General features: G+C 73.2%; 52 protein-coding genes and 1 tRNA gene (1 of these 53 running past the window's edge). 27 read left to right on the top strand and 26 right to left on the bottom strand.

The genetic code is table 11. The features are described 5' to 3' along the window. From RM446_RS08030 to RM446_RS07980, 11 genes are all read right to left on the bottom strand, one after another. Positions 1-343: the start of a TetR family transcriptional regulator C-terminal domain-containing protein gene (locus RM446_RS08030; RefSeq protein ID WP_311544665.1), read on the bottom strand. Its footprint begins 530 nt before the window's first position; 343 of the gene's 873 nt are visible here — the first part of the coding sequence; the start codon lies at positions 341-343; its stop codon lies off the left edge, out of view. Between the two features lie 281 nt (positions 344-624). Beyond that, on the bottom strand, positions 625-1,803 hold the full coding sequence (locus RM446_RS08025; protein ID WP_311544540.1) for a 4-hydroxybenzoate 3-monooxygenase: 1,179 nt from the start codon (positions 1,801-1,803) through the stop codon (positions 625-627). Between the two features lie 208 nt (positions 1,804-2,011). Further along, on the bottom strand, positions 2,012-2,407 hold the full coding sequence (pcaC, locus tag RM446_RS08020) for a 4-carboxymuconolactone decarboxylase (RefSeq protein WP_311544539.1): 396 nt from the start codon (positions 2,405-2,407) through the stop codon (positions 2,012-2,014). Continuing rightward, positions 2,404-3,225: a 3-oxoadipate enol-lactonase gene (pcaD, locus tag RM446_RS08015; RefSeq protein WP_311544538.1), complete on the bottom strand. Its 822-nt coding sequence runs from the start codon at positions 3,223-3,225 to the stop codon at positions 2,404-2,406. Before pcaD ends, pcaC begins: the two co-directional genes overlap by 4 nt. Then, positions 3,222-4,601, bottom strand: a complete 1,380-nt coding sequence (pcaB, locus tag RM446_RS08010) for a 3-carboxy-cis,cis-muconate cycloisomerase (protein ID WP_311544537.1) — start codon at positions 4,599-4,601, stop codon at positions 3,222-3,224. The genes pcaD and pcaB overlap by 4 nt, the downstream gene beginning before the upstream one ends. A 99-nt stretch (positions 4,602-4,700) precedes the next feature. Beyond that, positions 4,701-5,267, bottom strand: coding sequence for a protocatechuate 3,4-dioxygenase subunit alpha (pcaG, locus tag RM446_RS08005; protein ID WP_311544536.1), 567 nt, complete (start codon positions 5,265-5,267; stop codon positions 4,701-4,703). Beyond that, positions 5,267-6,010, bottom strand: coding sequence for a protocatechuate 3,4-dioxygenase subunit beta (gene pcaH / locus RM446_RS08000; protein WP_311544535.1), 744 nt, complete (start codon positions 6,008-6,010; stop codon positions 5,267-5,269). The genes pcaG and pcaH overlap by 1 nt, the downstream gene beginning before the upstream one ends. Positions 6,011-6,081: 71 nt before the next feature. Next, the gene (locus RM446_RS07995) at positions 6,082-7,257 is read right to left on the bottom strand and encodes a thiolase family protein (RefSeq protein ID WP_311544534.1); all 1,176 of its coding nucleotides are present in this window, start codon (positions 7,255-7,257) and stop codon (positions 6,082-6,084) included. Positions 7,258-7,442: 185 nt separating this feature from the next. Continuing rightward, the gene (locus tag RM446_RS07990; RefSeq protein ID WP_311544533.1) at positions 7,443-8,201 is read right to left on the bottom strand and encodes a CoA-transferase subunit beta; all 759 of its coding nucleotides are present in this window, start codon (positions 8,199-8,201) and stop codon (positions 7,443-7,445) included. Between the two features lies 1 nt (position 8,202). After that, positions 8,203-9,027, bottom strand: a complete 825-nt coding sequence (locus RM446_RS07985) for a CoA transferase subunit A (protein WP_311544664.1) — start codon at positions 9,025-9,027, stop codon at positions 8,203-8,205. Between the two features lie 256 nt (positions 9,028-9,283). Continuing rightward, the gene (locus RM446_RS07980; RefSeq protein WP_311544532.1) at positions 9,284-10,099 is read right to left on the bottom strand and encodes an IclR family transcriptional regulator domain-containing protein; all 816 of its coding nucleotides are present in this window, start codon (positions 10,097-10,099) and stop codon (positions 9,284-9,286) included. A gap of 449 nt (positions 10,100-10,548) precedes the next feature. On the opposite strand from RM446_RS07980, the gene RM446_RS07975 reads away from it, so the two are divergent. The 8 genes from RM446_RS07975 (at position 10,549) to RM446_RS07940 (ending at position 18,167) form a co-directional block, all read left to right on the top strand. After that, on the top strand, positions 10,549-11,679 hold the full coding sequence (locus RM446_RS07975) for a 5-methyltetrahydropteroyltriglutamate--homocysteine S-methyltransferase (protein ID WP_311544531.1): 1,131 nt from the start codon (positions 10,549-10,551) through the stop codon (positions 11,677-11,679). Positions 11,680-11,752: 73 nt separating this feature from the next. Beyond that, positions 11,753-12,709, top strand: coding sequence for an ABC transporter substrate-binding protein (locus RM446_RS07970; protein WP_311544530.1), 957 nt, complete (start codon positions 11,753-11,755; stop codon positions 12,707-12,709). After that, positions 12,706-13,554 carry an ABC transporter permease gene (locus RM446_RS07965; protein WP_311544529.1) on the top strand — a complete coding sequence of 283 codons (849 nt, stop codon included), beginning with the start codon at positions 12,706-12,708 and terminating at the stop codon, positions 13,552-13,554. Before RM446_RS07970 ends, RM446_RS07965 begins: the two co-directional genes overlap by 4 nt. Continuing rightward, on the top strand, positions 13,551-14,366 hold the full coding sequence (locus RM446_RS07960) for an ABC transporter permease (RefSeq protein ID WP_398694696.1): 816 nt from the start codon (positions 13,551-13,553) through the stop codon (positions 14,364-14,366). Before RM446_RS07965 ends, RM446_RS07960 begins: the two co-directional genes overlap by 4 nt. Positions 14,367-14,433: 67 nt before the next feature. Beyond that, entirely contained in the window at positions 14,434-15,234 is an 801-nt protein-coding gene (locus RM446_RS07955; RefSeq protein WP_311544662.1) for an ABC transporter ATP-binding protein, read from the top strand. A gap of 157 nt (positions 15,235-15,391) precedes the next feature. Continuing rightward, positions 15,392-16,849: an aldehyde dehydrogenase family protein gene (locus tag RM446_RS07950; protein ID WP_311544528.1), complete on the top strand. Its 1,458-nt coding sequence runs from the start codon at positions 15,392-15,394 to the stop codon at positions 16,847-16,849. 125 nt (positions 16,850-16,974) lie between these two features. Then, a complete protein-coding gene (locus tag RM446_RS07945) occupies positions 16,975-17,667 on the top strand; it encodes a RibD family protein (protein WP_311544527.1) in 693 nt (230 codons plus the stop codon). Beyond that, positions 17,664-18,167 carry a cytidine/deoxycytidylate deaminase family protein gene (locus RM446_RS07940; RefSeq protein ID WP_311544526.1) on the top strand — a complete coding sequence of 168 codons (504 nt, stop codon included), beginning with the start codon at positions 17,664-17,666 and terminating at the stop codon, positions 18,165-18,167. Before RM446_RS07945 ends, RM446_RS07940 begins: the two co-directional genes overlap by 4 nt. 59 nt (positions 18,168-18,226) lie before the next feature. Here RM446_RS07940 and RM446_RS07935 read toward each other — a convergent pair whose 3' ends face one another. The 3 genes from RM446_RS07935 to RM446_RS07925 form a co-directional block, all read right to left on the bottom strand. After that, positions 18,227-20,740, bottom strand: a complete 2,514-nt coding sequence (locus RM446_RS07935; protein ID WP_311544525.1) for a DEAD/DEAH box helicase — start codon at positions 20,738-20,740, stop codon at positions 18,227-18,229. Between the two features lie 141 nt (positions 20,741-20,881). After that, complete coding sequence (locus RM446_RS07930) at positions 20,882-21,853, bottom strand: acetylxylan esterase (protein ID WP_311544524.1); 972 nt, start codon at positions 21,851-21,853, stop codon at positions 20,882-20,884. Between the two features lie 108 nt (positions 21,854-21,961). After that, complete coding sequence (locus RM446_RS07925; RefSeq protein ID WP_311544523.1) at positions 21,962-22,951, bottom strand: malate dehydrogenase; 990 nt, start codon at positions 22,949-22,951, stop codon at positions 21,962-21,964. A gap of 332 nt (positions 22,952-23,283) precedes the next feature. Between RM446_RS07925 and RM446_RS07920 the strand changes: the two genes are divergently transcribed. Beyond that, positions 23,284-23,357: transfer RNA gene (locus RM446_RS07920), tRNA-Ile, on the top strand. Between the two features lie 386 nt (positions 23,358-23,743). Here RM446_RS07920 and idi read toward each other — a convergent pair. Next, the gene (gene idi / locus RM446_RS07915; protein ID WP_311544522.1) at positions 23,744-24,322 is read right to left on the bottom strand and encodes an isopentenyl-diphosphate Delta-isomerase; all 579 of its coding nucleotides are present in this window, start codon (positions 24,320-24,322) and stop codon (positions 23,744-23,746) included. 742 nt (positions 24,323-25,064) lie between these two features. On the opposite strand from idi, the gene RM446_RS07910 reads away from it, so the two are divergent. The 3 genes from RM446_RS07910 (at position 25,065) to RM446_RS07900 (ending at position 27,687) form a co-directional block, all read left to right on the top strand. Further along, positions 25,065-26,612 carry a sodium-dependent transporter gene (locus RM446_RS07910; RefSeq protein ID WP_311544521.1) on the top strand — a complete coding sequence of 516 codons (1,548 nt, stop codon included), beginning with the start codon at positions 25,065-25,067 and terminating at the stop codon, positions 26,610-26,612. Next, on the top strand, positions 26,612-26,722 hold the full coding sequence (locus RM446_RS07905) for a methionine/alanine import family NSS transporter small subunit (RefSeq protein ID WP_311544520.1): 111 nt from the start codon (positions 26,612-26,614) through the stop codon (positions 26,720-26,722). The genes RM446_RS07910 and RM446_RS07905 overlap by 1 nt, the downstream gene beginning before the upstream one ends. Positions 26,723-26,988: 266 nt before the next feature. Then, the gene (locus RM446_RS07900; protein ID WP_311544518.1) at positions 26,989-27,687 is read left to right on the top strand and encodes an RDD family protein; all 699 of its coding nucleotides are present in this window, start codon (positions 26,989-26,991) and stop codon (positions 27,685-27,687) included. Positions 27,688-27,745: 58 nt separating this feature from the next. Here RM446_RS07900 and RM446_RS07895 read toward each other — a convergent pair whose 3' ends face one another. From RM446_RS07895 to RM446_RS07875, 4 genes are all read right to left on the bottom strand, one after another. Further along, positions 27,746-30,325 (bottom strand): penicillin acylase family protein, encoded by a 2,580-nt coding sequence (locus RM446_RS07895; RefSeq protein WP_311544516.1) that lies wholly within the window; start codon positions 30,323-30,325, stop codon positions 27,746-27,748. Between the two features lie 328 nt (positions 30,326-30,653). Then, on the bottom strand, positions 30,654-30,977 hold the full coding sequence (locus RM446_RS07885) for a hypothetical protein (protein ID WP_311544515.1): 324 nt from the start codon (positions 30,975-30,977) through the stop codon (positions 30,654-30,656). A gap of 203 nt (positions 30,978-31,180) precedes the next feature. Next, entirely contained in the window at positions 31,181-31,477 is a 297-nt protein-coding gene (locus tag RM446_RS07880; RefSeq protein ID WP_311544514.1) for a SelT/SelW/SelH family protein, read from the bottom strand. Positions 31,478-31,552: 75 nt separating this feature from the next. Continuing rightward, the gene (locus tag RM446_RS07875; protein ID WP_311544513.1) at positions 31,553-32,536 is read right to left on the bottom strand and encodes an LLM class flavin-dependent oxidoreductase; all 984 of its coding nucleotides are present in this window, start codon (positions 32,534-32,536) and stop codon (positions 31,553-31,555) included. Between the two features lie 311 nt (positions 32,537-32,847). On the opposite strand from RM446_RS07875, the gene RM446_RS07870 reads away from it, so the two are divergent. From RM446_RS07870 to RM446_RS07860, 3 genes are all read left to right on the top strand, one after another. Next, positions 32,848-33,441, top strand: coding sequence for a TIGR03086 family metal-binding protein (locus RM446_RS07870; protein ID WP_311544512.1), 594 nt, complete (start codon positions 32,848-32,850; stop codon positions 33,439-33,441). A 155-nt stretch (positions 33,442-33,596) separates the two neighbouring features. Further along, complete coding sequence (locus tag RM446_RS07865; RefSeq protein ID WP_311544511.1) at positions 33,597-34,799, top strand: zinc-dependent alcohol dehydrogenase; 1,203 nt, start codon at positions 33,597-33,599, stop codon at positions 34,797-34,799. 19 nt (positions 34,800-34,818) lie between these two features. Beyond that, complete coding sequence (locus RM446_RS07860) at positions 34,819-35,952, top strand: SDR family NAD(P)-dependent oxidoreductase (RefSeq protein ID WP_311544510.1); 1,134 nt, start codon at positions 34,819-34,821, stop codon at positions 35,950-35,952. Between the two features lie 40 nt (positions 35,953-35,992). Here RM446_RS07860 and RM446_RS07855 read toward each other — a convergent pair whose 3' ends face one another. Next, complete coding sequence (locus RM446_RS07855) at positions 35,993-36,844, bottom strand: SDR family oxidoreductase (protein ID WP_311544509.1); 852 nt, start codon at positions 36,842-36,844, stop codon at positions 35,993-35,995. Positions 36,845-37,387: 543 nt separating this feature from the next. On the opposite strand from RM446_RS07855, the gene RM446_RS07850 reads away from it, so the two are divergent. Continuing rightward, entirely contained in the window at positions 37,388-38,575 is a 1,188-nt protein-coding gene (locus tag RM446_RS07850) for a multidrug effflux MFS transporter (RefSeq protein ID WP_311544508.1), read from the top strand. A gap of 86 nt (positions 38,576-38,661) precedes the next feature. Here the strand turns inward: RM446_RS07850 and RM446_RS07845 are convergent, their stop codons facing one another. Further along, entirely contained in the window at positions 38,662-39,774 is a 1,113-nt protein-coding gene (locus tag RM446_RS07845; RefSeq protein ID WP_311544507.1) for an epoxide hydrolase family protein, read from the bottom strand. 93 nt (positions 39,775-39,867) lie between these two features. Here RM446_RS07845 and RM446_RS07840 point away from each other — a divergent pair, with 93 nt between their 5' ends. The 3 genes from RM446_RS07840 (at position 39,868) to RM446_RS07830 (ending at position 41,631) form a co-directional block, all read left to right on the top strand. Beyond that, positions 39,868-40,518: a TetR/AcrR family transcriptional regulator gene (locus RM446_RS07840; protein WP_311544506.1), complete on the top strand. Its 651-nt coding sequence runs from the start codon at positions 39,868-39,870 to the stop codon at positions 40,516-40,518. Between the two features lie 189 nt (positions 40,519-40,707). Then, positions 40,708-41,043: an ArsR/SmtB family transcription factor gene (locus RM446_RS07835; protein WP_311544505.1), complete on the top strand. Its 336-nt coding sequence runs from the start codon at positions 40,708-40,710 to the stop codon at positions 41,041-41,043. A gap of 108 nt (positions 41,044-41,151) precedes the next feature. Then, a complete protein-coding gene (locus RM446_RS07830; protein WP_311544504.1) occupies positions 41,152-41,631 on the top strand; it encodes an SRPBCC family protein in 480 nt (159 codons plus the stop codon). Positions 41,632-41,933: 302 nt separating this feature from the next. Here the strand turns inward: RM446_RS07830 and RM446_RS07825 are convergent, their stop codons facing one another. Beyond that, positions 41,934-43,289, bottom strand: a complete 1,356-nt coding sequence (locus RM446_RS07825) for a hypothetical protein (RefSeq protein ID WP_311544503.1) — start codon at positions 43,287-43,289, stop codon at positions 41,934-41,936. 209 nt (positions 43,290-43,498) lie between these two features. Next, positions 43,499-44,176, bottom strand: coding sequence for a class I SAM-dependent methyltransferase (locus RM446_RS07820; protein ID WP_311544502.1), 678 nt, complete (start codon positions 44,174-44,176; stop codon positions 43,499-43,501). A gap of 472 nt (positions 44,177-44,648) precedes the next feature. Here RM446_RS07820 and RM446_RS07815 point away from each other — a divergent pair, with 472 nt between their 5' ends. After that, complete coding sequence (locus RM446_RS07815; protein ID WP_311544501.1) at positions 44,649-45,002, top strand: protein-tyrosine phosphatase family protein; 354 nt, start codon at positions 44,649-44,651, stop codon at positions 45,000-45,002. A gap of 170 nt (positions 45,003-45,172) precedes the next feature. Here RM446_RS07815 and RM446_RS07810 read toward each other — a convergent pair whose 3' ends face one another. Then, complete coding sequence (locus tag RM446_RS07810) at positions 45,173-45,631, bottom strand: carboxymuconolactone decarboxylase family protein (RefSeq protein WP_311544500.1); 459 nt, start codon at positions 45,629-45,631, stop codon at positions 45,173-45,175. A gap of 135 nt (positions 45,632-45,766) precedes the next feature. After that, on the bottom strand, positions 45,767-46,711 hold the full coding sequence (locus RM446_RS07805) for a sigma-70 family RNA polymerase sigma factor (protein WP_311544499.1): 945 nt from the start codon (positions 46,709-46,711) through the stop codon (positions 45,767-45,769). Between the two features lie 311 nt (positions 46,712-47,022). Here RM446_RS07805 and RM446_RS07800 point away from each other — a divergent pair, with 311 nt between their 5' ends. Next, positions 47,023-47,754 (top strand): sugar isomerase domain-containing protein, encoded by a 732-nt coding sequence (locus RM446_RS07800; protein ID WP_311544498.1) that lies wholly within the window; start codon positions 47,023-47,025, stop codon positions 47,752-47,754. Between the two features lie 177 nt (positions 47,755-47,931). After that, positions 47,932-48,786 carry an SAM-dependent methyltransferase gene (locus RM446_RS07795; RefSeq protein ID WP_311544497.1) on the top strand — a complete coding sequence of 285 codons (855 nt, stop codon included), beginning with the start codon at positions 47,932-47,934 and terminating at the stop codon, positions 48,784-48,786. Between the two features lie 214 nt (positions 48,787-49,000). On the opposite strand, the gene gndA is transcribed toward RM446_RS07795, so the two are convergent. After that, a complete protein-coding gene (gene gndA, locus RM446_RS07790) occupies positions 49,001-50,443 on the bottom strand; it encodes an NADP-dependent phosphogluconate dehydrogenase (protein WP_311544496.1) in 1,443 nt (480 codons plus the stop codon). A gap of 316 nt (positions 50,444-50,759) precedes the next feature. Between gndA and RM446_RS07785 the strand changes: the two genes are divergently transcribed. From RM446_RS07785 to RM446_RS07765, 5 genes are all read left to right on the top strand, one after another. Further along, a complete protein-coding gene (locus RM446_RS07785; RefSeq protein WP_311544495.1) occupies positions 50,760-51,947 on the top strand; it encodes an oxygenase MpaB family protein in 1,188 nt (395 codons plus the stop codon). 328 nt (positions 51,948-52,275) lie between these two features. Next, positions 52,276-52,758, top strand: a complete 483-nt coding sequence (locus RM446_RS07780) for a hypothetical protein (RefSeq protein ID WP_311544494.1) — start codon at positions 52,276-52,278, stop codon at positions 52,756-52,758. Continuing rightward, positions 52,758-53,135, top strand: coding sequence for a winged helix-turn-helix domain-containing protein (locus RM446_RS07775; protein ID WP_311544493.1), 378 nt, complete (start codon positions 52,758-52,760; stop codon positions 53,133-53,135). The genes RM446_RS07780 and RM446_RS07775 overlap by 1 nt, the downstream gene beginning before the upstream one ends. A 119-nt stretch (positions 53,136-53,254) precedes the next feature. After that, positions 53,255-54,250: a cation diffusion facilitator family transporter gene (locus RM446_RS07770; protein WP_311544492.1), complete on the top strand. Its 996-nt coding sequence runs from the start codon at positions 53,255-53,257 to the stop codon at positions 54,248-54,250. Positions 54,251-54,461: 211 nt separating this feature from the next. Further along, positions 54,462-55,493 (top strand): DUF2207 domain-containing protein, encoded by a 1,032-nt coding sequence (locus RM446_RS07765; RefSeq protein WP_311544491.1) that lies wholly within the window; start codon positions 54,462-54,464, stop codon positions 55,491-55,493. Positions 55,494-55,508 lie beyond the last annotated feature (15 nt).

Genomic DNA, 55,508 nt, shown 5'->3' with positions numbered 1-55,508 from the left:
CGTTCGCGGCGATGAGCTGCCAGGCGGCCTCGATGATCTGGCGGCGCCGGTCGCCCGATCCCGACCGCGGCGCGGGCACGGCGGTCCCGTCCGGGCCGGGGGACTGCTGCCCCGGGGGGATGGCCACGACGGTGGCCGCGTCGTCGCGGCCGTTGAGCAGCCAGTTCACCGTGACGTCGGCGGTGTCGGCAAGCCGGATGAGCTCCTCGGCGGAGAAGCGTCGGATGCCTTTGAGCGACTTGGAGAGCTTCGAGGGCTCCAGCCCCATGGTTTCGGCGAATTCGCGCTGGGACCGCCCTGAGAGCAGGACCAGCTCGCGGACCCGCTGGCGCAGGCCCTCCATCGGGTCCGGGCCGCCGCCCGCGTCGATCGAGTCGCTCACGGTCGGCGACGTTATCAGGGTACTCGCGATAATCGCAACGCCAGACCCCGGTGGACGTGGGAAAGTACGATCTTGTCTGACTCAATATTCAGTTGATGCGGCCGAACCGCCGGCTCGCAGCGGTCCGGGGAGTGGGCCGGGGGGCCACACCGGCACGGCCACCGGGTCGGGGTGGGCGGTCGGCGCCGCCGTCCGCCCCGGTGCCCGCGCGCAGAGCCGCCGCCGGCACGCGGCGCGGCGGTTCAGACCTCGGGCAGGCCGGTGTAGTTCTCGGCCAGCTGCGCGGCGGCCGGCCGGCACGCAGCGATGTGCTCCAGGTAGGACTGCTGCATCCGGTTGTCGAACGGCGTGGCCGCCGGGTCGGTGTGCATCAGTGACGTCATCCAGTACGAGAAGTGCTCGGCGCGCCACACCCGCCGCAGCGCGGTGTCGGAGTAGGCGTCCAGACCGGCGGCGTCCCCCTCGGCATACCGGCGGCGCAGGCTCTCGGCCAGCAGCATCACGTCGCGCATCGCCAGGTTCAGCCCTTTGGCGCCGGTGGGCGGCACGATGTGCGCGGCGTCCCCGGCCAGGAACAGGCGCCCGTGGCGCATCGGCTCCGTCACGAAGCTGCGCATGGGCGTGATGCTCTTGTCGGTGATCGGGCCGGTGCCCAGCTTCCAGGCTCCGTCGGCGAGCTCGAAGCGTGTGGCCAGCTCCGACCAGATGCGGTCGTCGGACCACTCGGCGGTGTCGGTCTCGGCGGGCACCTGCAGGTAGAGCCGGCTGACCGTCTCCGAGCGCATGCTGTGCAGAGCGAACCCGCGCTCGTGGCGCGCGTAGATCAGCTCGTCGCAGGAGGGCGGGACGTCGGCCAGAATGCCGAGCCAGGCGAAGGGATAGACCTTGTCGTAGGTGCTGACGACCTCCTCGGGCAGGCTGGTGCGCCCGATCCCGTGGAAACCGTCGCAGGCCACGACGTAGTCGCACTCCAGCGCGTCCTCGACCCCCTCCGCGGAGGCGAAGCGGACGCACGGCCGCTTGGACTCGATCCCCTCGACCGCCGTCGCCTCGGCCTCGAAGAGGATCTGCCCGCCGTCGGCCAGGCGTCGGGCGATGAGGTCCTTGACGATCTCGGTCTGGGCCCAGATCATCACGTGGCGCCCGGTCAGGTCGGGGAAGTCGATGCGGTGGCCGCGCCCGTCGAACCGCAGTTCGATTCCGTCGTGGCGGAACCCCTCGCGGTCCATCCGCCTGCCCAGCCCCGACTCCCGCAGCGCCTCGGCCACCCCGTGCTCGACCACGCCGGCGCGCTGGCGGCGCTCGCAGTAGTCGCGGTCGCGGCGCTCCAGCACGACCGAGTCGACGCCGTGCAGGTGCAGCAGGTGAGACAGGAACAGGCCGGCGGGGCCTGCTCCGATGATTCCGACTGTGGTGCGCATGATCGGGTCCGCGGCGCGCGGGACGGTCCGGACGTGCGGCGACCGGGCCGTCGCGCCGCGTTCCTCCTTCCGAGGAGAAAGCGGGTGGGGCGTTGTTCTCGGCCGAGCGCGGAGGCGCCCGCCGGGTGCGGTGCGGCCGCAGCGGCGGGCGGCGGCCGAGTGCGGGGTGTGCCGACGGCGGACGGGGATGGCGGGGCGGTCCCCACCACTAGTCCCCGGTCTGTTCCCCGAGCTCCTCCAGCACACGCTGAGCGATGCCGAAGGCCTTGTTGGCCGCCGGGACGCCGCAGTAGATCGCGGCCTGCAGGAACACTTCGGCGATCTCGTCGCGGTCGAGCCCGTTGCGTACGGCGGCACGCACGTGCATCGCCAGCTCGTCCCAGTGGCCCATGGCGGTCAGGGCCGTGAGCACCATGCAGCTGCGCGTGCGGCGGTCCAGGCCCTCGCGGGTCCAGATCTCGCCCCAGGCGTAGCGGGTGATCAGGTCCTGGAACGGCTCGGTGAACGCTGTCTTGGCGGATTCGGCGCGGTCGACGTGGGCGTCGCCCAGCACCTGCCGGCGCACTCCCATCCCCGCGGCGCGCCGGGCCTCGTCGGTACTCATGTGCTGTTCTCCGTTGCGGTTCGCGGTGCGTCGCCGGGTCCGCCGCCTGCGGGGCCGGCGGCACCGAAGTGGTCGAGCAGCAGCGCGTCGACCTCCTCGGCGCACTCCCAGCTGGCCAGGTGCGCACCGCCGTCGAGCACGTGCAGGCGCGCGTCCGGCACGGCTGCGGCGATCCGCTGCGCGTGGCCGGGCGGTGTGGCGGGATCCTCGGATCCGGCGACGACCAGGGTGGGTGCTGCGATGCGCGGCAGCGCGGGCGGCAGGTCCATGCGCTCGATGGCGGTGCAGCAGCCGGCGTAGCCCTCGTCGGAGGTGCCGGCCACCATGGCCCGCATCCGCTCGACGAGCTGCGGGTGCTGTTCGGCGTAGCCGGGGGTGAGCCACCGCTGCACGACGCCGTCGGCGACCGCTCCGACGCCGCGGTCGCGCACCGTGGCCGCCCGCTGCCGCCACCCCTCGGCCTCCAACTCCGCGGAGGTGCACAGCAGCGCCAGCCGGTCGACTCGTTCGGGCGCGTTCGCCGCCAGCCACATCCCGGTCATCCCGCCCAGCGAAAGCCCGGCGAAGTGGGCGCGCTCAGCGCCGAGGCGGTCGAGGAGCCGCAGCACGTCGCCGCCCAGGTCGGCCAGGCTGTAGGGGCCGGGGGGCGCGGGCGAGCGGCCGTGCCCGCGGGTGTCGTAGCCGACGACGCGAAAGCGCCCGCCCAGCGCCTCGATCTGGGGCCGCCACATTTCCATGGTGCTGCCCAGAGATCCCGACAGCACGAGCAGGGGCGCATCCGGCGGACCCTGGACGACATGGTGCACGTCGACGCTCAACCCGTCCTCCCTCCGTTCGACTCGATGGTTGCGGCGCGGTGGCCGGCCAGCGCCTGTTCCACCATGGCGGGCGCCGATCCCAGGTAGCCGGCCGGGTCGAGCAGAGCATCGACCTCGGCGCGGTCGCGGAGGCCGTCCAGGTGGGCGGCGAGCACCTCAGCGAGGTCCCGCCCGGTCCGCGCCGCCTCCGCGCAGGCCCCGCGCACCCTCTCGTGCGCCTGCGCCCGGCCCAGCTCCGGGGCCAGGTCGGTGGTGACCCGCTCGGCCATGGGGAACCCGCCGGTGGCGGCCAGGTTGGCCCGCATGGCCCCGGGCCGCACGACGAGCCGCTCAAGCGAGGTGTCCAACCAGGCCGCGGCCGACCCCGTGGCCTTCAGCAGCCGCGACAGCGCCGGCCACTCGGCGTGCCAGGGCCCGGCCGCCCGCTGGTGCTGCTGCACCTGGGCGGCGAACAGTGTCGAGACCAGGCCGGGCGCCTGCTCCGCGCAGGCGGCGGCCGAGACGGCGGCGATCGGGTTGCGCTTGTGCGGCAGCGTCGACGACCCCCCTACTCCCGCGCCGGCGACCTCCTCGACCTCGCCGACCTCGGTCTGGGCGAGCAGCACGACGTCGCCGGCCGCCTTGCCCGCGGCGCCGCACACCCGGCCCAGGGCGGCGGCGACGTCGGCGACGCGGCCGCGTTCGGTGTGCCAGGGCAGTTCCGGCTGCGCCAGGCCCACCTCGTCGGCGAAGGCCGCGACGACGGCCGGACCGTCCGCGCCGAGGGAGGCCAGCGTGCCGGCCGCCCCGCCCAGTTGGGCGGCGGCCCGCCGCTCCAGCACGTCGGCCAGGTGCCGGGCGGAGCCCTCAAGCCCGGCGAGCCAGCCCGCCGCCACCAGGCCGAAGGTGGTGGGCAGCGCCTGTTGGAGGAGCGTGCGCCCGGCCATCACCGTCTCGCGGTGCTCGTCGGCCAGCGCGGCCAGCCGCTCGGCCGCCGATCCGGCGTGCCCGGTGACGACCGCGCCCGCGCGCCGGCTCACGAGCATGGCCGCGGTGTCCATGATGTCCTGGCTGGTGGCGCCGTAGTGGATACGGCGGGCGGCGTCGCCCCCCACCTGCCCGGTCAGCTCCGCCACCAGCGGCACCACCGGGTTGCCCGCCCCGGCCGCTGCCGCGCCCAGCGCTTCGGCGTCGAAGTTCTCCGGTGCGCAGGCGGCGGTGATCGCCGCCGCGTGCTCGGCGGGCACCAGACCCACCCGGGCGTGGGCGCGGGCCAGCGCCGCCTCGGCGTCCAGCAGCGCACGCAGCCACGCCCGGTCGCCGGTCTCGGCGCCGATGCCGCCACGGCCGAAGATGCCGCCGAAGAGGCCGCCGACCGCTCCGTCGTCCTCGCTCACGGGCCCTTCCCTCCTTCCCGGCGCAGCGCCGACCGCACCCCTCCGCGGACGGCGCGGCCGCGCGGACGTCCGCCTTCCGCGCATCCGGACCGCCGCCGGTCAGATGTCGAAGAAGACCGTCTCATCCTCTCCCTGCAGGCGGATGTCGAATCGGTACCCGTCCTCGGCGGGTCGGGCGACGACCGTGGCGCGCTCGGCCTCGGAGAGCTTCGACAGCACCGGGTCGGCGGCGTTGGCCGCGGTCTCCTCGGGGAAGTAGATGCGGGTGACGGTGCGGTTGAGCATGCCGCGCGCGAAGACCGACACGTCGATGTGCGGCGCCTGCACGTCACCGCCCGCGCCCGGCACCGGACCGGGCTTGAGGGTGTGGATCTCGAACCGCCCCTCGGCGTCGGTCTCGCTGCGGGCGAACCCGCGGAAGCCGGGCCGCGCCTTGGCGCCCCGCGGGTCGTCGGGGTGGTCGAACCGCCCGTCGGGGTCGGCCTGCCAGGTCTCGATCAAACCGTCGGGCACGGGCGCGCCCGCACCGTCGTAGAGCCTGCCGCGGATCCAGACGCCGCCCTCGGCGCCCTCCGCGAGGGCGAAGGGGCCGTCCGGCCAGGGCAGTCCGATGTGCAGGTAGGGGCCGACGGTCTGGGACGGGGTCGTCCCGTGCGGAGTGCTCATCAGTCGTCGTCCACTTCCGACTCGAAAACGGTGGACTCGCGCCCGCGCAGCACGATGTCCCACTCGTAGGCCAGCGCCCACTCCGGCGCGGTGTTGGCGTAGTCGAACCGCGCCACCAGGCGCTCCCGGGCCTTCTCGTCCGGGATGGAGTTCCACATGGGGTCCTGGAAGAACAGCGGGTCCCCCGGGAAGTACATCTGCGTGACCAGGCGCTGGGTGAAGGCGCGCCCGAACAGGGAGAAGTGGATGTGGGCCGGCCGCCAGGCGTTGTCGTGGTTCTTCCAGGGATAGGCGCCGGGCCGGATGGTGACGAAGCGGTAGTGGCCCTGGTCGTCGGTGAGTGTGCGCCCCACCCCGGTGAAGTTGGGGTCCAGGGGGCAGGGCCAGTTGTCGCCGGTGTGGCGGTAGCGCCCGCCGGCGTTGGCCTGCCAGATCTCGACCAGCGTGCGGGGCACGGGCCGCCCGTCGCCGTCGCGGACCCGGCCGTGCACGATGATGCGCTGGCCCTGCGGCTCCTCGGGGTGCTGGCGCGTGAGGTCGTTGTCGGTCTCGCCGATGCGGTCCTCGCCCAGCAGCGGACCGGTGACCTCGGTCAGCAGGTGGGGGAGCAGGTGCAGCCGCCGCTTGGGGTGGCGCAGCGCGGTGCTGCGGTATCCGGGATAGTCCAGCGGCGGGTGCACCTCGTGATCGCGCAGGTACCCCGCCGGCGGGACCGCTTCTCCGGCGCCCGGGTCGGTGCTCATGGCTCCTGTGCCTCCTCCCTCTGAGGGAACTGGTGTGGGGGCGGGCCCGCGGCGGGCCCCGCTGCGTGTCATCAGGCGTGCAGCACCACGGCGAGGCCTTGGCCCACGCCGATGCAGATCGCGGCGAGCCCCCAGCCGCCGCCGCGGCGGTGCAGTTCGTGGGCGAGCGAGCCAAGGATGCGCGCGCCCGATGCGCCGAGGGGGTGGCCGATGGCGATGGCGCCGCCGTTGGGGTTGACGATCTCCGGGTCCAGGCCGGGCCACAGCCGCAGGCACGCCAGCGACTGCGCCGCGAAGGCCTCGTTGAGCTCGACCGCGGACAGGTCGTCCCAACCGATGCCGGCGCGGGACAGCGCCGTCTCGGCGGCCTCGACGGGGCCGATGCCGAAGCGGTGCGGCTCGACGGCGGCGACGCCTCGGCTGACGATGCGGGCCAGGGGAGTGGTGCCGGTGGCCGCGGCCGCAGCATCGTCACCGATCAGCAGCGCGGCCGCGCCGTCGTTGAGCGGGGAGGAGTTTCCGGCGGTGACCGTGCCGTCGGCGCGGAACGCCGGCTTGAGGCCCGCGAGCTTGTCCAGCGAGGTGGCGCGAATGCTCTCGTCGCGCGTCTGCTCCACGCCGGGAACCGGCACGGTCTCGGCGTCGAACACGCCCTTCTCCCAGGCACGGGCGGCGTTGGTGTGGCTCCGCAGGGCGAACGCGTCCTGCTCGGACCGCTCGATGCCGTACAGATCGGCGATCTGCTCGGTGCACTCGCCCAGCGAGACCGTCCATTCCTGCGGCATCGCCGGGTTGACCATGCGCCAGCCCAGCGTTGTGGAGTGCAGCGTCTCGTGGCCCGCGGGAAAGCCCTTGGCGGGCTTGGGCAGCACCCACGGAGCGCGGCTCATCGACTCCACGCCGCCGGCCAGCACCAGGGAAGCGTCGCCCACTGCCACCGCCCGGTTCGCGGCGATCGCGGCCTCCAGGCCGGACCCGCACAGCCGGTTCAGGGTAGCGCCGGGCACGGAGGTGGGCAGCCCGGCCAGCAGCGCCGCCATGCGGGCGACGTCGCGGTTGTCCTCGCCGGCGCCGTTGGCGTCGCCGAAGTAGACGTCGTCGATGACGGCCGGGTCGAGCCCGGGCGAGCGCTCGACCAGGCCGCGTACGGCGTGGGCGGCGAGGTCGTCGGGGCGCACTCCGGCGAGCGCGCCCCCGTGCTTGCCGAAGGGGGTGCGCACCGCGTCCAGGACGTATACGTCGGTCATTGCGGGCCTTTCCTGTGCTTGTGAGGAGCGCCGCCGCGCGGACGCGGAGCCGGCCGGCCGCGGGAACCCGCACCCGCCGCAGCGGACCGGCTGCGCCCCGGTGCGGGCGGTGTCTCCCTCCGCCGACGGGTCATTGACTATCAGCCCTCGCCCGCCCTCCGGGGCGCCGCCCCCTCTTTCCCGGTCTACCCGTGCGCGGTCAGCGACCGCAGCACCGACAGCTCCTCGGCCGTGGGCTCGGGTGTGGCGGCCAGGTCCGGTGAGACGGCCAGCTCCCAGCCGGTGGCGGCGCGGACCTCGTCGACGTCGACGCCGGCGTGCAGTTGGACGAGGGTCAGCTCGCGCGTGGCGGGGTCGGGCTTGAGCACGCCGAGGTCGGTGATGACGCGGGTGGGACCCGCGCCGGTCAGCCCCAGGCTGTCGCGGTCGCCGGGGCCGCGGCCGTGCCCCACCGAGGTCACGAAGTCCACCCGGTCGACGAAGGCGCGAGTGCTCTGGCGCACGATCACCACGACCTCGCGGCAGGAGGCGGCGATCTCCGGCGCGCCGCCGGCGCCCGGCAGCCGGACCTTGGGGTCGGCGTAGTCGCCGATGACGGTGGTGTTGATGTTGGCGTAGCGGTCGATCTGGGCCGCGCCGAGGAATCCGACGTCGATCCGCCCGGGCTGCAGCCAGTAGTTGAACACTTCGGGAACCGGGACCACGGTGTCGGCGGATTCGGCGAGCACGCCGTCGCCGATGGACAGCGGCAGGGTGTCGGGGCGGGTGCCCAGCGTGCCCGACTCGTAGATCATCCACAGGCCCGGCGCGTGCGTGCGGCAGGCCAGGTTCGCCGCCGTGCTGGGCAGGCCGATGCCTACGAAGCAGGCCATCTCGGAGGTCAGCGCATGCGCGGCCGCCACCGTCATCATCTCGTCGGAGGTGTAGCCCGTCGCTGTGGTCATCTCATCCTGCCTTTCCGGGCAGCGGGGCCGGGGCGCCCATCTCGTTCTCCAGCCACTGGAGGAACGTCTGCCTGTCGCGGCCGACGGCGTCCCAGTCCTGGTAGGCGCCGTTGTCCCGGGCGTAGTAGCCGTGGGCGTAGGAGGGCCGCGAGCCGCCGGGCGCCGCGGCGACGGCGGTGACCACGCGCGAGGGCAGGATCACCTGGCCGGGGACGGGTTCGAGCTCGTCGACGATCTCCTCGACGGTGACCAGCGAGCGCTCGGCGGCGAGCACCGCCTCCTTCTGGATGCCGGTGATGCCCCAGAGCTGAACGTTGCCCGCGCGGTCGGCGCGCTGGGCGTGCACGACCGCGACGTCGGGGTTGAGCGCGGGGACGGCGGCGAGCCGCTCGCCGGTGAAGGGGCACTCGACCGTCGCGATGTTGTCGGTCTGGCCGACGAGGTCGGTGCCGGCGTAGCCGCGCAGCACCGCGAAGGGCAGGCCCGAGGCGCCGGCGACGTAGCGGTTGGCCATGCCCGCGTGGCTGTGCTCCTCGATCTCCAGGGGGCGGGGCCAGCCGTACTGGATGGCGTCGCGGAACCGGTGGAGGGAGCCGACGCCGGGATTGCCGCCCCACGAGAAGACCAGCTTGGCGGCGCAGCCGGCGCCGATCATCTGGTCGTAGACGATGTCGGGGGTCATCCGGACCAAGGTCAGGTCACGCCGGCCCTGCCGGATGATCTCGTGGCCGGCGGCCACCGGGATCAGGTGGGTGAAACCCTCCAGCGCGACCGTGTCCCCGTCGCCGACGAGTTCGCGCACAGCCTCGTCCAGCGGCACGATCATATGTGGGTCCAAATCTGTTCGTATACCGAATGCGTGTTCTTTATACGCACATCATTGCCGACAGCCGTCCCACCGGTCAAGGGCGGGTTAACGGGCGTGCGACGCCGGGAGCTGCGGCGGAGGGAAGTGCTGCATGGGGCGGTCGGCGGGCGGCGGGCGGCGGGATCGCGCAGGGGCGGGGATCGGATGACGGGATGTGCGAACGCGGTCGGGGGTGTTCCCGCTGCGGCGCGGTGGGAGGTGCCGGGCGGGGCGGCTACAGGTGGCCCGACGCCCGCTGGGAGATCTCCAGGTCGGCCTCGACGCGCGCGGCGGCGGCCAGCAGGGGCGGCAGCAGGTCGCGGCGGATGTCCTCCACCGAGGAGCGGCTGGCGTGGGCGGAGACGTTGACCGCGGCGACCACGCGTCCGTCACGGTCGCGGACGGGTGCCGCCACCGATCGCAGCCCCTCCTCCAGTTCCTGGTCGACCAGGGCCCAGCCCTGGTTGCGTACCCGCTCGATCTCCGCGCGCAGCCGGCCCGGCGTGGTCACGGTGTAGGCGGTCAGCCGCGCCAGTTCGGTGTTCTCCAGGTAGTCGTCGAGCTCGTCGGCGGGGCGGCCCGCCAGCAGCACCCGTCCCATCGACGTGGCGTAGGCGGGGAACCGGGTGCCGACGTTGATCGCCACGTTCATGATGCGCGAGGTCGAGACCCGGGCGACGTAGACGACGTCGCCGCCGTCGAGCACCGAGACCGACGAGGACTCGTGCAGCTCGGCGGCCAGGCGCTCCAGGTGCGGTTGGGCGACCTCGGGCAGCCCCGCGGAGGAGAGGTAGGCGTAGCCGAGCTCCAAGACCCGCGGAGTCAGCGAGAACAGCCGGCCGTCGGTGCGCACGTAGCCCATGTCGGTCAGCGTGAGCAGGAAGCGCCGCGCCGCCGCGCGGGTCAGCCCGGTCACTCGGGCGACCTCGCTGAGTGTCATCGTTGGGGTCTGTGCGGTGAACGCGCGAATCACGGCCAGACCGCGCTCCAGCGACTGCACGTAGTGCTCGCCCTTGGGTTGGGCGCCGGCCTCGGTGAGGTCCGTGCTCATGTCTGTTCCCTTCGGTCTGCGGTGGCACGCGGCGAACGCGGAGTGCACGCTGTGCCGCTCCGCGTTCCTGCGCCTAATGGGATGTTCTCATACCGAACAAGGGAGTTCCCAGGTAACGGCGCCCGAGGCCGGTTCCGGTACCCGGATTTGGGGGTTGACGTGGGTGATCACCGTCACTTATGTTCGCTCGAAGAACGCGTGTTCGTATCTCGTACAGGTGCAGGCGGATGCGATACGGTGCACAGGCACTCGATCGCAGTTGTCCGCCCCCAGCGGGCGGGCGATCGGGGCCTTCGTCGCGCGTCGGCGCATCGCCGAGGAGCGGCCCCGCATCCGCCGCGGGCCCGACCGGGCAGCGCAGCGTTCGGCAGGCGAGTGGCCCCGGCGCCGGGCGCAGGAGACTCTCCGCGCCGGCTCGCACGCATCACCGAAGGGAGACCGGCGAGACCATGACCCCATCTTCCAGCCGCCGAGACCGACCGCCCTTCCGAGCCGACCACGTCGGCAGCCTGCTGCGCCCGCGGCACGTGCTCGACGCCCGCGCGCGCCACGCCGAAGGCGCCCTCGCCGCCGACGAGCTGCGCCGTATCGAGGACGACGCCGTTCGCGACGTCGTGCGCATGCAGGAGGAGGTCGGCCTGTCCACGGCCACCGACGGCGAGTTCCGCCGGGCCTCCTGGCACATGGACTTCATCTACCAGCTCGGCGGCATCACCAAAGCCGCCGGCGACATGCAGGTCACCTTCCACAACGAGCAGGGCGACATCGAGTTCACTCCCGCCGCCCTCCAGGTCACCGGCAAGATCGGGCTGGAGCACACGATCTTCGCCGACGACTTCGCGTTCCTGCGCGAGGCCGCCTCCACCGGCACGCCCAAGCTGACCATCCCCTCGCCGAGCATGGTCCACTACCGCGGCGGGCAGGCCTCCATCGACCCCGCCGTCTACCCCGACGCCGAGGAGTTCTGGCACGACCTGTCGGCCGCCTACGCCGAGCAGCTGCGCCGGATGGGCGAGCTGGGCTGCACCTACCTCCAGCTCGACGACACCAGCCTCGCCTACCTCAACGACCCGCGCCAGCGCACCATGATCGACGAGCGCGGCGACAACGGTGACAGCATCCACCGCCGCTACATCTCCCAGATCAACGCCGCCCTCGCCGGCCGTCCCGAGGGCATGCGCGTCACCACCCACATGTGCCGGGGCAACTTCCGTTCCTCATGGGTGGCCGAAGGCGGCTACGATTTCGTCGCCGAAGAGCTGTTCGGCTCCCTCGGCGTCGACGGTTTCTTCCTCGAGTTCGACGACGCCCGCTCCGGCGGGTTCGAACCCTTGCGCTTCGTACCGGAGGGCAAGTACGTGGTCCTCGGCCTGGTCACCACCAAGCGCGGTGCCCTGGAGAGCAAGGACGACCTCAAACGCCGCATTGAAGAGGCGAGTCGCTACATCCCGCTCGAGCAGCTCTGCCTCGCACCGCAGTGCGGATTCTCCAGCACCTTCGAAGGCAACGACCTCACCTACGACGAGCAGGTCGCGAAGCTGCGGCTGATCGTCGAGACCGCCGACGAAGTCTGGGGATGACCCACCCGGGAGTACCCCACCCGCGCCCGATGAGCGGCGCGTGCCCGACAATTCACCCATCAGGAGACCCAACATGCGCCGGATGATCCTCCCCGCGGCCGCCGCCGCGGTCACGCTGCTCGCGAGTACAGCCTGCGGCGGCCAGGACGGCGGCGGCGACAGCGGCGGCCCGCAGAAGATCAAGGTCGGAGCGATCCCCATCGTCGACGTCGCGCCCCTGCACCTCGGCCTGGACAAGGGCATCTTCGAGAAGCACGGCATCGATCTGGAGATCCAGAACACCACCGGCGGTGCCCAGGCCGTGCCCAGCGTCGTCTCGGGCGAGTTCGACTTCGCCTTCGGCAACATCACCTCGATCATCGTCGGCCGCAGCAACGACCTGCCGCTGACGATCGTCTCCAACGGCGTAACGAGCACCGGCGAGCAGGGCGCCGACTTCGGTGGTGTCGTGGTGCCCGAGGGCAGCGACATCTCCGATGCCAAGGGCCTCGAAGACAAGACGATCGCCGTGAACAACCTGGAGAACATCGGCGACACCACCGTCCGCAACTCCATCCGCAAGGCCGGCGGCGACTCCGACACCGTCGAGTTCGTCGAGCTGCCCTTCCCGGAGATGCCCGCCGCGCTGGAGCGGGGCGACATCGACGCCGCCTGGGTCGTGGAGCCGTTCCTGACGGCAGCGCTGAGCAACGGCGCGACCGAGGTCGCCTCGAACTTCGTCGACGCCGACCCCGACCTGTCGGTGGCCTACTACTTCACCACCGAGCAGGTCGTCAACCAGGAACCGGAGCTGACGGACAACTTCACCGCCGCCATCAACGAGTCCCTCACCTACGCCGACGAGCACCCCGACGAAGTGCGGCGGATCCTCGGCGAGTACACCGAGATGGACTCCGCCACCATCGACGAGATCCGCCTGCCGCGCTGGCCCACCGACGGCTACGAGAAGCCCGCGCAGTCGATCGCCGACCTGATGATGCACGACGGCGTCATCGAGAAGCAGCCCGACATGGACAAGCTGTTCCAATGACGGCTGACACCACCACAGCGCGTCCCCCCGCCCGTCCCTCCGGGGCGGGGGGACGCCCCCGTCCCGCGCGGCGCCCGCCCAACCGCGCGCTGCTGGGGACCGTCGGAGTGGTCGGCTTCCTGCTGGTCTGGGAAGCGGTGCCGCGGCTGGGCGTCGTCCCCGCCCGCTACCTTCCGCCGGCCTCGGAGGTGCTCGCCACGCTGGGCCAACGGCTGGCGTTGCCCGAGTTCTGGGTCGCGGTGGGCGACACTGTCACGACGTGGGCGATCGGACTGGGCATCGCCTTCGCCGCGGCCGCCGTGCTCGGGTTCGTCATCGGGTCGGTCCCGGTGCTGCGGGCCTTCACCTCCTCGACGGTGGAGTTCCTGCGGCCCATCCCCTCCGTCGCGCTCATCCCGCTGGCCATCCTGCTCTACGGCACCGACATGGCATCCACCCTGCTGCTGGTGGTCTACGCGGCGTTCTGGCAGATCTACATCCAAGTGCTCTACGGAGTCGCCGACATCGACCCCGTCGCAGAGCAGACCGCCCGCTCCTACGGGCTGGGGCGCCTGGCGCGGCTGCGCTACGTCGCCTGGCCCTCGGCGCTGCCCTACATGCTGACGGGACTGCGGCTGGGAGCGGCCGTCGCGCTGATCCTGACCATCACCGGACAGCTGATCATCGGCACGCCCGGCCTGGGACAGCAGATCTCGGTCGCAAAGAGCAGCGACGCGACCGCCCTGGTCTACGCGCTCATCATCGCCACCGGCGCCCTCGGGGTCGCCGTCAACGTCGGCGTGCGCGCACTGGAGCGGCGGGCGCTGCGCTGGCACACCTCGGTCCGCGGAGAGGAGATCGCGTGAGCGCCGCGACGACGACGGCACGCACCGCCGGGGGCGCCGGACGCACCGCGACGCGCGCCCTGCACATCCTGCTGCTGCCGGTGGTGCTCATCGGCGTGTGGTGGGTCGCCAGCCTGGTTTCGGGCCTGTACTACCTGCCCACGCCCGGGGAGATCGCCGCCACGTTCGTCGAGGTCTGGGGATCCGAGCGGCTGCTCGAAGACGTGCTGCCCAGCGTCGGGCGCCTCTTCGGCGGTTTCGCGCTGGCCGCGGTCCTGGGCGTCGGCCTGGGCGTGGTACTCGGGCTCTCCGCGCGCCTGCGCGCCCTGCTCGAACCCGTTCTGGAGTTCTTCCGCGCCATCCCTCCGCCGGTGCTGGTTCCGTTGCTGATGCTGTTCGTGGGCGTCAGCACCACGATGAAGCTGCTGGTGATCGTCTCCGGCTGCATCTGGCCGATCCTGCTCAACACCATCGAGGGCGTACGGGCCGTAGACCCGGTGCTGGTCGACACCTGCCGCTGCTACGGGATCCGGGGCCGGCGCTGGCTGACCACGCTGGTGCTGCGCTCGGCCAGCCCGCAGATCATGGCGGGCATGCGCCAGGGCCTGTCGATCGCGATCATCCTGATGGTCATCAGCGAGATGTTCGCGAGCAGCAGCGGGCTGGGCTACACGATCATCCAGTTCCAGCGCACCTTCGCGATCCCGGAGATGTGGAGCGGAATCCTGCTGCTCGGGCTGCTGGGGTTCCTGCTCTCGCTGGTCTTCGGCCTCGTCGAGCGCAAGGTGCTGAGCTGGTACAACGGAACGCGCGCAGCGGCGCGCGGGGAGTGAGCGAACCATGGCGACCACATCGACCGCACCGGCGGAACAGAACACCGCTCCGCACAAGAAGGCTCACATGCTCGATGTCACCGGACTGCAGAAGATCTACCCGGGCCAGCACGGCGAGGTCGAGGCGCTGCGCGATTTGACCTTCCACCTCGGCGACGGGGAGCTGGCCTGCCTGGTCGGACCGTCCGGCTGCGGCAAGACGACCCTGCTCAAGTGCATCGCCGGACTGATGCGCCCCACCGGCGGCACCGTCGAGCTGGCGGGCACGTCGGTCACCGGGCCTCCGCCGGACATGGCGGTGGTCTTCCAGGAGTACGGCCGCAGCCTGTTCCCGTGGCTGCGTGTGCGCCAGAACGTGGAGTTGCCGCTCAAGGAGAAGCGGCTACCCGCCAAGCGCCGCCGCGAGCTGAGCGACGAGGCGCTGGACGCCGTGGGCCTGCTCAAGTCGGCCGAGGCCTACCCCTGGCAGCTGTCCGGCGGCATGCAGCAGCGCGTCGCCATCGCCCGCGCGATCGCCTACGAGCCGCGCGTGCTGCTGATGGACGAGCCCTTCGCCGCGGTGGACGCCCAGACCCGGGCCGACCTGGAGGACCTCATCCGCACACTGTGGAAGCGGTTCTCGATGACGGTCCTGTTCGTCACCCACGACATCGACGAGGCGGTCTACCTGGGCCAGCGCGTCCTGGTGATGTCGTCCTCGCCGACGGTCATCCAGGACGACGTGTCCATCGACCTGGCCGGCGAGCGCGACCAGATCAGCACCCGCGGCGAGCACCGCTTCGCCGAGCTGCGCACGCGCATCTACGCCGAGATCCGCAACGCCTCCCAGTCCGGCACCGCCCAGGCGCAGGAGGCGGGCAAGGACTAGCCGCCGCGGGCACGGCGCCGAGCACCGGTGGGCCGGGCGGCTGTTCACGAACCCGGCGGGCGGCGCGGGCGCCGCCCGCCGACCGACTCTGCGGGCGGCGGCCCACCGCCGCCGACTCCGCCCGGCCCCCATCCGTTCGACGCGCAAGGAGCCATCCATGACACTGCTCAACGACCGCGAGTGGCGCGGCAACGTCTTCACCGGGTCCTGGCAGCCCGCTCAGGGAGACGCGCCGGTCACCTCGCCGAGCACCGGAACCGAGCTGGGCCGGATCGGGTCGGCCGGAGCCGCCGACGTGGCCGAGGCGGCCGAGCGCGCCGCCGCCGCCCAGAAGGACTGGGCCGCGACCTCGTTCGAGGAGCGGGCCGCCGTGATGCGGCGGGCCGGCGCCAAGTTCGAGGAGGAGGCCGACGAGATCGCCTCCTGGCTGCGGCGGGAGGCCGGTTCGGCGGCCGGAAAGGCGGGCTTCGAAGTCCACCTCGCGACGACCGAGGCCTACGAGTGCGCCGCCCTGGCCTCGCAGCCCACCGGAGAGGTGCTGCGCAGCTCCCAGCCGCGGCTGAGCCTGGCCCGGAGGGTGCCGGTGGGCGTCGTCGGTGTCATCGCTCCGTTCAACTTCCCGCTGATCCTGGGCATGCGTTCCGTCGCGCCGGCGCTGGCCCTGGGCAACGCCGTCGTGCTCAAGCCCGACCCCCGCACCGCGGTCTCGGGCGGCGCCGTGATCGCGGAGGTGTTCCGCGAGGCGGGCCTGCCCGACGGTGTGCTGCAGATGCTGCCCGGCGGAGCCGAGGCCGGCGCGCAGCTGGTCGCCGACCCCGGCATCGCCGTCATCTCCTTCACCGGCTCCACCGCGGCCGGGCGCAAGGTCGGTGAGGCCGCGGGCCGCCACCTCAAGCGCGCCCACCTGGAGCTGGGTGGCAACTCGCCGCTGGTTGTGCTGGACGACGCCGACGTCGACCGCGCCGCGTCGGTGGGCGCCTGGGGCTCGTTCCTGCACCAGGGCCAGATCTGCATGACGACCGGGCGCCACCTGGTGCACGAGTCGCTGGCCGACGCCTATGTGGAGAAGCTCGCGGCCAAGGCCGACGCGCTGACCGTCGGCGACCCCGAGCAGGAGGGCACCGTGCTGGGCCCGATCATCGACGTGGGCCAGCGCGACCGCGTGCACGACCTGGTCACCCGCAGCGCGGAGGCCGGCGCCCGGATCCGCGCCGGCGGGACCTACGACGCTCAGTTCTACCGGCCCACGGTGCTGGACGGGGTCACCCGCGACACCCCGGCCTTCCACGAGGAGGTCTTCGGCCCGGTGGCGCCCGTCATCCGGTTCTCCACGCTCGACGAGGCCGCCGCGATCGCCGCCGCCAGCGACTACGGCCTGTCGCTGGGCATCCTCACCGGCAACCCCATGCGCGGGATGGAGCTGGCCGACCGCATCCCGACCGGCATCGTGCACATCAACGACCAGACGGTCGACGACGAGGCGGTGGCGCCTTTCGGCGGCGTCCGCGCCTCGGGCACCGGAGCGCGGTTCGGCGGCACCCGCGCCAACCTGGAGGCCTTCACCGAGACCCAGTGGGTCACCATGCAGAGCGAGATCCAGCGCTACCCGTTCTAGGCCCCCAACCCCCGTTGATCTTGTAGCTATCGTGATGTAGAACGATTTCCAGTGACGATAGCTACAAGATCGACAGTGATACGCCGCGCGGGCGGGTGGGTGCGGCTGGGCGCTAGGCTGGCGGCATGCCCCGCCCCTACACCCTGCTCAGCTGCGCGGTGTCGCTGGACGGCCGGATCGACGACGCCGGCCCCGAGCGGCTGCGGCTGTCCTCTCCCGAGGACTTCGACGAGGTCGACGAGTTGCGCGCGGGCTGCGACGCGGTCCTCGTCGGCGCGGGCACCGTCCGCAGCGACGACCCCCGTCTTCTCGTGCGCTCTCCGGAGCGGCGGTCGCGGCGGCTCGCGGAAGGGCGTGCCTCCGACCCGGTCAGGGTCGTGCTCAGCGAGCGCGGCGGCGTCGACCCCGCCGCGCGGGTGTTCACGACTGGCGACGCGGCCAAGCTGGTCTACGTCGGACCGGCCGCCCACCCCGCTGCGGCGCGCCGCTTCGCCGATGCCGGCGGCGGCGCCGAGGTGATCGAGGCAGGCCGCGGCCTCGGCGGGCTCCTTGCCGACCTCGCCGCCCGCGGTGTCGAGCGGCTGCTCGTCGAGGGCGGTACCGGCGTGCACACCCGCTTCCTGACCGAAGGGCTCGCCGACGAGTTGCGGGTCGCCGTGGCACCCTTCTTCGTGGGCGACGCCGACGCTCCGCGCTTCGTGGGGCCGGGGGCGTTCGCCGACGGCCCGGACCGCCCCATGCGCCTCGCCGAGGCGCGCGCACTCGGCGACATGGCGGTCCTGCGCTACCTGCCCGGGACCGCGGAGTCCCGCCGATGAAGCCGCCCGCCTCGATCTGCCCCGGCGCCCTGCGGCCGGGCTCTGGGCCCGAGCCCGGAGAGTCCGACCGCCACTGGCTGCGCGCCGCGATCGCCCTGTCGCGCCGGTGCCCGCCCTCCGAGACCGCCTACTCCGTCGGCGCCGTCGTCGTCGACGCCTGGGGCGGTGTGATCGCCGAGGGCTACTCGCGCCGCGACGACCCGCACGAGCACGCCGAGGAGGCCGCGCTGCGCGCAGTGGGTGCCGACGACCCGCGGCTGGCCTCGGCGACCCTCTACAGCTCGCTGGAGCCCTGCACGGAGCGGACGTCGCGCCCCAGCCCCTGCACCGAGCTGATCCTCGCCACACCGGTTCCGCGTGTGGTGATCGCCTGGCGCGAGCCGGCGCTCTTCGTCCACGCCGAGGGCGTGGAGCGACTGCGCCGCGCCGGCCGCACGGTCGTCGAGGACGCGGCCCTGGCCCGGGAGGCGCGCGAGGTCAACGCCCACCTGCTGGGCTGAGGGCCGGGAGGGGCGGCCCGCCGCAAGAGCGGTTGCCCGCCCGGGCGCCGAGATCGGGCCTAGTACCGGTTGACACCGGTGACGCGGACCACGGCGTGGCCGGTCTCGTCGGAGGCGGTGAGGTCGACTTCGGCGCTGATACCCCAGTCGCGGTCGCGGCTGGGGTCGTCGAAGATCTGGCGCACCTGCCACATGCCGTCCCGCTCCTCGATGAGCAGCATGCCGGGGCCGCGCGCGTCGGGACCGATGCCCAACTCGTCGTGCTCGTCGAAGTAGTCCTCCATCGCGGACTCCCACGCCTCTGCGTCCCAGCCGTCCTCGCCGTCGAGGCGGCCCAGCTCGGCGTAGCGGCCCAGCGCCGCCAGCTCCACGCGGCGGAACATCGCGTTGCGCACCAGCACCTTGAACGCCCGCGGGTTCGCCGTGACCGGCTTGACGCGCTCCTCGGCGGCCTCCTCGGCGGCGTCGTCCTCGGCGGGGTTGGTCAGCTGCTCCCACTCGTCGAGGAGGCTGGAGTCGACCTGGCGGACGAGCTCGCCCAGCCACTCGATCAGGTCGCGCAGCTCCTCGGTCTTGGCGTCCTCGGGAACGGTCTGGCTCAGGGCCTTGTAAGCACTGGCCAGGTAGCGCAGCACCAGGCCCTCCGAGCGCGCGAGCTCGTAGAAGCCGACGTACTCGGTGAAGGTCATCGCCCGCTCGTAGAGGTCGCGGGCCACGGACTTGGGGCGCAGCGGGTGGTCGCCCACCCACGGATGCCCACGCCGGTAGACCTCGTAGGCATGGTCGAGCAGCTCCTCCAGCGGCTTGGGGTACTCGATCTCCTCCAGCCGCTCCATGCGCTCCTCGTACTCGACGCCGTCGGCCTTCATCTGCGCCACGGCCTCACCGCGGGCCTTGTTCAGCTGGGCGCCGAGGATCTGGCGGGGGTCGTCCAGGGTGGACTCGACCACGGTCAGCACGTCCAGCGGGTAGGTGGGCGCCGCGGGGTCGAGCAGCTCCAGCGCCGCCAGCGCGAAGGTGGACAGCGGCTGGTTCAGCGCGAAGTCGGGCTGGAGGTCGACCGTCAGCCGTGCGACGCGGCCGTTGCCGTCCGGTTCCTCCAGGCGCTCCACGATCCCGCCGTCGATCAGCGAGCGGTAGATGGCGACCGCCTCGCCGATGTGCCGGCGCTGCGTGGGACGGTCCTCGTGGTTGTCGGTGAGCAGATGGCGCATGCCCGCGAAGCAGTCGCCGGGTCGGGCGATGACGCTGAGCAGCATGGCGTTGCTGACCCGGAACCGGGACTTCAGCGGCTCGGGCTCGGCCGCGATGAGCTTCTCGAAGGTGTTCTGGTCCCAGCCGACGAAGCCGTCGGGCGCCTTCTTGCGCACCACCTTGCGCCGCTTCTTGGGGTCGTCGCCGACCTTGGACAGCGCCTTCTCGTTCTCGATGACGTGCTCGGGCGCCTGCAGGACCACATTGCCCACGGTGTCGTAGCCCGGGCGCCCGGCGCGGCCGGCGATCTGGTGGAACTCGCGGGCGCTCAGTCGCCGCACACGGGATCCGTCGTACTTGCTCAGCGCGGTGAACAGCACGGTGCGGATGGGCACGTTGACCCCCACGCCCAGCGTGTCGGTGCCGCAGATGACCTTCAGCAGCCCTGCCTGCGCGAGGCGCTCGACCAGGCGACGGTACTTGGGCAGCATTCCCGCGTGGTGCACGCCGATGCCGTGCCGCACATAGCGGGACAGGTTGCGCCCGAACCTGGTCGTGAAGCGGAACCTGCCGATCTCGGCGGCGATGGCGTCCTTCTCGGCGCGGGAGCACATGTTGATGCTGGTCAGCGACTGGGCGCGTTCGACAGCCTGCGCCTGCGTGAAGTGCACGATGTAGACCGGGGCCTCGCGGGTCTCCAGCAACTCCTCAAGGGTCTCGTGCAGCGGCGTGGTGCGGTAGGAGTAATACAGCGGGACCGGCCGCTCGGCCGAGCTGACCACGGTGGTCGCGCGGCCGGTGCGGCGGGTGAGGTCGTCCTCGAACCGGCTGACGTCGCCCAGGGTGGCCGACATCAGCAGGAACTGCACCTGCGGCAGCTCCAGCAGCGGCACCTGCCAGGCCCACCCGCGGTCGGGCTCGCCGTAGAAGTGGAACTCGTCCATGACCACGGTGCCGATGTCGGCGCCGGCGCCGTCGCGCAGCGCGATCTGGGCCAGGACCTCGGCCGTGCAGCACACGATCGGAGCGTCCGCGTTCACGCTGGCGTCGCCGGTCATCATGCCGACGTTGTCGGTTCCGAACACGGCGCACAGCTCGAAGAACTTCTCCGACACCAGCGCCTTGATGGGCGCGGTGTAGAACGCGCACTCGTCGCGCCCCAGAGCGGCGAACAGCGCGCCGGAGGCGACCAGGCTCTTGCCGGATCCGGTAGGGGTGCTCAGGACGACGTTGGACCCCGACACCACCTCGATGAGGGCTTCCTCCTGGTGCGGGTAGAGGGTGAGCCCCCGATCACCGGCCCACGACGCGAACGCTTCGAAGAGGGAATCGGGTTCGGGGCGGGCGGGAAGCTGATCGATGAGACTCACGCATTCCATACTGCCTGCTCCCGGTGACCGCCCGGGCCACTCGTCCACAGGCCCCCCGCGCAGGCGCGGGTCGGCGCCCGCCGTGCCGGACGGGCCCCCGCATCCGGCGGCCCGTCCGGGCGCGGACCCGTGCCTGCGCGGGGCGGAGGTTCAGCCCAGGTGCTCGGCCAGGAACGCCAGGTTCTCCTCGGTCGCGAACGCGTCGCCGCCCTCGTGCCTGTTGAACTCCCACAGCCGCATCCGCTTGGGTCCGGCGTAGGCGTTGAAGACGGCGTAGCAGGTGGACGGCGGGGTCACGGGGTCCATGCCCGCCGCGCTGAACCGGGCGGGAACGGTGGCGCGGGAGGCGAAGTTGAGCGCGTCGGCGTAGGCCAGCGTCGAGAAGACGCGCTCGGCGCTGTCGCGGTAGGCGCGGCAGTAGTCGACGATCTCCAGGTAGGGCCCCTCCGAGGCGATCTCGGCGGCGCGGCGGAAGTGGCAGAGGAACGGCACGTCGGCGACCACGGCCGCCACGCCCGGCGCCAGCGCGCCCGCCGCCACCGCCAGCCCGCCGCCCTGGCTAGAGCCCACTACCGCCACGCGGTCGGGGTCGACGCTGTCGAAGGAGCGGGCGACCGCGACGGCCCGGACCGCGTCGGCGATGACCCGGCGGTAGTAGTAGCGGTGCGGGTCGAGCACGCCCTTGGTCATGAAGCCCGGCCGGTGCGGGTGCGGCGAGTCCTCGGGGTCGGGGGTGTCGCCGGCGGCTTGCTCGGAGGTTCCCTGGCCGCGCACGTCCATCACCAGGTGGGCATAGCCGCACGAGGCGTACTCCAGGGCTCCGATCGGGTTGGCGCGGCCGCTGCCGTACCCGGGGAACCGCACCACGCAGGGCAGCGGTCCGCTGCGGGCGCGGGGCAGCGTCAGCCACGCCTTGACGGGGTGCCCGCCGAAGCCGGGGAAGCTGACGTCGAAGACGTCCAGCGTGGTCAGAGGGGTTCGGTGGCCGGTCGCCGTGGCGGGGCCGGCGTGGCGGGCGGCCTCGTCGAGCGTTTCGGCCCAGAAGTCGTCGAAATCGGCGGGAGCAGTGGAGGCGGCGTTGTAGCCGGGCAGCTCGGAGAGCGGGAGGTCGGTCAGCGGCATACCGGCATCGTAGGCCCCGCCCTCCGGCGCACGGCGGCAGGGGCCGGGATGCGGGGCCGGACGGCGCCGCACCCCGGCCGCGCACGAACGCCGACCGGAGGCTCCGGTCTAGATCAGGCCGAGCTTGCGGACGGTGTCGCGCTCCTCGGTGAGCTCCTGGACGGAGGCGTCGATGCGCTCGCGCGAGAACGCGTCGATGTCCAGGTCCTGCACGATCTCCCAGCGGCCGCCGCGGGAGACGGCGGGGAAGGAGGAGATGAGGCCCTCGGGGACGCCGTAGGAGCCGTCCGAGGGGAAGGCCGCGGATGTCCAGTCGCCCTCGGGGGTGCCGTGGACCCAGTCGTGGACGTGGTCGATGGCGGCGTTGGCGGCCGAGGCGGCCGAGGAGGCGCCCCGCGCCTCGATGATCGCCGCGCCGCGCTTGGCCACGGTCGGGATGAACTCGTCGCGCACCCACGCCTCGTCGCCGATCCGCGCGGCGGCCCCGGCGCCGGCCACCTCCGCCTGCGTGATGTCGGGGTACTGCGTCGCCGAGTGGTTGCCCCACACCGTCAGCTTCTTGATGTCGGTGACGGACACGCCGAGCTTCTTGGCGAGCTGGGTCAGCGCGCGGTTGTGGTCCAGCCGCATCATGGCGTTGAAGCGCGCGGCCGGGACGTCGGGCGCGTGGGCCTGGGCGATCAGAGCGTTGGTGTTGGCGGGGTTGCCCACGACCAGCACCCGCACGTCGTCGGCGGCGCCGGCGTTGATCGCCTCGCCCTGCGGCTTGAAGATGCCGCCGTTGGCCTCAAGCAGGTCGCCGCGCTCCATGCCCTTGCTGCGCGGGCGCGCGCCCACCAGCAGGCCGACGTTGGCGCCCTCGAACGCCGGGCGCGCGTCGTCGAAGATGTCGACGCCCTTCAGCAGCGGGAACGCGCAGTCGTCCAGCTCCATCGCGGTGCCCTCGGCGGCCTTGACCGCCTGGGGGATCTCCAGCAGGCGCAGCTTGACGGGCGTGTCGGGGCCCAGAAGCTGACCCGAGGCGATGCGGAACAGCAGCGCGTAGCCGATCTGGCCGGCTGCCCCGGTGACGGTGACGTTGACAGGTACTTGGGCCATGACCTTCTTCTCCTGATGACGGTTGTGCGACCGGCGATGCTATCCGCGGCCCTGCGGCCACCGGCGTCCGCCTCCGCACACGGTGCCCCGCCGGCGCTGCCGAACGGCGCCGCGGCACCCCACCCTAGCCGTGCGGACCACGGCGACCGCGTCCCGCCCCACCTGCGTGGGCGGGCCGATCGGCGGGGCGGGCCCGCACGGCCGCGCGACCTCCGCCTCTCCTGCGGCTTTCCGGCAGAATGGGAGGAGCGGGGTGCTGTTAAGATAACCGCGTTCCCGACCGAGCACCCCGGCCGGGCAGCCATCGGCGGGACTCACTCCCGCCCCGTGGCGGGGCGGTAGCTCAGCTGGTCAGAGCAGAGGACTCATAATCCTTGGGTCGCGGGTTCGAGCCCCGCCCGCCCTACCCTGTCTCAACTGCGGATGCGCCCGATCGAGCGGGCCGTGCGGCGCTGCGGCGCCGACCGAGCCGCCAGTTCCGGGTCGCTGCACAGCGCATCGCGGCGCTGCCACCTCTCCGGAGCGCCCCAGGGCGCCCTCCGGCACGCCCTCGTGGCGCTTGCTCCGACCCGGCGAGAGGACCACGCCCTCCCGCGAGCAGCTGTCGTGACCGGCCGATGTGCGCGGGTCACACCCGTCGGCGCCGTCCTCGCCGGCGGGTGCGCCCCCGTCGCCCCTGGACGCCGTCGCCCACGCCCTGGGCGAGGACGCGTTCGAGCATTGCCGCGACCGTCGCGCCCGGGTGCGAACGCCCCGGTCACCCGGCTACCCGGCCGTCCGCCGGGAGGCGGCTCAGGACTGCTGCGGCTCTTCGGCGATCAAGGGGATCTGGCGGGCCGCCCACGGACTGACCGCCCATGGTGCGCGCCGGGCCACCTCCGCGAAGTCGGCCCACTCGACCCACACCCATTCGGCCACCTCGCCGGGCTCGGGGTGCGGGGTGTCCCGCGTGGCGGCGCGGTAGACGGGGCAGAACTCGTTCTCCACGATCCCGGAGGCGTCGGTCGCGCAGTAGGCGAACTCGGGCAGAAGCACGGTGACGCCTTCGAGGGAGATTCCCAGCTCCTCGCGGGCACGCCGGTGCAGCGCCTCCTCCAGGGGCTCGCCCGGCCCGGGGTGCCCGCAAAAGGAGTTGGTCCACACGCCGGGCCAGGCTGCCTTGTCCAGCGCACGCCGTGTCACCAGCAGGCGGCCCTCCGGATCGAAGACGTAGCAGGAGAACGCGAGATGCAACGGTGTACGAGGGCCGTGCACCAAGCGCTTGTCGGCGGTGCCGACGGGGCGGTGGCCGCCGTCGAGCAGCACGACGCGCTCCTCGGCCGCCGGGCCGGGACTCTCCGCCGAACCCGTCGCGTCCGTTTTCTCCTGCACGTGCTCTCCCATTCTCTCGAAGATCGTCCACGGGAAAATGTACTAGAGACGCGTTCGGGAAACAACAATTATGAAAATTGCGATAAGTAAGGATTTCCGGAATTGTTCGCGGGCGGGCCCCCACCCCCGTTGATCTTGTAGCTATCGTGAATTAAAACGATTTCGAGTGACGATAGCTACAAGATCAACGGTGACATCCCGATTCCAGCCGCGGCCGTTCTGAGCACCGCCGCTCCCGCGTCAGCGGCCGCCGCAGGCCACCCACTCCGGCCAGAACGGCGCGCCGTCCGAGTTCGCGCTCAGCCGCCGCCGGTGATGCGGGCACCGTCGGAGCCCTCCCCGGCGGGGGCCTGCCGCCCGGCGGGCCCCCGCCCTTCGCGCGACCGCGGCTCCGCGGTTGAACGCGGAGGCCGCGGGTGGCCGCCTCGCCCCGCCGAGCGGACGCCCTCCCGCCGACGGCACCCAGCTGCAGGCCTCCGGCCTGGCGGACCTGCCCAGCGGCCTGCGGCTGGCCACCGCCAACCCGCGATCGGGGCGGCCGCGGATCCGCGCTCACCCTTCCCGCGTGCCCGGGTGACACGCCGGAAGGTCCAGATCCGCAGTGGGCGGGGACGGCCCGTTCAAGCTGGTGGGCGGATCGAGCTATAGGGTGGCGCAGCGTCGGCCGTGCCGCCTCCTTCATAAGAGACCGCGGCAGAACGGACGGCCTGTCGAGACCCGGCCAGAAAGGTAGGCACTAGCGATGTCACAACAGAACCGCGAGCAGTGGGGGACCCGGACGGGGTTCCTGCTTGCGGCGATCGGTTCGGCCGTCGGACTGGGAAACATCTGGCGCTTCCCCTATGTCGCCTATGACAACGGCGGCGGCGCGTTCCTGGTCCCGTACCTCGTCGCGCTGCTGACCGCGGGTATCCCCCTGCTGATCCTCGAGTACGCCATCGGCCACCGGTACCGCGCCTCCCCGCCCGCGGCCTACCGCAGGCTCAACCGCTTCGCCCAGCCGCTCGGCTGGTGGCAGGTCGGCATCTGCTTCGTGATCTCGGTGTACTACGCCGTCATCGTCGCCTGGGCAGTGCGCTACGCAGGGTTCTCGCTCACCCAGTCCTGGGGCGAGGACACCGAAGCCTTCCTGTACGGGGACTTCCTGCACGTCGCCGACGCGCCCGGCCCCATCGCCTCCTACAACCTCGGCGTCCTCATCCCGCTGGTCGTCATCTGGCTCGTGGTGCTGGTGGTGCTCGGGCTGGGCGTGCGGCGCGGCATCGAGTGGGCCAACCGCATCTTCATCCCGCTACTGGCGGTGCTGTTCCTCATCCTGGTCGTCCAGGCCCTGTTCCTCGACGGCGCCGAGGTGGGCTTGAACGCGTTCTTCGCCCCCGACTGGTCGGCGATCACCGACGGCAGCGTGTGGGTGGCCGCCTACGGGCAGATCTTCTTCTCACTGTCGGTGGGCTTCGGCATCATGATCACCTACGCCTCCTACCTGCGGCGCAAGTCCGACCTGGCCGGCTCGGCGCTGGTCGCGGGCTTCGCCAACAGCTCCTTCGAGCTGCTCGCGGGCATCGGCGTCTTCGCCACGCTCGGCTTCATGGCCAGCGCGGCCGATGTACCGGTCGGCGAGGTCGCCACCGACGGTCTGGGACTCGCCTTCGTCGCCTTCCCGCAGATCATCAACAACATCCCCGTCGCGCCCGCACTGTTCGGCGTGCTGTTCTTCGTCTCGCTGATGGTCGCCGGCCTGACCTCGCTCGTGAGCATCGTCGAGGTGGTGGTCTCCTCCGTCCGCGACCGCACCGGGATGCGCCGCGTTCCCGCCGTTCTGATCGTCGGCGGCTTCACCGCCGCCGTCTCCGTCGCGGTCTTTCCGACCGACCAAGGGCTCTACCTGCTGGACGTGTCCGACCACTTCATCAACCAGTACGGCATCGCGCTGGCGGCCCTGGTCGTCGTCGTGGTGGTCGGCTGGGCGCTGTGGCGCCTGCCGATGCTGCGCCGGCACACCGAAGCGGTCTCCTCCGTGCCGATGCGCGTGTGGTGGGCCCTCGCGCTGGGCGTGGTCACCCCGGTCGTGCTCGGCTTCATGATGTACGACAGCATCACCGCGGAGCTCCAGGCGAACTACGGCGACTACCCGAGCTGGTTCATCAACTCGGCCGGCTGGGGCGTGGCCGGCGGCGCCATGGTGCTCGCCGTACTGATCTCGCTCATCCCGTGGAAGCGCCGCGCGGGCGACGAGGACGACACCAACGCCACCGTCGCGGATGCCGACCAGAGTGGAAAGGGGCTGTGATGTCCACCGGAGCCATCGTGATGCTGATCGTCTCCGCAGTGATCGTGTGGGGCGGCCTGGCGGCCGCGGTCCTGCACCTGCGCCGCCACCCCGAGGAGGCGGAGGACTGACCGGCCCGCAGTACCGCGCTCGCGGAGCACGCAGCGCCGCCGACGGCCGCCCCGCACGCCCGGTCGGGCGTCGGGGCGGCCGTCCCGTTTCCGGCCGTCCCGTTTCCGGCCGTCCTGATCGGGGCCGGTGCCGCGGGGCGTGTGGAAGAATGCAGCGGCGCCGGGTCGCACGCCGCCTCCGCCCGCCCGCACGGCAGCCGCCGCGGGCGCCCGGCGGGCCCGCACGCCAGCCGCTGACGCGCCAGCTCCGACGAGGAACCGCCCGCATGAGCGACCCCTACGGCCACCAGCCGTACCCGCCCCAGTACGGACCCTCCGGGCACTACCGGGGGGCCGCGCCACCGCCGCCTCCCCCTTCCGGGCCGTATGCGGCCCCCGCCCCCTACGGCTACGGGCCCGCCGCCCCGGTCCACCCGCCGCCGGCGAGCTGGCCGGCCCGCGCCGTCGCCTACCTCATCGACGGCTTCGCCTCCACAGTCATCTTCCTCGTCCTGTTCTACGGCACCATGAGCCTGGGCCTGTGGCTGGTCGGCCCCGACAGCGGCGGCGCGGGGGAGGTGGCGATGATCGTCACCATGCTCATGATGCCCCTCGCCGCGTTGGCCTCCTTCTGCTACACCTGGATCCCGCACGCCCGCAGCGGACAGACGCCGGGCAAGCGCGCCGCCGGCGTCAAGGTGGTCCTCATGAAGACCGGGCGGCCGCCGTCCCTGGGCCTGTCGGCCGTCCGGCAGCTCGTCGCCGTGGCACTGGTGTTGGTCACCTGCGTCGGCACCCTGGTGGATCTGCTGTGGCCGCTGTGGGACGAGCCCTACCGGCAGGCGGTGCACGACAAGGCAGTCGGAACCCGGGTCATCCGCGTGCGCGGCGAGGGGACCGAGCCCTACCCCGTCCGACCGCAGGCGGCCCAGCCCTACGTCGGCGGCATGCCGGGTCCCCCGCCGGGAGCCGGCGGCCGGTACTGAGCTCGGGCGGCGCGGGTGCGCGGGCGCGGCCACGCGCCCGCGGCCGAGCGTCGCCGGTTCACCCGGTCGGCCGCAGGCGCAGGACGTGCTCCGACCGCTCCCGGACCGCGTCGCGGGTGAAGGGCATGGGGACGGTCTCGCCGCGTGCCCACAGCGCGGTCTGGTCCTCGTGGTGGGCGTGGAAGGCGTGGCCGGAGGCGCCGGTCAGGTCGATCCAGCGCGCGGCGTCCAGGTCGGCCATGTCGACGCTCATGCGCATCGAGGGCACGGTCGTCACCGCGTAGCCCTCCGTGTGCTCCCAACCGGTCGCGTTGACGGTGCCGTCGCCGCCGGAGGCCTCCACCGGGGTGCCGTTGAACGCCCACTCGAGCGGGGCGATCCCCGAGGACCCCAGTGAGGGGTGGGTCGCCGTCAGCGCGTGAACGTCGCCCCAGCGCCATTCGGCCGGGTCCTCGCCCAGGCGCTGACTCAGCTCTCCGGCTGCGCGCCGCAGGGCCTCGCTGAGCACGGCGGCGCGCCCGTCGGCCTCCTCGCCCCGCCACCAGGGCGAGTCCGGATCGTCCAGCAGGCGGTCCACGACGAGCCAGGAGCGCGACCCGCCGTCGAGGGCGTGGTCGCGGCCGAGCTCGTCGAAGGTCAGATCCAGCAGGTGGCTCCAGGCGGCGTTGTAGAAGACGGCGGCCGCGGAGTCGGCGTCCTGCTGGAAGTCCCAGTCGGCGAGCAGGTCCTGTCCTCGGGCGGCGGCGCCCTCGGCTTCGGCCCGCAGCAGGTGCGGCACGACGGCGCGGGCGCCGCTGTTCTCGTTGTCCATCTGGATCTCGGCCATGTCGGCGGTGGTCAGGCCGCCCGCCCGCGTGGCCCGGGCCAGCAGGGTGTCGATCCGCTGCGCCCGGTAGCCGTAGGCCCAGTCCCGGGTGAGCATGTGCCCGTAGCCGGAGCCGACCGCCGCCTGGTTGGCGGTCACGATGTAGCCCCGGCCCGGGTTGCGCACCACCGGGAGCTCGTCGAAGTCGATGTAGCCCCGCCAGTCGTAGTCGGAGTCCCAGCCGGGCGCGGGCCAGCGGCCGTCCCCCTTGCCGCGCACGGGGATGCTGCCGGGCGCCTGGTAGCCGATGTCGCCGTCGGTATCGGCGTAGACGAGGTTCTGCGCCGGTACCTCGAAGGAACGGGCGGCCTCGCGGAACGCGGCGAAGTCGTCGGCGGCGTTCAGACGGAAGATCGCGTCGGCGGTGGTGCCGGGCTCCAGAGCGGTCCAGCTGAGGGAGACGCCGTAGCCGCCGCCGGGCGCCTCGGCTGCCTTCCCGACGGGCTCGCCGCCTGAGTCCACCGGCGGGTCGGTCCCGATCCCGCGCAGCTCCGCGGCCGCTGCGGCGTCGGACAGCAGCGGTCCGTGGCGCGTGGAGCGAACGGTGAGGGCCACATCCTCGCCGCCGGCCACCTTCACCGTCTCCTCGCGGGTGGTGAGCGGTTCGCGCTCGCCGTCGACGACGGCCGCCCCGTCCTCGATCCGCTCCAGGTACAGGTCGGCCACGTCGGGGCCGAGGTTGGTGAACCCCCAGGCGATGTCGGCGTTGTGCCCGATGACGACGCCCGGCAGGCCGGCGAAGCCGAACCCGGTGACGTCGAAGGGGCACTGCTCGGTGACCTCGGTGCAGTGCAGCCCGGTCTGGTGCCACACCGACGGCATCTGCGCGCCCAGGTGGGGGTCGTTGGCCAGCAGCGGCTTACCCGATTCGGTGTACTCGCCGGAGACCACCCAGGAGTTCGAGCCCAGCCCCGGGGACTCGGGGCCCAGCATCGGCGGGAGGGCCTCCAGCCCGGAGCCGACGTCGGCCAGCACCCCCGCGGCCCGCCGGGGCGGCAAGGCCGCGTCGCCGCCGTCCGCGGCGCCCGGGTCCGGGTCGGCGTGGAAGGCGCCGTCGGTGACGGCGCCTCCCTCGACGATCGGCCGGTGCTCCCCCTCGGGGTAGGGCGGGTACAGCTCCTCGATGCGGTCGCGGCTGATGCCGGAGGCCAGCAGCGCGGCGCGCTCGGTCTCGTGCTGCATATTGCCGCGCAGGTCCCAGGCCATGGCCTTGAGCCAGGCCAGGCTGTCCACGGCCGTCCACTCCTCGACCTCGTGGTCGGGGTTCAGGACCTTCAGTGCGGTGAACTCCAGGCCGCGCTCGCCGCCCTCGCGCCGGTCCAGGTAGGCGTTGACGCCTTCCGCGTAGGCGTCGAGGTAGGTCCGGGTGTCGGGCCGCAGCAGCTCGTACTCCTGCTCGGCGACGCGGCGCCAGCCCATGGTGCGCAGGTAGGCGTCGGTCTCGACCTGCTCCGCGCCGAACACCTCGGCCAGCCGCCCGGCCGTGGTCAACCGGTTGAAGTGCATCTGCCAGAAGCGGTCCTGGGCGTCGACGAACCCCTGGGTGCGGAACAGGTCCTCGGAGGTGTCGGCGTAGATCTGGGGGATGCCGTAGGCGTCGCGGTGGACGGTGGCCCCGCCCTCCAGCGCGGGCAGGTCGACGGCGCCCTCGACGTCGGGGAAGGCGCGCTGCACCGACCAGAATCCGGCGCCCGCGGCGGCGAGGGCAAGGCACGCCGCCGCCGAGAGCACGATCAGCGACCATCGCCTGAAACGTGTTCCAGTTCCCGCCATGGGCCGACTCTAGACCCGCGCGGAGCACGCTCCCGGCCCGGGTGCCGGATTCGCGGAGCGGAGCAGTGCCCGGCAGCGCGCACCCGCGCCCGGCCGCGCCCGGCCGGGTCCGGCGGCGTCCGGCGCCCTCCGCGCAGGCGCCCATCTCGTCGCGGCCGTCCTGGACGTCGACCGCGGTGCCGTGGACGCCCGATCCCACCTGGCGACGCAGGATGGTGCCCTGCTCGGCGCGGGCGGACGCGGCGCCGGAGCGCCTCATGCGGGCCCCGATCCTGTCGCCGGAGAAGCCCCCCTTTCGACCGATCGGTCCCTCGCGTGCCGGTCGGCTTCAGTCCTCCGCGTCGGACTCGTCGCGCGGTCGGTGCGCGCGGGGGCCCCGGGTTGCCACACGCCAGGCGCCGAGGCAGCAGGCGGCGACGGTCAGCCACGAGGCCACCAGGGCCCACGCCGCGAACACGCCGACGAGGCCCGCGTGGCGGCAGTCGTACTCCGGGGGATAGCTGGCGAAGGCGCGGGTGCACCCCAGCGGCAGCAGCTCCAGGGTGAAGTAGCTCAGCAGGCCCCCTGCGCCGAGCGCGGTCGCTCCCAGGACCCAGGCGAGGCAGAGCAGTATCACCGCCGCGAAGAGCCGCCGGGCCGTGTTTCGGATCATGGTGCCCCTCGGATCGGGCCGTCTCCTCCTCGGGCACGGACCGGCCGCGGGACCGCGCTGGGACTCGGGTTCGAGGCGTTTCAGGGGTAGGGAGTCGGAGTCGGGGTCGGACGTGCGCTGCCGCGATTCAAACACACCGGGAGATTCGGGGCACGCCGGACCGCGCCGCGGCGGCGGGCGCGCCGGCCGGGCCGCCGCGCCCGTTAGCCGGCTTCGCCGCGCTTTTCGGAGTGGCCGAGGCTGCGGTGCGGTGCGATCCGGTCGCGCACCAGCCGCTTGAGGGCGGGGAGCTCGGGGAAGCCCTTGCTCTGCGCGCGGGAGTAGAGCGTCTCGCCGTCGAGCCGGACCTCGAAGACCCCGCCGGTGCCCGGGACGAGCGCGACCTCGCCCAGCTCGTCCTGGAAGGTGGTTAGCAGTTCCTGGGCCGTCCAGGCCCCGCGCAGCAGCCATCGGCACTGCGTGCAGTACTCGATCTCCATGCGGGGCGTCTTCGTCGTCATGGCGCCCATGGTGCCAACCCGGGCGCGGGCGCGCGCGGCGGCCCCGTCCGGCCCGCGCGCGGCGCGCGGCGGAGGTCAGGACAGCTGCATCGCCTCGGCGACGAGCTCAAGGGCCCGCAGCCGCCCCTCGACGGTGCCCGCCTGCGGGGCGACGATCAGCTCGTCGGCGTCGGCGTGGCCGGCGAACCACTCCAGGTAGTCCTTGACCTCGCCGGGGTCGCCCACGGCCGAGTACCGGGCCATCTGCAGAACCTGGCGCCCGGCGGGGGAGTCCAGCGCGGCGTCGGCCTCCTCGGGTGTGATGGTGCGCCCGCGGGCGAGCAGCTGCTGGGCCATGCGGCGCTTGGCCAGCCGGGACTCCTCGGCGGCCCGCTCGGAGGTGTCGGCGGCGGCCACGTTGACCCCGGCGATGACGTAGGGCTCGCTGTGGCGCTCGGACGGGGTGAACTCGCGCCGGTAGGCCGCGACGGCCTCCTCCAGCGCGGCGGGGGCGAAGTGCGAGGCGAACGAGTAGGGCAGCCCCAGCGTGGCGGCGAGCTTGGCGCCGAACAGCGAGGAGCCCAGGATGTACAGGGGCACGTCGGTCCCCTTGCCGGGGATGGCGTCCACACCGGGGATGCGCGACCGGCCGGTCAGGTAGCCCTGCAGCTCCAGCACGTCCTGCGGGAAGGTGTCGGCCGAGGAGGGGTCGCGGCGCAGCGCGCGCATGGTGTTCTGGTCGCTGCCGGGGGCGCGGCCCAGCCCGAGGTCGATGCGGTCGGGGTGCAGCGTGGCCAGGGTGCCGAACTGCTCGGCGATCGTCAGCGGAGCATGGTTGGGCAGCATGACCCCGCCCGCTCCCAGCCGGATCCGCTCCGTATGCGCGGCGACGTGCGCGATGAGCACGCTGGTGGCCGAGGAGGCGATGGTGGCCATGTTGTGGTGCTCGGCGTACCAGATCCGCCGGTATCCCAGGTCGTCGGCTTTCGTGGCCATGCTCAGGCTGGCGTCCAGGCTGTGGCGGGTGGTCATGCCCTCGGTGATGTGCGCCAGGTCGAGCAGGGAGATCGGGACGGACACGGGTGTCGGCCTTTCGTCGCGGCTGCGGGCGTCCGGCGGCGGCGCCGGGCGGAGGCGGCCTGCCGCCTCGCTTGCCCTTCGGCAAACAGCGCCGGGCGACGGGTTTGTTCCGCCGACGCTGCACGCCGCGGGCGGCCGAGGGGTGTCGGGGCGGTGCGTTAGCGGTCTCGGCGCCTAGCATGCGTGGTGCCGCGCCGCGCGGCCGCCCGCGCCCGGTCGAGCGGGCCGAGGCACGCGGCGGACGGTATCGGCAGCGGTCGGCGCGACCGGCGAGGAGACGAGGCGGCGTCCGAGCGCCGCGAGGAGAGGCGATGAGCACCATTCCCGATCTGGAACCCGTGGCGAACCGGATGAGGGAGGCGGCCCAGGGCGTGCGCGACGACGAGCTCGATGCGCCCACCCCCTGTGAGCGGATGCCGGTCGGTGCCCTGCTCGACCACGTCATCACGCTCTGCGAGGCCTTCCGCCGCGCCGCGGACAAGACGTCCACCACGGCCGAGACCCCGCCCGAGCCCACCCCGGCCAACCTCCCCGGCGCCTGGCGCGACGAACTGGACCGGCGCCTGGACGCCCTCGTGGCCGCCTGGCGCGATCCGGCGGCCTGGCAGGGCGCGACCGCGGTCGGCGGCGTCGAGCTCAGCGGCGAGGCGGCGGGGACGGTCGCGCTCAACGAACTGCTGCTGCACGGCTGGGACCTGGCGCGGGCGACCGGCCAGGCCTACATCGGCGACCCGGCCAGTGTCGAGATCGGCCACGCCTTCGTCTCGGAGGTCCCTGCCGACGACCCCGCCGCGCGCGAAGGCCTGTTCGGCCCCGTCGTGCCGGTGCCCGAGGAGGCGCCGCTGCTCGACCGCGTGCTGGGCCTCAGCGGCCGCCATCCGGACTGGACCCCGCCGCCGCCCTGAGGCGGCCCCGCGGCCGGCGCGGCCGCTCGCCCTCCCGCTTCGCGCGGCCGCAGATGCACCCGCCCCCGCTCCCGCGTTTCAGCCGCCCGCCCCCGGCCAGTGGGCCCTCCAGGAGGAGGGAGTACGGCGACGACCCGGACGCGAGGGGGCGACCGATGCGAGCGGCGACCTGGCAGGGCACAGAAAACGTGCAGGTGCGGGAGGTGCCCGACCCTGGGATCGAGCGGCCCACCGACGCGGTGGTCGAGGTGACCTCCACCGCGATCTGCGGCTCGGACCTCCACCTGTACTCCCCGTTGGGCATGTTCATGGAGGCCGGCGACATCCTCGGCCACGAGGCGATGGGCGTCGTCCGCGAGGTCGGCTCGGAGGCCGGCCGGCTGCGGCCGGGCGACCGGGTGGTCATGCCCTTCAACATCTCCTGCGGAAGCTGCCACATGTGCGAGCGCGGCTGCTACGCCCAGTGCGAGACCACCCAGGTCCGCGAGTACGGCAAGGGCGCCGCGCTGTTCGGCTACACCAGGCTCTACGGCCAGGTGCCCGGTGGCCAGGCCGAGTACCTGCGCGTTCCCCAGGCGCACTTCGGCCCGATCCGCGTGCCCGAAGGGCCGCCCGACGAGCGCTTCCTGTTCCTGTCGGACGTGCTGCCCACCGCGTGGCAGGCGGTGGCCTTCGCCGACGTGCCGCCCGGCGGCTCGGTCGCGGTCGTGGGGCTGGGCCCCATCGGCCAGATGGCCGCGCGCATCGCCCGCCACCGGGGCGCCGGCGAGGTGTTCGGACTGGACTCGGTGCCGGAGCGGCTGGCGATGGCCGAGCGGCACGGCGTCGTCCCCGTCGACACCGGCGCGGAGGACGACCCGGCCGCACTCGTGCGCGACCGCACCGGGGGGCGCGGCCCCGACTCGGTGATCGACGCGGTCGGCATGGAGGCCCACGGGGCCCCGCTGGGCAAGGCCGCCCAGACCCTGGCCTCGGCGCTGCCCGACGGCGTGGCCGAGAAGCTGGTCGAGAGGGCCGGGGTGGACCGGCTGTCGGCCCTGCACCTGTCCTTCGACCTCGTCAGGCGCTGCGGCACGGTCTCCATCAGCGGTGTCTACGGCGGCCAGGCCGACCCGCTGCCGATGATGGACCTGTTCGACAAAGGGGTGCAGATCCGCATGGGCCAGGCACACGTGCGCCGGTGGACCGACGCCATCCTGCCGCTGCTCACCGACCCCGGCGCCGACCCGCTGGGGGTGGACGACCTCACCACGCACGTCGTGCCGCTGGACCAGGCGCCCGACGCCTACGAGAAGTTCCAGCACAAGCGCGACGGCGCGATCAAGATGGTGCTGCGCCCCGGTGCGCGGGCGGCCTGAGCACAGGGGGGAGGCGGCGATGCGCGTCGTCGGGCGAGGGAACGGGGAGCGGGGCCGCGACCGGAGCGCGGCCGCGGTCGCCTGCGGTGCGGCGGTAGCGGGCACCGCGGCCGCCGCGGGGGCGGCGGGCATCGCCGCCCTGTGCCGAAGGCGCGGCGGGGCCGGCCTCGTCGGGCGGACCGCGCTGGTCACCGGCGGCTCCCGCGGTCTGGGGCTGCTCATCGCCCGGGAACTGGGGCGGCGCGGCTGCCGCGTCCTGGTCGCGGCCCGCAGCGCCGACGCCCTCGGCGCGGCGGTTGCCGACCTTCGCGGCGAGGGCGCGGACGCCCACGGCCTGGTCTGCGACCTGGCTCGGGACTCGGAGGTGACCGCCCTGGCGGCGCGGGTCTGCGACGAGTACGGCGGGGTGGACGTCCTCGTCAACAACGCCGGTGTCATCCGCGTGGGACCGGCCGCCGCAATGTCGGAGGACGATGTCGCCCAGGCGCTGGACACCATGTTCTGGGGGCCGCTCCGGCTCACCCGGGCGCTTCTGCCGGGGCTGCGCGAGCGCCGCGGCCGCGTCGTCACCATCACCTCGATCGGCGGCAGGATCAGCGTGCCGCACCTGCTGCCCTACTCCTGCGCCAAGTTCGCCGAGGTCGCGCTCTCCCGCGGCCTGGACGCCGAGACGGCCGGCAGCGGCGTGCGCTTCACCACCGTGGTCCCCGGACTGATGCGTACCGGGTCGCACCTGGGAGTGGAGGTCACCGGCTCGCCGCGCCGGGAGTACATCTGGTTCGCCGCCGCGGCGGGGCTGCCCGTGCTGTCCATGGACGCCGAGCGGGCGGCGCGCACCATCGTCTCGGCCGCGCTGCGGGGACGCCGGCACCTGGTCCTGACGCCGGCGGCCCGCGCGGCGCTCATCGCGGACGGCATAAGCCCGGGCCTCGTGCAGGCGGCCCTGCGCACCACGGCGCGGCTGCTGCCGCACGGGGAGTCCGCCGAGGTGCTCACCGGCGCGCAGGCCCGCCGCCGGACCGGGGCGTTCCTGCGGGCGCTGACGCGCCTCAACGACAATGCGGCCCGGCGCTTCAACCAGGTCCCCGGGCTGCGCGGCGGCGGCGCTGCGGACGGCAGCGGCCCCCGCGGCCCCCGCGGACACGAGGGCTGAGCGCGCTTCGGCGGTCCGGTGACCGGGCGGCGCGTCCAGCTCAGCCCGCCTGGATCTCCCCTCCGGTCGGCGCCAGCACCTCGCCGGTGTAGTAGGACGACAACCGGTTGCTCGCGAAGAAGACATAGGACGGCGCGATCTCGTCGGGCTCGGCGGCGCGGCCGACCGGCGCCTGCCCGCCGAAGCCCTCGACCTTCTCCTCGCCCAGCGTCGAGGGGATCAGCGGCGTCCACACCGGCCCCGGTGCCACGCAGTTCACCCGGATCCCCTCGTCCATGTAGTGCTGTGCCAGCGAGTGGGTGAGGTTGTGCACGGCGGCCTTGCTGGTGGCGTAGTCGATGAGCGATTTGTTGCCGCGCAGCCCGTTGACGGATCCGGTGATCACGATCGAGGCGTCCGGGGCGAGATGCGGCGCGGCGGCGCGCAGGATCCAGAACACGCCGAAGACGTTGACCTCGTAGGTGCGGCGCAGCTGCTCGGTGGTGAGCTCGGCGAAGTCGGACACCGGCTCCTGGGTGGCGGCGTGGGCCACCAGCACGTCGATGCGGCCGAACTCCGCCACCGTGCGCTCCACCATGTCGGTGCAGTGCCGCTCGTCGGCCACGTCGCCGCGGATCAGCAGGCTCTCGCGGCCCGCACGCCGCACCAGGCCGGCGGTGTGCTCGGCGTCGTCGTCCTCGCTGAGGTAGCCGATCGCCACGTCGGCGCCCTCCTTGGCGAAGGCGGCGCTCACGGCCCGGCCGATCCCGGAGTCGCCCCCGCTGATCAGGGCCTTCCTGTCGGCGAGTAGGCCGCGGCCGGTGTAGCCGGCCATCTCGTCCCGCGGCCGGGGCCGCATCGGCTCCGTCCTGCCCGGATGGGGCTGCTGCTGTGCGGGCGGCTGCTGGCTCATGGTCGGCTCTCCCTCTCTTCGCGGGTCTGGCCTGGTCGCGGCGGGTCGACGGCCCGGTGATGAGACCCCGCGGGCGCTCCGAGACGACTCGGCACTGATCGAGCCTCCTTCGCCGGAACCTCTGCGGGTGCGGATAGGGGACGCGACTACCCCTCGTCGGCGCGCCCATACCCGGCGGCTCCGCTTGGGGCGGTCGCCGCGCGGCCCCGCGGACGGCGCGTGTCGGCGCGGTCGCAGCGCACTGCTGTTGCCGGGGTCACACCGCGATCGCCGATGAGCCGGGAACACCTCGCGGGTCCGAAGTGCTGAAGCTCAGGCACTGGCGGGAAGACCGAACCGGTCGCGCGGCGCGCCGGTTCGCATGATCCTCGCGTTCCGGGCGGCACGCGGCCGCGCGGACGGTGACGTCGCACGAAGCTCGACCTACTGGAAGGCCGGAACGAGACAGTGGCGGTATCCAGCACCCACTCAGCTCAGACGGACGAGGGTTCAGCCCAGGCACCGGCCGCGGCCGAGGAGCCGACTGGCCTGCAGCGCCTCCGGGTGATCCTTGTCCTGGGCGCGCTCGTCGCGCTCGCCCCCCTCACGATCGACATGTACCTGCCCGCTCTGCCCGAGATCGGCCGGGATCTCCAGGCGCCGTCGTCGGCGGTGCAACTGACCCTCACCGGCACCCTCCTGGGCCTCGGCCTGGGACAACTGCTCATCGGCCCGCTCGCGGACTCGGTGGGCAGGCGGATCCCCCTGATCTCGGGAACCGTCCTGCACATCTGCGCCTCGCTGCTGTGCCTGGTGGCGCCGAACATCGCCGTGCTGGGCGTGCTGCGCGTCGTGCAGGGCGTGGGCGCGGCCGCGACGATGGTCGTGGCCCTGGCGGTGGTCCGCGACCTGTTCAGCGGCCGCGCCGCCGCCACGACCCTGTCGCGGCTGATGCTGGTCATGGGCGCGGCGCCCGTCCTCGCGCCGACCCTGGGCAGCACCGTCCTGGTCGCCGGGTCCTGGCGCTGGGTGTTCGGTGCCCTGGCCGTCCTCGGCGCCGCGCTGCTGGTGGTGGCCGTGCTGGCGCTGCGCGAGACGCTGCCCCCCGAGCGCCGGATCGCGGGCGAGGTACTGCCCGTCCTGCGCACCTACAGGTCGCTGCTGACCGACCGCGACTTCGTTGTCCTGGTCCTGGTGGCCTCGCTGGGCATGTCGGCCCTGTTCTCCTACGTCTCGGGCGCGTCGTTCGTACTGCAGGAGCAGTACGGGCTCGACCAGCAGCAGTTCGGGCTCGTCTTCGGCGCCGGCGCGATCGCCGTCATCGGCGCGTCCCAGCTCAACGTCGTGGTGCTCAACCGCCTCAGCGCCGAGCGGATCGTGCTCTACGCGCTGGTCGCGGCCGTGGCCTTCGGCGCCGTACTCATGGCCGTCGCCTTTACCGGCGCTGGCGGGATCGTCGGCCTGATGATCCCGCTGTGGTGCATGCTCGGCGCGGTCGGCTTCGTGATGCCCAACGCTCCGGCGCTGGCGCTCTCGCGGCACGGCGAGGCCGCCGGCACGGCCGCGGCGCTGCTGGGCGCGGGCCAGTTCGGACTGGGTGCGCTCATCGCTCCGCTGGTGGGCGTGCTGGGCAACGACGGGCCGGCCATGTCGACGATCATGACGGGAGGCGCCCTCGTGGCCCTCGCGCTGTTGGGGGTCTCGCTGATCAGCGGGCGCCGGGTGAGGAGCGCCGCCGTCGCGGGCTCCTGACCCGCACCTGCGGTCCGCCGCCGGACGCCCGGCCGGCGGCCGACCGTGCGCTCGACGGGGACCGTACCGGCGGCGGCCGGGGTGCTTCAGCCGAGCCCGGCGAAGAACTCCCGGATGTCGCCGGTGAGCACCTCGGGCGCTTGGTGCGCGGCGTAGTGCCCGCCGGTCCCGTAGGAGTTCCAGCGGACGAGCCCGGCGTGGTCGCGCTCGGCGAAGCGGCGGATGGAGATGAAGTCGCCCTCGAACATGGCCAGGGCCGTCGGCACGGTCGTCGGGCCCTCGGGCCTGACGTCGTCGCGGGCGTCCTCATAATAGAACCGGATCGACGAACCCGAGGTCCCGGTCAGCCAGTACAGGGCCACGTTGGCGACGACGAACTCGTCGTCCACAGTCTCGTCGAAGAGCTGCGACTGCCAGGCGAGCAGCCCCAGCGGCGAGTCCGCGAGAGCGTAGGCGAGCGTCTGCGGTTGTTGGCTGTGCAGGGCGTTGAACGAGAACTTGTTCTCGTAGAACCACTGAAGCCTCGCCAGGGCCGCCTGGTCCTCCTCGCTCAGGTCGGCCATCTCCGCGGGGTCGCCCGTGGGGAAGGAGAAGAGCTGGGTGACGTGCACGCCCTTCACCCTGTCCGGAACCATTCGCCCGATTTCGGGCGATACCATCGAGCCGCCGTCGTTGCCCACGGCACCGTAGGAGGAGTAGCCCAGCCGCTCCATCAGCTCGGCCCACGCACGCGCGGTGCGCTGCGTGCCCCAGCCCGCCTCGGTGGTGGGGCCGGAGAAGCCGAATCCCGGCAGCGAGGGGATCACCAGGTGGAAGGCCGGCGTGTCCGCGGAGTCGGGGTCGGTCAGCAGCGGGATGATGTCGAGGTACTCCAGCACGGATCCGGGCCAGCCGTGGGTGAGGATGAGCGGAAGGGCGTCGGCGCGGGGCGATCGGACGTGCAGGAAGTGGATGTTCTGGCCGTCGATCTCGGTCGTGAACTGCGGGTAGGAGTTCAGACGCCCCTCCACTGCCCGCCAGTCGAACTTCTCCAGCCAGTAGGCGGCCAGGCTGCGGACGCGGTCGACCGGCACGCCGTAGGCGTCGCCCGAACCGGGGATCTCCTGGGGCCACTGCGCACTGCGCAGCCGGTCGCGGAGGCCGTCCAGGGCGGTCTGGGGGATCTCGGCGCGGTAGGGGCGGATGCGGTCGGCGGACATGGTGACTCCTTCTGGAAGAACGGAACATTCTGTTCCGTTGTTGGTTCGACTATAGCAGAACGGAACGATCCGTTCCAGTGTTATGGTGGGGTCATGCCGAATCCGACCGAGGCCGCCGACCTCTCGGGGCGCCGCGCGCAGGCCGCGCGCAACGACTCCGCGATCGTCGACGCCGCCCGCGCCGTGTTTCTCGACGACCCCAAAGCCCCCGTCTCCGCCGTCGCCGCGCGCGCGGGGGTGGGGATAAGCGCCCTCTACCGCCGCTACGGAGGCAAGGAGGACCTGCTGCGCCAGGTCTGCCACGACGGCTTGCGCCGTTACATCGCCGAGGCCGAGCAGGCGCTGGCCGAGGACGACGACTGGCAGGCCTTCACCTCGTTCCTGTTCAGGATCGTCGACGCCGACGTGCACTCCCTGACCGTGCATCTGGCCGGATCGTTCGAGCCCACGGCCGAGATGGGGGCCGATGCCGCGCGCTCCGGCAAGCTGGCCGAGCGCCTGACGCGGCGCGGCCACCAGTCGGGGCGCCTGCGCTCCGACTTCACACCGGCCGACATCGTGCTCGTGCTCGAAGGATGTGCCGCCCTGCGGTTCCCCGATCCCGAGCGCACCCGCCGGCTGCGCAGGCGCTACCTGGCGCTGCAGCTCGCCGGGCTGGACACCGCGGCGGGAGCGGCACAGGACGCCGGGCTGCCCGGCCCGCCCGCGAGCGAAGAAGAGCTGGGCTGGCGCTGGCGCCGCTGAGCGCCGGTGGCGGATCGTGCGACGCCGTGCCAGAGCAGGGGGCCGCGGGTGCAGCATGCGGGCGCCCGCGGCCCCCTGTGTGCGGGTGCCCTGGAGAATCGCCGCCGCTCATCGGTCGAGGGGATTGACACCGGTCCTATTGCGCTGAATACTCAACCCATAAGTTGATAAACAACGAGGTTGAATACGATGGCCGATGACGAGCTGAGCGCGACGTTCGCGGCACTGGCCGATCCCACTCGCCGGGCCATCCTCGCCCGGTTGGCGCGGGGTGAGGCCACGGTCAACGAGCTCGCCGAACCGTTCGACATCAGCATGCAGGCGATTTCCAAGCACCTGAAGGTCCTGGAGCGAGCGGGGCTGATCTCCCGCGGTCGCGACGCGCAATGGCGGCCCTGCCGGCTGGAGCGGGCGCCGCTGGAGAGCGCGTCGGGCTGGATCGACCGCTACCGCGAGATCCAGCGTGACCGTATGGACCGTCTTGAGCGGGCCATTCGGGGGATCACGGGCGACGGGCACGGATGACGGACACGCTTGGCGCAGACAGGACCACAAGGCGCCGCACCGGGTAAAGGCACCGGGCCGGCGGGGCCGGCGCAGGGAGTGCGGAGAACGCGGAGAGGGAGCGGGATCATGACTGGCAGCACCGAGATCATCGTCGAGCCGGGTCGGCAGGACATCGTCATTACGCGGGTCTTCGACGCGCCGCGAGAGAAGGTCTTCGCGGCACTGACCGACCCCAGACTGGTCGCGCAGTGGTGGGGCGCCGGAGGCCCCGGCGAACTGGAGATCTCCGAGTTCGACGCCCGCCGCGGAGGCACCTACCGCAACATCAGCCGCGACGAGGAGGGTGTCGAGTACGCGTTCCGGGGCGTGTTCCACGAGGTCCTGGCCCCCGAGCGGCTCGTGCACACCTTCGAGTATGAGGGCATGCCCGGCCACGTGGCGCTGGAGTGCACGGACCTGGAGCAGCTCGAGGACGGCAGGACCAGGTACACGGAGCTCTCGGTCTACCAGTCGATCGAGGACCGCGACGGCATGGTCGCCTCGGGCATGGAACACGGCGCCCGCGCAGGGCTGGAGAAGCTCGCCGAGCTGGTCGAGTCCTCCTGAAGTCCGCGCCGCACCGGGCCGCCCGGCCGGCCCCACCGTTGATCTATTCCCAAAACAGCGGAGCTAGCACCTCTGACCTGGGCAAACGCACTCCATCGCGAGACGCCCACGAAATCCCGTTATCGTTCCGTGACATTCTCTGAAGTGGGTCTGGAGCGGGCCGGTTCACCCTCGTTTTATTCCTCCGGTACGGCCGACCAGAGGGAGGCCCCACACAGCTTGTAGCTATCGTGCAGGAAAACGATTTCCATTTGCGATAGCTACAAGATCAACGGGAGTGCGGGGCGTGGGGGCAGCCGGGGTCAGGCGGTGAACAGCGAGTCGGTGTCCGCGCCGATCGCGTCGAGGACACGGCCGGTGAAGTACACGGTGCCCAGCACCAGAACGCGCCGGCCCAGGCCCGCCAGCAGCTGCGGCGTCACCTCCTCGGCGCGCACGCGTCCCCAGTCGGCGGGCAGCGCGGCGGAGAACGACAGGTGGGCGTCGGGCAGCGCGGCCGCGGTGACGCGTTCGCCGGCGAGCGCGGCGACCGCGCCCTCCACGTCCTTGTGGTCGGGCAGGCACACCAGCACGTGGTCGACGCCTCCCCAGCGCCGCCGGGCGTGCTCCAGCGCGGCCGCCGCTCCCGCGCGCTCGATGGCGGAGTCGACGACCAGTTCGGTGGGCGCGGCGGCTGCGGCTGCGGCAGCAACGGCGCCGGCGGATGCGGGGCGGGTGCCGGGGGAGTTGCCGGCGCAGGGAGCGGTGGCGGGACCGGCGCCTGCCTCGGCGGAGTCGGCGGGCCGGGCGAGGACGTGGTGGGAGAGTCGGCCGGGCAAGCGGACACTCGCCAGCACCCGGCGCAGGCGTTCGGGCTCGGGCTCCTCCCGTCCGAGGGTGGCGAGCAGCCGCCGGGCGGACGCGCATCCCAGCTCGGCCGCCGGCCGCCCCAGGCCATCGGGCAGCACCGGGTCGCCAACCCCCGCCGTGCCCGGTTCCAGGCGCTCGGGCAGCACCCGGCCCCCGGTGCGCGCCCCGAGCGCGGCATGGGCCGCGGCCTCGGCTCCGGGCTCCAGCGGACCGTGGACGAACGCGCGCGTGCCCGGGCCGGCGGCCCCGGCCTTCTCCTCGGCGATCTGGGCGACCGTGTCTCCCAGAACGCCCAGGTGCTCGCCGAAGACGGTGGTCAGCGCGACCGCCGCCGGGTCGAACAGGCGTACCTCGTCGCCGCGGCCGCCCATGCCGGCTTCCATCACCAGCAGGTCGGCGCCCTGCTCGCGGGCGTAGAGGGCGCCCGCCGCCAGGAACAGCCCGCTGGGGGAGAGGTAGCCCGAGCGGGGCGGCGGCAGGCGCCCCGCGGCCTCGTCCAGCTTGTGGGCGAGTCGGGCGAGGTCGGACTCGCCGACTGCCCGCCCGCCGAGCCTGACGCGGTCGCGCGGCCCGCGGACGCCGGGACTGGTGACCGTCACGACGCGGGCGCCGGCCGCAGCCAGCGTCGCCGAGGCGTAGGCGGCGCAAGTCCCCTTGCCCTTGGAACCCACCACCGCCAGCACCGGCGTGTCGGGCGCGGGCAGGCCGAGAACGGCCAGCAGATCGGCCGCACGACCGATGTCTCGCCGCTCGCCCGGATTGCGCCGGAGCCACTCCCGGAAGAAGACCCCGGGTGCCTGCGCGACCACTCACGCCCCCGTTCCGCCTGCGCTGCGCGTGCCCGTCCGAACGGTACGCCCCGTGGAACCCCGCCCGTGGATCGCTCGACCGGCGGGCACGCGGTACGCGGCCGGTTGGCTCGGGCTCCGTCGGCCCCGTCTCCTCCCACCGCCCGCCGTCCTCGCCACCTTCCCGAGCAGTCGTGATCTGCGGCTCGGCAGGGGACCGCTCGGAGCGGCTATGCCGGCTTGCGGGCGCTCACCCGCTCGATGGCGCCGCCCTTCGAGCGCTCGTCGGACTCCACGATGAAGCCGTGCTCGCGCACCTGGACGATCGGTCGGCGCATGAAGCGCTCGCCGCTGCCGGGCTGGGTTCTGGCGGTGATCCATTCGACCGCGCGCAGGAACCAGCGCAGCGGCGGCATCGTCGGGCGCACGTGGTCGAGCAGCAGCAGGCGCCCGCCCGGACGCAGGACTCGGCGCATCTCGGCGACGGACGCGCCGACGTCGGGAACCGAGCACAGCGAGAGTGTGGCCACCACGGAGTCGAAGTGGGCGTCGGGAAACGGGAGGTGCTCGGCGTCGGCCTCGCGCAACGCTGCCACATTGTCCAAGCCCTGTGCGCGCCGCCTGGCGATGTCGAGCATCCGCGGGCTCAGGTCGATGCCCGTCAGCTCCACGTCCTCGGCATAGAGCTCCAGGTTGCGCCCGGTGCCGACGGCCACCTCCAGAGTCCGCCCCCGGGCCTGCCGGCATACCCACGAGCGGCCGTCGCCGACCGCCATCCGCTCGATTCGGTCCATCCCCCGGTCATAAGTGGGGGCCTGGCCGTTCCAGTGCGTGCGCATCGCGTCCAGCACGGCGTCCGGATCGTGGGGCCGCCGGGAGTTCGAGTTCCCGGAGTCGGGTCGGGGCATGGCCGATTCCGTTCCGTCGCAGGGTGGCGGAGGACGCCAGTGGTAGCACCGGTGTACCGCTCTTACCGGGGCAACGCAACGACGGGGCGGCCGGTTCCGCGCGTCGCCGACTCGCCGACTGGCCGACCCCGCATGCCGTGGCAGGCGGACCCCGGCGGAGCGGTCGGCGGCCGCCATGCATCGGACCCGCCTGCGTTCCCGCGGTCCGCAGCCCTGGCCTGAAACGTCCGGAAGGGGACACACCCTGCCGCGAACCTCCGGGGACCGGCGCGGGGAGCCGCCCGCCCGTTAGTCTGGCGGACCATCGGCCGGCCCGTTCCAAGTTGAGCCGACCAAGCAGGCCGGGCTCGCGGGAGCACCGCCCGCCCGCACCACAGGGGAGGACGCCGTCGACTCCGCGCATGTTCCGTGGCCGCCCGCGACACCGGGCCTGCTGCGGCTGCCGTCGGGCAGGACCGTCCGGGGCCGCGCGATGCGCCGCCCCCTCCCCGCAGGCCCTGAACCGGACTTCGGCCTCTATCTGCGCTCCACCCTGCCCCGGTCGGTGGCCTGGGAGTCCGTCTGGCTCCGTTGGCCGGACATGTGGCTGCCCGCCGACCGGGCCGCCGCCCGCGAGGCCCTGCACGACGCGTGGTGGCGCGCCTCCACCCAGCGCGTCGAGGTCGCATGCCGCGGCGGTCGCGGGCGCACCGGCACCGCCTTGGCCTGCCTCGCCGTCCTGGACGGCGTGCCGCCGCGCGCCGCCGTCGCCTACGTCCGCGAGCACTACGCGCCTCGGGCCGTGGAGACTCCATGGCAGCGCGCCTACGTCACGGCCTTCGGCTGACATCGGCCCGGACGCGGTGGGGCGGCCGTCGGCGCGTCCCGTGTCCGTTCCCGCGCGTGTCCGGAGTTTCGGCGGTCGGACCGCGGAGGCCGCGCCGACCGGCTCTCCCGCAGCCGGCGCCACGACCGACCCGTCACCGACCCCCTGACCGACCGACCGCCGACCGGGGGTCAGGTCGAAAGGCCGGAGCCCGCCACCATGCGGGTGGTGACCGAGATCCGGTTCCAGGCGTTGATGGTCGCGATCGCCACGACCAGGGAGGCGAGCGTCGGCTCGTCGTAGTGGCGGGCGGCCTCCTGCCACACCGGGTCGGGCACCGGCTCGGGCCGGTCGGCCAGGCGGGTGGCCTCCTCGGCCACGGCGAGGGCCGCGCGCTCGGCCGCGGTGAACAGGGGCGACTCGCGCCAGGCCGCCACCGCGAACAGCCGCTCGTCGCTCTCGCCGGCCTTCTGCGCGTGCTTGCTGTGCAGGTCGACGCAGAAGGCGCAGCCGTTGATCTGGCTGGCGCGCAGCTTGACCAGGTTGAGAGTGGCCCCCGGTAGCGGGCTCTGCGCCAGGTACCGCTCCAGCTGCGCCATCGCCTCGTAGGCGGTCGGCGCCTGCTCGAAGACGTTCACGCGTTCGGTCATCGAAGCTCCTTTGCTCCATCGCTCATCTGCTTTGCAGGCTCGCCGGACATCGCCTGGTCGACGCCCGGCTCCGGCACCTGCGGTCTCGGACCCGGAACCGGACTCGTGGACTGCGCGATCGGCCACAGTCCCGGCTCAGGCGTAGCCGCGGCCCTCCCCGCAGCCGTCGCCGTGGCGGTGGCAGCCGGTCCCACCGGCCCATTTCAGCTTCTCCGGGTTCCGCACGCTGGCGATCTCGACAATCCGGCCGCCGGATACGGCGAACGCGATGACGCTGTCGGTGTGCCCGTCGATCTCTCCGACCAGCCCCGGGCGCCCGTTGACCGTGGCCGGGCGCAGCACCAGCGCAGCGCCGTAGCGGTTCTGGATACCCAGCATGTAGCGCGCCACTTTGCGCGCTCCCAGGATCGGACGGAGCGAGCTACGCACCACCCCGCCTCCGTCGGAGCGCATGACGACGTCCGGATCCAGCACCGCGACCAGTCTGTCCAGGTCGCCGCCGCGCACCGCCGCCAGGAACGCGTCGACGATCCTGCGGTGCTCGTCGGTGTCGACGTCGAAGCGCGGCGCCCGCTCGGTGACGTGCTTGCGGGCGCGTGCGGCGAGCTGGCGGCAGGCGGTCGGCGTACGCCCTACCGCCTTCCCCACTTCGGCGAAGGACAGGCCGAACACGTCGTGCAGCACGAACGCCGTGCGTTCAGCGGGGGAGAGGGACTCCAGCACCACCAGCATCGCCATGCTCATCGACTCGTCCAGGGTGACCCGGTCCGCGGGGTCGCCGTGCTGGACCAGCGGCTCGGGCAGCCACTCGCCGACGTACTCCTCCCTGCGGCGGCGCGCCGAGCGCAGGGTGTCCAGGGCGAGCCGGGAGACGGTGGTCACCAGCCAGGCCGCGACGTCGCGGATCTCCTCCTGCTCCGCGTCGCGCCGGGCGCGGTCCAGCCGCAGCCATGCGTCCTGAACCGCGTCCTCGGCTTCCTCGACGCTGCCCAGCAGCGAGTAGGCGACCGACAGCAGGCGCGGACGCAGGGCACGGTACTCGGCGGCGTGCTCGGCGGCGGTGTTGGGTTCGCTGTCCACGTCTGGAAGACGAAACGGCGGGTTCCCGTGTGACATCGGCCTGGTCCCTCCCCGGGCTCCGTCGGCCATTATCCGGGAACCGTCTCCTCTCTCGATTCCGGCGTGGAAAGGCGGTGGCGCGTTGACGCGGCGAGCATCGAAGAGCGAATGTGGTATCTGGTATAGACCGGACCGTACCGCACTGGTGCGCCCACAGGCGCCCCGAGCCGGAGGCCCGGACGGACCGTCCGTGTCCGGCCGACGGGAGCGGCCGGGCCGGCCGCCCGCTGCTCGCAGCGGACACGCCACCACAACCACGCCGAAAGGAACCCATGACCGAGGAAGCGGACTTCGGAGCGCTGATGCGCGATCGGCTCGCGCTCGTCCAGGAGCGCAACGCCGCGGCGCTGGCCGAGGTCGCCGACGTGCTGATGGAGCGGGTGGTCGAGGGCGCCGGGGTCGCCCTCGCCGCGGGAGCGGGCCATTCCTTCAACGCCGTCACCGAGGCCTTCTACCGTGCTGGAGGGCTTGCCACAGTGAAACCGCTGCATGCGCCGGAGCTGCTGCCGGTCAACGGCGCCTCCTCCAGCACCGCGGCCGAGCGGAAGCGTGGACTCGCCGCCGAGGTTCTGGCCCGCGCCAAGCCGGAGGCGGGTGATGTGCTGTTCATCTTCTCCACCTCGGGCGTCAACTTCTATCCGGTCGAGATGGCGCGCGAGGCGGCCGACCGCAGAATCCCCGTCGTCGCCGTCACCTCGCGCGAGTGCAATGCCGCGGCGCCCCCGCGCGCCGGCAGCACGCTCAGTGAGGAGGCCGACCACGTGCTCGACACGTGCGTGCGCCCCGGCGACGTCTCCTACCCGCCCGAGAGCCCTGAGACCGGCGCCGTGTCCAGCCTGGCCAACGCCTTCCTGTGGAACCTGCTGCTCGCCGAGCTGCACTCCCGTGCCGCCGCGGCCGGAATCGGCCTGCCGCTGTGGCGCTCCTCCAACATGCCCGGTGGAGACGAGGCCAACGCCGGCCTGCTGGAGCGCTACCGGTCGCGCGTGCCCGAACTGGGGTGAGCATCGGGCGCCGGGCGGTGGCACCGCGGCGCCCGACCTCTGAAGGCCCGCGCCGCACCGCGTCCGGCCACCGCCCGGCGTCCCCGCTTGCTGCTAGAAAGGGACACTGCGGCGGTGCCCCTCGGCTCCACGCACCGCCGGCGCACGTGCAGCCCTCCACCTCCCAGGGGTCATGCGATGAACCGTCCCGGCGACGACGCCTCCGACCGATCCGCAGCAGTCCCGCCGGTCGACACTGCCCAGATCCCCGACGTCGACACGACCGTCCCCCACACGGGCCGCGTATGGAACTACTGGCTCGGCGGCGAGGACAACTTCGCCGCCGACCGCGAACTCGGCGACCGCATCCGCGAGTTCCTGCCCACGGTCGTCGAGCTCGCCCGCGCCGACCGCGACTTCCTCGGCCGTGCCGTCGCGCACCTGGTCGCCGAGGCCGGGATCCGCCAGTTCCTCGATGTCGGCAGCGGTCTGCCCACTGCGGACAACACCCACGAGGTGGCGCAGGCGTCCGCGCCCGAGGCGCGCATCGTCTACGTCGACAACGACCCGCTGATCCACGCGCACGCCCGCGCACTGCTCGCGGGCACCCGCGAGGGCGCCACCGACTACGTACACGCCGACCTGCGCGACCCCGGCGCCGTGCTGCACGCCGCATCCAGAACGCTCGACTTGAGCCGACCGGTCGCGCTGACCCTGCTCGGCGTCGTCGAGCACATCCCCGACGACCAGCGCCCCTACGAGATCGTCGAGCGCCTGGTGGAGGCGCTGCCCTCCGGCAGCTACCTGACCCTCGCCCACGACACCAGCGTCGTGCACGGCGAGGTCTCCGAAGAGGCGGTGCGCCGGTGGAACGAGAGCGCCACGCCGGGCATCACGCTGCGCAGCCCGGCGCAGATCCGCGGCTTCTTCACGGGGCTGGAGATCCTGGAACCCGGCGTCGTGTCGACCTCGCGCTGGCGGCCCGCGCCCACCGCCGACGGCGGTGCGCCGCCCGAGGTCGACGCATTCTGCGCCGTGGGTCGCAAGCCCTGAGCCGCGCCGCCGGCCGACCGGGCGCTCCGCCGCCGGCGCCGAGCCGGCCTGAAGCCGCGCGCTCCGACGCCCGGTCCGCGCCCGCGGCTTCGCGCCGTGCGCGGACACGGCCTGTGCACGACGCCCCTAGTACCCGCTCACAGCCGCGCCGTGCCGGCCGGCGGGCTGCCGCCCGGGACCCGGACGCCATCGGGTCCCGGGCGGTCGCCGGTACTCAGTCGGCGCGCTCCTCGGTGCGGTCGCCGCCCCAGAGCGTGTGGAAGACGCCGTCGCGGTCGACCCGGCTGTAGGTGTGCGCCCCGAAGAAGTCGCGCTGCGCCTGGGTGAGGGCGGCCGGCAGTCGGCCCGCGCGCAGCGCGTCGTAGTACGCCAGCGCCGCGGAGAACCCGGGCGCCGGGATCCCGTGGCGCAGGGCCGTGGCCGCGACGGCCCGCCAGTCGCCCTGGGCGCGGCCGATCTCCGCGGCGAAGTCGGCGTCGGCCAGCAGCGTCTCCAGGCCCGGATCGGCGGCATAGGCTGCGCGGATGCGGTCCAGGAACGCCGCCCGGATGATGCACCCGCCGCGCCAGATCGCCGCAATCGCGCCCAAGTCGAGGTCCCAGCCGTACTCCTCGGCGCCGGCGCGCAGCATGTGCCAGCCCTGGGCGTAGGAGACCAGCTTCGACGCGTAGAGGGCCTGCTCGACCTGGTCCGCGAACCGGCCGGCGGCATCGGTGCCCATGGCCTCGGCGCGGGGGCCGGGCAGGGCGGCGCTCGCCGCGCGCAGGCCGGTGTGGCCGGACAGGGAGCGCGCGAACACGGCCTCGGCGATGCCCGAGACCGGCACACCCAGCTCCAGCGCGGTCTGCACGGTCCAGCGCCCGGTGCCCTTCTGCTCGGCGCGGTCGGCGACCGCGTCGACGAACGGGGCTCCCGTCCCGGCGTCGGTGTGGGCCAGCACCTCGGCCGAGACCTCCATCAGGTAGGAGTCCAGCCGCCCGCCGTTCCAGGTCCGAAACACCTCGGCGATCTGCCCGGGGCTGTAGCCGGCGACGTCGCGAAGCAGGTGGTAGGCCTCGCCGATGAGCTGCATGTCGGCGTACTCGATGCCGTTGTGCACCATCTTGACGAAGTGGCCGGCGCCGTCGGTGCCGACATGGGTCGTACAGGGTGAGCCGTCGTCCGCCTTGGCGGCGATGCCCTCCAGCATCGGGGCCAGCGAGTCGTAGGCCTCGGCGGACCCGCCGGGCATGATGCTGGGTCCGTGCAGCGCGCCTTCCTCGCCGCCGGAGATCCCGGCGCCGACGAAGTGGATGCCGCGCTCGCGTAGCTCGCGCTCGCGGCGGCGGGTGTCGGCGAAGTGGGCGTTGCCGCCGTCGACGATGACGTCGCCCTCCTCCAGCAGCGGGGCGAACTCGGCGATGACGGCGTCGGTCGCCTCACCCGCCTTGACCATGGTGATCAGCCGCCGGGGCCGCTTCAGCGAGTCGACGAACTCCTTCGCCGACTCGGCGGGCCGGAAGGAGCCCTCACCGCCGAACTCCTCCACGAGAGCGCGGGTCCGGGCGGGCGTGCGGTTGTGCACCGCGACCGAGTACCCGCTGCGGGCCAGGTTGCGCGCGAGGTTGCGGCCCATAACGGCCAGGCCGGTGACGCCGATGTCGGCCGATGTGCTCATAGCTGCCCCCTGCTGGACGTGTGCGGTCCCCGGAGCCCGGAGCCCGGAGGCCGGTTCATGCGCCTGTGTGCGTCTGCACCTTAGGCGCTGCCCGCGCGCGGACGCGCGATGCGCGGAAGGTGTCGCGCAGTGGCGGGTGACGCGTGCGCGGGTGGGACGCCGACGCGAGGGGGACCCGGGCGGGGCGAGGCCGCGGCGGTGTGTAGGGTGCCCGCGCGGCCGCGCACCCGCGCCGCGCGTGCGCGGATGCCCGCCGTGCGGCGAAGACCTGCGCCGCCCCGCTCCGCGCACGGCTGAACCGTCCAGAAAGGTTCGGATGTCCGACCGAACAGTCCCCGCCGCCCCCCTGCGCCTGCGCGAGCCCGAAGCGGCCGCCCGGGCGCACGGCGATTTGCGGATCGCGCTCCTCGCCGAGGGCCTGCGCACCGGCGACCCGGTCGCCGACGCCGCCTTCGCCGACCTGTCCGCCGACGGCGCCGCGGCGCGCCGCACACTCGCCGCAGGCCTGCGCGACGGGCTCGCTTCGCTGCAGGAGGTGCCCGACGGGATCGCGGAGCTGCTGCGGGAGTCGGAAGAGGCGGTCGCCGCGGCGGACGGGGAGCTGCTGCAGCGGGGCGACGTCGCCAGCATCGCCGTCGATCCGTTCTGGAGCAGGATCGCGCTCGCACTGGGGTCGCTGGTGCACACCTACAGCGCTCCGGCGATCGCCCGGGTCCTCATCGGCACCGGCAAGCTCACCGAGTCCGCCGGGCGGCGGCTCGGCGAGACGGGGCTGTGGCGCACCAACGCGATCCTGCCCGGCGGCCTCCTGCGCGGCGCGCCCGGCTACGTCGACACCGTCCAGGTCCGCCTGCTGCACGCCCGCGTCCGTGCCTCCGCCCAGCGGCGCGGGTGGGACGCCGAGCGGTGGGGCGTGCCCATCAACCAAGCCGACGCCGCGCGCACCTGGCTCGACTTCACCGTCGTTCCCTTCCGCGCGCTGGAGAAGGTCGGCATCGTGCTGACCGAGGACGAGGAGCGCGACCTCTACCGCTACTGGCGCCACCTGGCCGCGCTGCTGGGCGTGGACCCGCGCTTCTGCGCCGACGTGGTCGACCACGCCTCGGCCGAGCGGCTGCTCGGGCTGCTTGAGACGGCCAACGACCGGCCCGACGAGACCGCGGGCGCCCTCGTGCACGCCCTGCTGGACGCGCTGGCCACCGGGCCCCTGGGCTCGGTGCTGCCGCTGCAGGGCGACGCCGTCCGGCGGCTGCTGGACGCGCTGACCCGGCTGATCCAGGGCGATGAGCTCGCCGACGCGCTGGGCCTCGGCGCCGAGGACGCGACACCCTATGTCCCGCTGATGGCGATGGCCAACGCCCAGGTCCGCCGCTGGGAGCGGGCCGGCGGCGAGTCGTGGCGGCAGGCGCTGGCCGAGCACACCGAGTACCGCCGCGGCGAGTTCGCGTACCTTCCGGGCACCCAGTACCGCGACGAGGCGGTCGGGGAGTCCGGGCAGGCCTGAACGCTCCGCTGGCCGCCTCCGGCCAGCGGAGCGACGCCGCTCGGCGCGGTCATCTAGCGTTGCGCAGCAGGGCCGTCCTGCCGTTCCGGGCAGGGCGCGGGCGCGCCGCCGGATTCCGTCCATCCGGCGGCGCGCCCGTCCCCTCCGGCGAAGCCCTCCCCGCCGCTCCCGGACGACGCTCGCGCATCCCGGGCCGCCGCGCCGCCGAGTCTCCTCTGCGTCCCCTGCCTTCCCGGCCTCCTCGACCCGCCGATCCGGTTTCCTTGACGGAAAGCGGATCCGCTTTCTATGATGGAAAGCGGAATGACGTCGATGTGGGAGGAGCGGTATGGACAGCGAGCAGGAGGCGCGCGCCGCGCTGGCGGACGTGCGGCAGCGCCGGGAGTCGGTCGAGTCCGAGCTCAGCCGCAACCGTCCCCTGTGGTGGATGGACCTCCTCTACGCCCTGGGCTTCTACCTCGTCCTGGCGAGCGTCGAACTGGGCACGGGGCTGTCGGTCCTCCTGGCCGGCCTCGGGTTCGGGCTGCTCCTGCTGGCCGTGGTGCTGGGCATCCGGCGGGCCGCGCGGGGCGCCGTGAGCAGTCCGCGCCGCGTATGGACGCCCGCCCGCCTGGCGGGCACGGTCGTGTGGCTGGCGGCGATGTTCGCGGTGTTCTGGGCGTCGCAGCAGGTCGCCGAAGTGTTCCTGCCGGAGTGGGCCGCCCCGCTGCCCGCGGCGGTACCGGCGGCAGTGCTGTCCTGGTTCTTCGTGCGCTGGCTGGGCCGGATCGGCTTCGGCCGGCGGGAGCCGGCCGCGAAGGGGGCGCTCTAGTGCCCGAGCCGCGGTTCGACGAGCTCATCCACGCCTCCACGCGGCTGTCGGTCATGGCCATGGCGGCCGCGGGCACGGGGGTGGAGTTCCGGTTCATCCGCGATCAGGTGGGCGTCAGCGACTCCGTCCTGTCCAAGCACCTCAGCGCGCTGGAGTCGGCCGGCTACCTCACGGTGCGCAAGATCGACCTGGGGCGCGGATGGCGGCGCACGCTGGTGGACATCACCGAGCAGGGCGACGCCGCCTTCCAGGGCCACGTCGCCGCACTGGACGCCATCATCGGCCCCTCGGCCGGGCGTTCCCCCGCCGCCGGCGCGGACGATTACGCCGGCGGCGGGGACGCGCACGGGCGGGAGCCGGACGGCGCGCAGGGATAAGAGAGCCCGGCGCGCCGCCGGGTGCCTCCGCAGCGCGTCCTCCGCGGCCGCCGCCGCCCGCCTCCGGGCACCACTAGGATTTCCACGGCACGAAACGGCGGCCGGATCCGGGGGGACACGTGAGCAGCGAGGGAAGCACGAAGGCGATCGTCGCGGCGCTGGGCGCCAACCTGGGCATCGCCGTCACCAAGTTCGTCGCGTTCCTGCTGACAAGCTCCTCGGCGATGCTTGCCGAGTCCATCCACTCCGTGGCCGACTCCGGCAACCAGGCGCTGCTGCTCGTCGGCGGCAGGCGCGCCAAGCGCCGCGCCGACCCCGAGCATCCCTTCGGTTACGGCCAGGAGCGCTACCTTTACGCGTTCCTCGTCGCGATCGTGCTGTTCAGCCTGGGCGGGCTGTTCGCGCTCTACGAGGCCTGGCACAAGATCTCCGAACCCCACCCCATCGAGTCCTGGCAGTGGGTTCCGGTGGTCGTGCTCGTGGTCGCGATCGGCCTGGAGTCGCTGTCCCTGCGCACCGCCGTCCGCGAGTCGAACGCGGTGCGCGGCAACGCGGGCTGGGTGCGCTTCGTGCGCCGCTCCAAGTCGCCGGAGCTGCCGGTCGTCCTGCTGGAGGACCTCGGCGCGCTGCTCGGCCTGGTCTTCGCGCTGGTGGGTGTCGGCCTGACCCTCATCACCGGCAACGGCGTCTGGGACGGTGTCGGCACCGCCGCCATCGGCGTCCTGCTGGTCGTGATCGCGATCGTGCTGGCGGCGGAGGTCAAGAGCCTGCTCATCGGGGAGTCCGCGACCCCCGAGGACCTGCGCCGCATCCGCGAGGCGCTGGTGGCCGTCCCCGACGTCGAGACCGTCATCCACATGCGCACCCTGCACATGGGCCCCGAGGACCTGCTGGTCGCCGCCAAGATCGCCGTCGGCCCCGAGGACAGCGCCGCCGACGTCGCGCGCGCCATCGACGCCGCCGAGGAGCGCATCCGCGCGGCCGTGCCCATCGCCGGGCACATCTACATCGAGCCCGACCTGCTGCGCGCCGGCGCCCCCGCCGACCCTGCGGCGCCCGACGCCCCGTCCACAGGCGAGGGCTCCGGCAGCGGGGACGCCCCCTCCGCCGGCTAGCCCGTCGGCGCCAGGAAGGTGTGCCGACCACGTAGGCCGAACATCCCCGCGCCCTCGAATCCGACGGTGCTCCCGGCGGCGGATCAGGTCGGCCCCGGGCTTCAGGCGGGGCGGCGTCCCACCCCGGCGCGGCCGCCACCGGGCGCGGCCGGAACCGGTCACGCGGCACGTGGGTCGGAACCCGCCGTGTGGCCGCGGGGTCGGATTGTTCATGGAGGCGAAGACACACCGGCCCCAGCCGGCCGGACGCAACGGGAGGAAGACACTCGCGCGGATGCTGGGAGCGGGGGCGGCTGCCGCGGCGGTCGCCGCGGCGCCCGTGGCAGCGTTGCCGGCTGCGGCCGACGCGGCGGGGTCCGAGCGGACGATCACCGAGTTCGCCGCCGACATCACCGTCACCGAGGACGGGGAGGTGCGGGTCCGCGAGGAGTTGACCTACCGCCTCGGCGACACGCCGGGCGACGCGGTGGAGCGGTGGCTGCCGCACAGCGGCGAGATCGACGGCGAGGAGCGCGACTTCGGTCTGGTGGACCTGGCCGTGGCGGACTCCGGCGGAGTCGACGCCGTCAGCACCTACTCCAGCGGCGACTCCGACGTCGCCGCCATCGGAGAGGACACCGGTGACGCCCAACTCACCGGCGAGAAGACCTTCGTCTACACCTACACCTACACCAGCCTCCTCACCTCCGCCTCCGCCTCCGACGCCGCCGAGCGCCCCCGGCTGTTCCAGGACGTCGTGGGCAGCGGCTGGGAGGTCCCCGTCGAGTCGGCGCGGGCCCAGGTGCACACGCCGGGAGGCATCGAGAGTGCGGAGTGCTACGCGGGCGAGCCCTCCTCGGAGGACTCCTGCGAGTCCTCCGACGTCCAGGGCGGCGATGCGGCGTTCACCAGCGGGCGCGTCGATCCCGGGGAGGCCTTCAGCGTCGACCTCGAACTGGAGGCGGACTCGGCACGCATCCCCGAGGCGGCCGAGGAGCCGGGGGAGTTCTTCCTTTCGGGAGGAACGGGGACGGCCCTCCTCGCGGCCGGGATCCTCGTCGCGGTCGTCGTCTTCATCAACTTCATCCTCTGGGCCGCCAACGGCGGGCAGAGCACCGGCGCCCACAGCCGCCGCGGCGGCTTCGGGGGCGGCTTCGGTGGTGGAGCCGGCGGAGCCGGTGGCGGCGGAGGCGGAGGCGGAGGCGGAGGCGGAGGGGGTGGCGGAGGCGCCGGCGGCGGCGGTGGCGGGGGAGGCGGCGGTTGATGCGCTCCTCGTACA

It is taken from the genome of Streptomonospora wellingtoniae, from assembly GCF_031845375.1.
In the GTDB taxonomy this organism is placed as follows: Bacteria; Actinomycetota; Actinomycetes; order Streptosporangiales; family Streptosporangiaceae; genus Streptomonospora; species Streptomonospora wellingtoniae.
The sequence above is the reverse complement of the archived record's forward strand: the minus strand, read 5'-3'. Positions and strand labels throughout refer to the sequence as shown.

Bases quoted from the DNA above. Each gene is read 5' to 3' on its own strand.
- RM446_RS07895 (WP_311544516.1), bottom strand. From the start codon at position 30,325: ATGGCGGGAACTGGAACACGTTTCAGGCGATGGTCGCTGATCGTGCTC.
- RM446_RS07975 (WP_311544531.1), top strand. From the start codon at position 10,549: ATGACCCCATCTTCCAGCCGCCGAGACCGACCGCCCTTCCGAGCCGAC.
- pcaC (WP_311544539.1), bottom strand. From the start codon at position 2,407: ATGAGTACCGACGAGGCCCGGCGCGCCGCGGGGATGGGAGTGCGCCGG.
- RM446_RS07880 (WP_311544514.1), bottom strand. From the start codon at position 31,477: ATGACGACGAAGACGCCCCGCATGGAGATCGAGTACTGCACGCAGTGC.
- RM446_RS07940 (WP_311544526.1), top strand. From the start codon at position 17,664: ATGAAGCCGCCCGCCTCGATCTGCCCCGGCGCCCTGCGGCCGGGCTCT.
- RM446_RS07955 (WP_311544662.1), top strand. From the start codon at position 14,434: ATGCTCGATGTCACCGGACTGCAGAAGATCTACCCGGGCCAGCACGGC.
- RM446_RS07980 (WP_311544532.1), bottom strand. From the start codon at position 10,099: ATGAGCACGGACCTCACCGAGGCCGGCGCCCAACCCAAGGGCGAGCAC.
- RM446_RS07845 (WP_311544507.1), bottom strand. From the start codon at position 39,774: ATGTCCGCCGACCGCATCCGCCCCTACCGCGCCGAGATCCCCCAGACC.
- RM446_RS07985 (WP_311544664.1), bottom strand. From the start codon at position 9,027: ATGATCGTGCCGCTGGACGAGGCTGTGCGCGAACTCGTCGGCGACGGG.
- RM446_RS07905 (WP_311544520.1), top strand. From the start codon at position 26,612: ATGTCCACCGGAGCCATCGTGATGCTGATCGTCTCCGCAGTGATCGTG.
- RM446_RS07785 (WP_311544495.1), top strand. From the start codon at position 50,760: ATGTCCGACCGAACAGTCCCCGCCGCCCCCCTGCGCCTGCGCGAGCCC.
- RM446_RS07910 (WP_311544521.1), top strand. From the start codon at position 25,065: ATGTCACAACAGAACCGCGAGCAGTGGGGGACCCGGACGGGGTTCCTG.
- RM446_RS07900 (WP_311544518.1), top strand. From the start codon at position 26,989: ATGAGCGACCCCTACGGCCACCAGCCGTACCCGCCCCAGTACGGACCC.
- RM446_RS07810 (WP_311544500.1), bottom strand. From the start codon at position 45,631: ATGACCGAACGCGTGAACGTCTTCGAGCAGGCGCCGACCGCCTACGAG.
- RM446_RS07990 (WP_311544533.1), bottom strand. From the start codon at position 8,201: ATGACCACAGCGACGGGCTACACCTCCGACGAGATGATGACGGTGGCG.
- RM446_RS08025 (WP_311544540.1), bottom strand. From the start codon at position 1,803: ATGCGCACCACAGTCGGAATCATCGGAGCAGGCCCCGCCGGCCTGTTC.
- RM446_RS07950 (WP_311544528.1), top strand. From the start codon at position 15,392: ATGACACTGCTCAACGACCGCGAGTGGCGCGGCAACGTCTTCACCGGG.
- RM446_RS07800 (WP_311544498.1), top strand. From the start codon at position 47,023: ATGACCGAGGAAGCGGACTTCGGAGCGCTGATGCGCGATCGGCTCGCG.
- RM446_RS07820 (WP_311544502.1), bottom strand. From the start codon at position 44,176: ATGCCCCGACCCGACTCCGGGAACTCGAACTCCCGGCGGCCCCACGAT.
- RM446_RS07885 (WP_311544515.1), bottom strand. From the start codon at position 30,977: ATGATCCGAAACACGGCCCGGCGGCTCTTCGCGGCGGTGATACTGCTC.
- RM446_RS07935 (WP_311544525.1), bottom strand. From the start codon at position 20,740: ATGGAATGCGTGAGTCTCATCGATCAGCTTCCCGCCCGCCCCGAACCC.
- RM446_RS07870 (WP_311544512.1), top strand. From the start codon at position 32,848: ATGAGCACCATTCCCGATCTGGAACCCGTGGCGAACCGGATGAGGGAG.
- RM446_RS07865 (WP_311544511.1), top strand. From the start codon at position 33,597: ATGCGAGCGGCGACCTGGCAGGGCACAGAAAACGTGCAGGTGCGGGAG.
- RM446_RS07925 (WP_311544523.1), bottom strand. From the start codon at position 22,951: ATGGCCCAAGTACCTGTCAACGTCACCGTCACCGGGGCAGCCGGCCAG.
- RM446_RS07795 (WP_311544497.1), top strand. From the start codon at position 47,932: ATGAACCGTCCCGGCGACGACGCCTCCGACCGATCCGCAGCAGTCCCG.
- RM446_RS07855 (WP_311544509.1), bottom strand. From the start codon at position 36,844: ATGAGCCAGCAGCCGCCCGCACAGCAGCAGCCCCATCCGGGCAGGACG.
- RM446_RS07815 (WP_311544501.1), top strand. From the start codon at position 44,649: ATGCGCCGCCCCCTCCCCGCAGGCCCTGAACCGGACTTCGGCCTCTAT.
- RM446_RS07860 (WP_311544510.1), top strand. From the start codon at position 34,819: ATGCGCGTCGTCGGGCGAGGGAACGGGGAGCGGGGCCGCGACCGGAGC.
- RM446_RS07995 (WP_311544534.1), bottom strand. From the start codon at position 7,257: ATGACCGACGTATACGTCCTGGACGCGGTGCGCACCCCCTTCGGCAAG.
- RM446_RS07970 (WP_311544530.1), top strand. From the start codon at position 11,753: ATGCGCCGGATGATCCTCCCCGCGGCCGCCGCCGCGGTCACGCTGCTC.
- RM446_RS07830 (WP_311544504.1), top strand. From the start codon at position 41,152: ATGACTGGCAGCACCGAGATCATCGTCGAGCCGGGTCGGCAGGACATC.
- RM446_RS07780 (WP_311544494.1), top strand. From the start codon at position 52,276: ATGGACAGCGAGCAGGAGGCGCGCGCCGCGCTGGCGGACGTGCGGCAG.
- RM446_RS07835 (WP_311544505.1), top strand. From the start codon at position 40,708: ATGGCCGATGACGAGCTGAGCGCGACGTTCGCGGCACTGGCCGATCCC.
- RM446_RS07930 (WP_311544524.1), bottom strand. From the start codon at position 21,853: ATGCCGCTGACCGACCTCCCGCTCTCCGAGCTGCCCGGCTACAACGCC.
- RM446_RS07840 (WP_311544506.1), top strand. From the start codon at position 39,868: ATGCCGAATCCGACCGAGGCCGCCGACCTCTCGGGGCGCCGCGCGCAG.
- gndA (WP_311544496.1), bottom strand. From the start codon at position 50,443: ATGAGCACATCGGCCGACATCGGCGTCACCGGCCTGGCCGTTATGGGC.
- RM446_RS07765 (WP_311544491.1), top strand. From the start codon at position 54,462: ATGGAGGCGAAGACACACCGGCCCCAGCCGGCCGGACGCAACGGGAGG.
- pcaH (WP_311544535.1), bottom strand. From the start codon at position 6,010: ATGAGCACCGACCCGGGCGCCGGAGAAGCGGTCCCGCCGGCGGGGTAC.
- RM446_RS07945 (WP_311544527.1), top strand. From the start codon at position 16,975: ATGCCCCGCCCCTACACCCTGCTCAGCTGCGCGGTGTCGCTGGACGGC.
- RM446_RS07965 (WP_311544529.1), top strand. From the start codon at position 12,706: ATGACGGCTGACACCACCACAGCGCGTCCCCCCGCCCGTCCCTCCGGG.
- pcaG (WP_311544536.1), bottom strand. From the start codon at position 5,267: ATGAGCACTCCGCACGGGACGACCCCGTCCCAGACCGTCGGCCCCTAC.